This is a genomic window from Nocardiopsis synnemataformans, from assembly GCF_965343085.1.
Classification (GTDB): Bacteria; Actinomycetota; Actinomycetes; order Streptosporangiales; family Streptosporangiaceae; genus Nocardiopsis; species Nocardiopsis alborubida.
This window is the reverse complement of the sequence record NZ_CBDRFA010000039.1, coordinates 1-57671: the sequence shown is the minus strand read 5'-3', so window position 1 is coordinate 57671 and position 57671 is coordinate 1. Positions and strand designations below refer to the sequence as shown.

The window sequence follows — 57671 nt, the reverse complement described above, 5'->3', positions numbered from 1 at the left end:
CTGTACCGCTCGCGCATCTCCCCCTGGGCCCTGCTCGGGCTGGTCGCGGCCTGTCTGCTCACCATCGTGGTCGCCGCCTACAGCTCACCGGCGGGCCAGGTCTACCTCACCTTTCTCGCGGCGCGCTGGGACGCGTTCTCCTACTGGTTGACAGGGCTGTTGACGTGATCGATTTCCGCTACCACCTGGTGTCCATCGTCGCGGTGTTCCTCGCGCTCACGGTGGGGCTCGTCCTGGGGACCACCATGCTCCAGGACCCGCTGCTCAACACGCTCCAGTCCGAGACCGCCGACCTGCGCAGCCAGAGCGAGGACCTGCGCGCCGAGCGCGACGCCGCCGACCAGGTCAACGCCGGGGCCGACCGGATGGCCGAGGCCGTGTCCGACGACACGCTCGCCGGTCTGCTCACCGACCTGGGCGTGGTGGTCGTGACCGCGCCCGGAGCCGACACCGAGACGGCCGACGCCCTGGCCGGGCGTGTGGAGCAGGCGGGCGGCGAGGTCGTCGGCCGGGTCCAGGTCACCGACGCGTTCCTGGACGCCGGCAACGCCACGTTCGTGGACGAGTTGGCCCTACAGATCACCCGGGACCCCCAGGACCTGTCCGGCAGCCCCCACGAGAAGGCGGGCGCCGAGATCGGCCGTGCCCTGGCCGCCTCGGAGGAGGAGTCCTCCGAGGACGGGAGCTCCGGTGACGGGGGCCCCGGTGACGGGGAGGAGGCGTCCCCGTCCGACGACCCGTCCGCGCAGGCGGAGGAGGGCGGCGACGGAGGCTACGACCCGTCGGCCGTCCTGGAGGCCTTCACCGAGGGAGGGCTGATCACGGTCGAGGGGGACCCCGCCGAGTCCTCCGACGCCGTGGTCGTCCTCGCGCCCGCGGGCGGTTCCTCGCCCGAGGGCCAGGATCCGCAGACGGCCAACGCGGTGCTGAACACGATCACCACGGCCCTGCACCAGGAGGTCGGCGCCACCGTGGTGGCCGGTGACGGGCCCTCCGCCCGGGGCGAGGGGATGCTCGCGCAGGCGCGCGCCGCGGAGGCGGCCTTCGCCACCGTGGACGTGGCCAGCCGCCCGATGGGCGAGGTCATCACGGTCCTGGCCCTGGCGGAGAACCTGGAGGAGGCCGGGGGAGCGTACGGCATCGGCGAGGGGGTGGGGGGCTTCCTCCCCGACCCGCTGCCCGAGCCGCGCGAGACCTCCGAGGAGTCCTCGGGCCCCTCGCCGGAGCCCACCGAGAGCGGTGGCGCGAGCGGCGGGGAAGGCGGCGGTACCGGCGAGGCCCGCCGCACGGCGCGGGACGGGGAGTGACACCGGTGACCACCCCCGTTCCCCTCCCGGGTCCCGGATCCGCCGCCGCGCAGTTCGTGGCCCAGGGCCTGACCGGTGCCCTGCTCGGAGCCGCCGCGGCCTCCACCGCCTACTCCCTGCTCACCCGCGGCCGTTCCGCCCGGCCCGGAGCCGCCCGTGCTGCCGGAGCCGCCCGTGCCGCCGGACCCGGCACACCCGAAGCGCCGGACGTCTGGCTGCGCACCAACTTCCGCGGCCGCCGCGTCACCCTGCGCCAGGGTCCCGCTCTGGCCTGCGGCGTGTGCGCGGCCATCCTGCTCGTGCCCGGCCCCGGACCGCGTGTGCGCGCCGCCTCCGCGCTGGCCGCGGCGGGCGCCGCCGCCTTCGGCGTCTACGACGACCTGGCGGGCTCGTCCCGGGCCCGCGGCCTGCGCGGGCACCTGGGAGCCCTGGCGCGCGGCCGGGTCACCAGCGGCATGGTCAAGATGGCGGGTATCGGGGCCACCGGGGTCGCCGCCGCCCGCCTGCTGCGCCGCTCCCCCCTGGACACCGCGCTGGACGGGGCGCTCATCGCCGCCAGCGCCAACCTGCTCAACCTGTTCGACCTGCGCCCCGGACGCGCGGCCAAGGTCGCGCTGATCGCCGCCGCCCCCGCCCTGGCCTCCCCGGCCGCGCCGCTGCTGGGTCCCGTCGTGGGGGCCTCGGCCGTGTTGCTGCCCGACGAGCTCGCCGAGCGCTCCATGCTCGGTGACGCCGGGGCCAACGCCCTGGGCGCCGCGCTGGGCGCGGCCGCCGCGGCCCGGGCGACCCGCCCGGTGCGCGCCGCGCTGCTCGCGGGGGTCGCCGCCCTGACCCTGGCCAGCGAGCGCGTCAGCTTCTCCCGCGTCATCGACCGCGTTCCGGCCCTGCGCCGCCTCGACCGCTGGGGCAGGCACGAGTGAGACGGCCACGGTGTCCCGTAGCATCCAGGGGGTGACGCGCGGAGTAGGCACGGCGGCGGCGCTCATCGCGGTGGTCACCGTGGGGGCCAGGCTGGCGGGGTTCGGGCGCACCGTGGTCTTCTCCCAGACCGTCGGCGACACCTGTCTGGGCACCGCCTACGTCACCGCCAACCAGCTGCCCGCCGTCCTGTTCGAGGTGGTCATCGGCGGGGCGCTCACCGCGGTGGTCGTCCCCGTCCTGGCCGCCGCCGCCCAGCGCGGCGACCACGAACAGGTGCGCCACACCGCCTCGGCGCTCATCACGTGGGTCCTGCTGCTGGCCGTGCCCCTGTCGGCGCTGCTCGCCCTGGTCTCGCCGCCGGCGATGTCGCTCATGCTGGGCGCGGGCGCCGGCTGCGACCGGGACGCCCTGCTCGGGCTCGCCGTCCGCATGCTCGTGGTCTTCGCCCCGCAGATCGTCCTCTACGGTCTGGCCTCGGTGCTCTACGGCGTCCTGCAGTCCCACCGCCGCTTCCTGGCCCCGGCCCTGGCCCCGCTGGTGTCCAGCCTGGTGGTCATCGCCGCCTACGTGGCCTTCGTCCCGCTGGGAGCCGACCACCGCCAGGACGTGGCGGGCCTGCCGTTGGCGGCCGAGCTCGTCCTGTCCCTGGGCACCACCGCCGGGGCGGCCGCGCTCTTCCTCACGGTCGTGGGACCCGCCCGACGGCTGCGGACGCGGCCCCGGCCGCGCCTGACCTTCCCGCCCGGGGTGGGCGGGCGCGTGCGCGCCCTGGCGCTGGCCTCCCTGCTGCCGCTGGCGGCCATGCAGCTGTGCCTGCTGCTGTTCGTGGCCCTGGCCAACCGGGGCGGCGGCGCGGGAGCGGCCGTGCTGCACACCTACGCCTGGGCCCTGTTCACCCTGCCCTACGGGGTGATCGCGGTGCCCATCGCCACCAGCGCGTTCACCGCCCTGGCGGTCGCGCACGCCGAACACGACCGGCGGGGGTTCGCCTCCCTGGTGTCGGGCGGCGCCCGCGCCTGCGTGGTGGTCACCGCGGGGGTGGGTACCGCCCTGGCCGCCGCCGCGGCCCCGGTGGCCCTGGTCTTCGCCCAGCACGACCCGCTGACCCTGGAGCGCGCCCTGCTCGCCTACGCTCCCGGGGTGGTGGGCTTCGGGCTGGTCGCCCTGCTCAGCCGGGCCCTGTACGCCTCGCACCACGGCCGCCTGGCCGCCACGGCCCAGGTGGTGGGGTGGCTGGTGGTGATGTTGTGTGCTGTGGTGTTGGTGTGGGTGTTGCCGCAGGGCTGGTCCATCGCCGGGCTGGGCGCGGCCAGCACGGTCGGCCTGTCCCTGGCCGCGGCCCTGCTGTGCGCGGGGGTGGCGCGCGCGCACGGGCGCGTGGCCCTGGGGGGTGTGGCGCGCTCGGTACTGGCCGCGGCGCTGGGCGGTGTGGTCGGGTGGAGCGCGGGGCGCGCGGTGGCCGCTTCCCTGCCCGCGGAGGGCGTGTGGCAGACGGTGGCGGTGGCCGCGGCGACGGCGACGGCGGCGTTGGCCGCCTACGCGGCCGTCGCGGCGGTGGTGGACCGTCCGGCGGTGCGTGCCGTCGCCGACCGGGTCAGGACCGTACTCGAACGCAGGAGGGGGAGGCGTTGAACGCCAGGATCGCGCTGGTCATCGGTACCAGCAGTGGAGGGGTGGGCCGCCACGTGCGCTCGCTGGGCGCGGGCCTGGTCGCGCGCGGCCACCGGGTGGCGGTGCTGGGCCCGGCCTCCGCCGAGCGCGAGTTCGGCTTCACCTCGGAGGGCATGCGCTTCTCCCCGGTCGGTATCGGCGCGGCGCCCTCCGCGGGCGATCCCGGCGCCGTGCTGCGCCTGCGTGCCCTGACCCGGGGCGCGGACGTGGTCCACGCGCACGGGCTGCGGGCCGGGGCCCTGTGCGCGCTGGCCGGCGCCTCGCCGCTGGTGGTGACCGCGCACAACGCGCCGCCGCTGGTGCGGGGGGCGCTGTCGGCGGCCTACCCGGTGCTGGAGCGGGTCGTGGCGCACCGCGCGGACGTGGTGCTGGGGGTGTCGGGCGACCTGGTGCGCAGGCTGCGCTCGGTCGGTGCGCGCGACGCGCGGCTGGCGGTGGTGGCCGCTCCCGAGACCGGTGCGCCGGTGAACGGGCGCGAGGCCACCCGTGCGGACCTGGCGGTGCGGTCTGAGCGGCCGCTGCTGCTGACCGTCGCCCGCCTGGCCGAGCAGAAGGGGCTGGACATGCTCCTGGCGGCGGCGCCGGCCATCGCCGACCGCCGGCCCGAACCGGTGGTGGCGATCGCCGGGGACGGGCCCCTGTGGGGGGAGCTGCACGACACGGCCGCGGAGATGCGCGCGGACGTGCGCATGCTGGGGCACCGCGCGGACGTGGCCGACCTGCTGGCGGCGGCGGACGTGTTCTGTCTGACCAGCCAGTGGGAGGGGCCCTCGCTGGTGATCATGGAGGCGCTGCGCGCCGGGCTGCCGGTGGTCTCCACCCGGGTCGGCGGCATCCCGGACCTGTACTCGGGGACGGTGCTGATGGTGCCGCCGGGGGATCCGGCGGCGTTCGCCGCGGCCGTGGGCCGGGTGCTGGACGACCCGGCGCTGGCCGAGGACCTGCGGGCGCGCTCGCGCGAGGCGGCCAAGGCGCTGCCGAGCGAGGAGGACGCGGTGGAGGCCGCCGCGGGCGTGTACAAGGCGGTGCTGCGGCGGTGACGTGGGGCGCGCGGGGACGCGGGGAAGGGATGGCCCCGGGGTTCGGTGGACCTGTCCCCGGGGTGCGGTTGATGCCACCTCCGCCGGGACTTCACCTCGCGGGAGTGAAGATGTCATCCTGGACTACGGTCCGGTGTGTGCCGCCCACAGTGCGGTACCGGTATCCTGGCCTGACACGTGAGGGGAGTATCCCTGTCGCGGCGGTGTCGTCATCACGGCGGACAAAGTCGTCCTCCCGGTGCCGCCGGTTCGCAGCGCAGTGCTGTGAGCGGGAGAGACCTCCGGTGGTTCGACGTGCGTGCACACCGCTCGCGCGCACTGACCGGAGGAGAGACCGTCCGTGAACGTTCCCTTGTGGGTGTGGGCCGCCACCATTGGCGCCATGGTCGCCATCCTGGTGATCGACCTCATCATCGTCGACCATCCCTGGAGCAAGACGAAGGGGCCCCAGGAGTTCGGCATGAAGCAGGCCGCCTGGTGGGCGGCCTTCTACATCGGCATCGCGATCCTGTTCGGCTTCGGTGTCTGGTACTTCGGCGGAGGAGCCGCAGGCGCTGAGTACTTCGCCGGGTTCGTCACCGAGAAGAGCCTGAGCATCGACAACCTCTTCGTGTTCTACCTTCTGATGGGCTCCTTCGCGGTGCCCAAGAAGTACCAGCACGAGGTCCTGCTCGTCGGCATCGTCATCGCGCTGGTCATGCGCGGCATCTTCATCGTCCTGGGCGCCCAGGTCATCAACGCCTGGAGCGAGGTCTTCTACCTCTTCGGCGCCTTCCTCATCTACACCGGTTACAAGATCGTCCGCGACCACATGAAGGGCGACGAGGAGGAGAAGGACTTCACCCAGACCCCGGTGGTGCGCCTCCTCAAGCGCTTCTGGCCGGTGACCGACGACTACCACGGCGCCCACCTCACCGTGAAGCTCGACGGCAAGCGCCACATCACGCCGATGCTGCTGGTCATCGTCGCGATCGGCATGATCGACCTGGTCTTCGCCGTCGACTCCATCCCGGCGATCTTCGGTCTGACCCAGGACGCCTACATCGTCTTCACCGCCAACGCCTTCGCCCTGCTGGGCCTGCGCCAGCTGTACTTCCTGCTGGCCGGTCTGATGGACCGCCTGGCCTACATCAGCTGGGGCCTGTCGGCGATCATGGTCTTCATCGGCGTGAAGATGATCCTGCACGCCCTGCACGAGAACGGCGTGCCCACGCCCGAGATCGGCATCGGCCTGTCCCTGACCGTCATCCTCGGCATCATGACCATCACCATCGTCGGCAGCCTGATCAAGTCCCGCGTCGACGAGCGCAAGAACCCCGAGCTCAAGACCGAGCGCGACCCCTCGGTCGACTCCCCGGCGGACCGCTCCTGAGCGGACGGCGGGCCCGCACGCCCGTCGAGGACATTCCAGAAAACGGCCGGATTCGAACAGCCGTTCGTCTATAGTGGTGGCACCCTGAGCGCTCCGGCGCCGGGGTGCCATCTCGTTTTCCGAGGTGGAAGAAACCGTCGTCGGTGGTCGTTAGGCTGGACGGGCGGGAGGCGAGCGCGTCCTCCCCCCTCTCCTCAGCGGCCCGCCTCCGGGGCCCGGGCGGTCTCCGGGAGGCCCCCGACCGCCGCACGCGAAGTTCCACACGGGTCAGCCGACGTCACGCGACGGGGTCCGCGTCCTGTGCGCCAGAGCCGAAGGATGTCTCACTCGATGGTCGAACAACTGGTAGTCCGGGGAGCCCGGGAGCACAACCTCAAGGACGTCTCGCTGGACCTGCCGCGCGACTCCATGATCGTGTTCACCGGCCTGTCCGGTTCGGGCAAGTCATCGCTGGCCTTCGACACGATCTTCGCCGAGGGCCAGCGGCGCTACGTGGAGTCCCTGTCGGCCTACGCCCGCCAGTTCCTGGGGCAGATGGACAAGCCGGACGTGGACTTCATCGAGGGCCTGTCCCCGGCGGTGTCCATCGACCAGAAGTCCACCAGCCGCAACCCCCGCTCGACCGTCGGCACCATCACCGAGGTCTACGACTACCTGCGGCTGCTGTGGGCGCGCATCGGCGTCCCGCACTGTCCCGAGTGCCGCCGCGAGATCGCGCGCCAGACCCCGCAGCAGATCGTGGACCGCGTCCTGGAGATGGAGGAGGGCACCCGCTTCCAGGTGCTCGCCCCCGTCGTGCGCGGGCGCAAGGGCGAGTACGTCGAGCTGTTCAAGGACCTCCAGTCCAAGGGCTACACCCGCGCGGTCGTGGACGGGCAGGCCGTGCGTCTGGACGAGGCGCCCAAGCTGGGCCGCTACGACAAGCACGACATCGCCGTGGTCGTGGACCGCCTCAGCGTCAAGCCCTCCTCCCGCGGGCGCCTGACCGACTCGGTGGAGACGGCGCTCAAACTCGCCGGGGGCACCATCGTCCTGGACTTCGTGGACGTGGAGGCCGGGGACCCCGACCGCGAGAAGGTCTTCTCCGAGCACCTGTACTGCCCCTACGACGACCTGTCCTTCGAGCAGCTCGAACCGCGCTCCTTCTCCTTCAACGCCCCCTACGGTGCCTGCGCCGAGTGCTCCGGCCTGGGCACGCGTATGGAGGTCGACCCCGAGCTGCTGGTCCCCGACCCCGAGAGGACGCTGGCCGAGGGCGCCATCGGCCCCTGGTCCGGCGGGCCCAACAGCGGCTACTGGGAGCGCATCCTCAAGGCGGTGGGCGAGGCGATCGGCTTCGACCTGGACACCCCCTGGGAGCGGCTGCCGCGCCGCGCGCGCAAGGCCCTGCTGGAGGGGCACGACACCCAGGTCCACGTCAGCTACCGCAACCGGTACGGGCGCAACCGCTCCTACTACACCGAGTTCGAGGGCGTCATTCCCTGGGTCAAGCGCCGCCACTCCGAGACCGAGAGCGACTACGGCCGCGAACGGCTGGAGGGGTACATGCGCACCGTGCCCTGCCCGACCTGCGAGGGCACGCGCCTCAAGTCGGTCGTGCTCGCGGTGACCGTGGGCGGCCGGTCCATCGCCGAGGTCGCCCAGATGCCGCTCAGCGACAGCGCGGCCTTCCTGGCCGAGCTCAGGCTCTCCGACCGCGACGCGGTCATCGCCGCCCAGGTGCTCAAGGAGATCAACGCCCGGCTCGGCTTCCTGCTCGACGTCGGCCTGGACTACCTGAGCCTGGCGCGCTCCTCGGGCTCGCTCTCGGGCGGGGAGGCCCAGCGCATCCGCCTGGCCACCCAGATCGGCTCCGGCCTGGTGGGCGTGCTGTACGTGCTGGACGAGCCCTCCATCGGCCTGCACCAGCGCGACAACGCGCGTCTGCTGGAGACCCTCCAGCGGCTGCGCGACATCGGCAACACGCTCATCGTCGTCGAACACGACGAGGACACCATCCGCGCCGCAGACTGGGTCGTGGACATCGGCCCCGGCGCGGGCGAGCACGGCGGCCACGTCGTGGTCTCGGGGATCGTGGACGAGCTGCTCACCTCCGAGGACTCGCTCACCGGCGAGTACCTGTCCGGCAAGCGCGGCATCGAGGTGCCCGTCGAGCGCCGACCCCTCACCCGGGGGCACGAGCTGGTGGTCCGGGGGGCGCGCGAGAACAACCTCCACGGGATCGACGTCGCCTTCCCGCTGGGCGTGTTCACCGCCGTCACCGGCGTGTCCGGTTCGGGCAAGTCCACCCTGGTCAACGAGATCCTCTACAAGGCGCTGGCCAAGGAGCTCAACGGCGCGCGCGACGTGCCCGGCCGCCACCTGCGGGTCAACGGCACGAACAAGGTCGACAAGGTCGTGCACGTGGACCAGAGCCCCATCGGGCGGACCCCGCGCTCCAACCCGGCCACCTACTCGGGGGTCTTCGACCACATCCGCAAGCTGTTCGCGCAGACCACCGACGCCAAGACGCGCGGCTACCAGCCGGGCCGGTTCTCCTTCAACGTCAAGGGCGGCCGCTGCGAGGCCTGCTCCGGCGACGGCACGCTCAAGATCGAGATGCAGTTCCTGCCCGACGTCTACGTGCCCTGCGAGGTGTGCCACGGCGCCCGGTACAACCGGGAGACCCTCCAGGTCCGCTACAAGGGCAAGAACATCTCCGAGGTCCTCAACATGCCGATCTCGGAGGCCCTGGAGTTCTTCGAGCCGATCAACGCCATCCGCCGCCACCTCCAGACCCTGGCCGACGTCGGCCTGGGCTACGTGCGGCTGGGCCAGCCCGCCACCACGCTGTCGGGCGGTGAGGCGCAGCGGGTCAAGCTCGCCGCCGAGCTCCAGCGCCGCTCCACCGGGCGGACGGTGTACGTGCTCGACGAGCCCACGACCGGCCTGCACTTCGAGGACATCCGCAAGCTGCTGGGCGTGCTCAACCGGCTGGCCGACACCGGCAACACGGTGATCGTCATCGAGCACAACCTCGACGTCATCAAGACGGCCGACCACGTCGTCGACATGGGTCCCGAGGGCGGCTCCGGCGGCGGCAGCGTGGTCGCGCAGGGAACCCCGGAGGAGGTCGCCGCGGTGGCCGAGTCCTACACCGGGCGGTTCCTGGCCAAGATGCTCTGAACCCGCGCCCGGCGGCTCCGCCGCCCCGCGCCCCGTCCCGGTCTCCGGCGCGGGGCGCGGGGCCGTCTGAGACCACATCGGGTTGGCGGGTTCGCGACACGTGTCTCATCTGAGTAGAGTCGGATGTGTCCGTGCCTGCGCCCGGCGGCTTCCCGCCCCCGGCGCCGCGTCCGCGCCAGGCCCCCGCGCGACTCCGATGACCCGCCCTGGAGGTTGGCCAGCTCATGAACGTCCCTCCCCAGCCGGACCACAGCGGGCCAACGCCTTCTGGGGCCCAACAGCCCCCGCCCTACCCGGGACACCAGGAGCCCTCCAGCGCTCACACCGGCTTCCACGCGGGCTTCCACGCAGACGCCCCTTTCGGCGCGCAGGGCCCCGAGCCCGTGGAGCGGCTCTACCCCCTGGCCGCCTGGCGGTCGCGGGTGTACGCGCGCGGTGTCGACCTGCTCCTGGTCGCCCTGCCCGCGCTGCTGCTGGCGCTCGTGCTCTCCCTGGCCTGGGTGGGCGTCCAGGCGGTCGGCTCCGGCAGCACCGCCGGTATCGACGACCGCTACCCGCTCTTCCTGTCGGTGACCTTCTTCCTGCTCTACACCGGCTACGAGACCCTCGCCCTCTCCCGCTGGCAGCAGACGCTGGGCAAGCGCCGCGTCGGGCTGAGGGTCGCCACCCAGTCCGGGAGCGGCAGCCTGGGTGCGCCGCCCCTCGCGGCCCTGACGGTGCGCGCCGCGCTGTTGGCCCTGCCCTTCCTGCTGTTCTTCCTGCTCTTCACCACCGGCTGGATCTGGTGGGTGCTGGTGGTGGCCGTGACGGCGCTGCTCACCGGCGGGATGGCGGCCTGGAACCGACCCAACCGGCAGGGACTCCACGACCGGATCGCCGGGACCGTGGTGCTCGACGTGGGCGCGGCGGATCCGCGCTCCCCGGCGCCGCCCCCGTATCCGCCGCAGGGCTGAGGGTTCTCGCACACACCCCGGAACCCGGGCACCCCGCCGTACCTACTACATTGTGTAGTGATATTTCGGCGCAGGTGAGGAGCGTTTCGTCGTGGCCGGTAAGAGGACGTGCGGGTGCGGGATGAGCAGGCGCCGACTGCTCGGGACGGCGGGGACGGCCGCGGCCGTCACGGCCGTGAGCGCCTGCGGCGGACAGGAGCCCAAGCCCCAGGAGGTCCGGTACGGCCAGGTGGTCGGCCAGACCACCGACGTCCCCGAGGGGGCGGGAGCGGTCTTCAGCAACAGCAAGCTGGTCGTGACCCAGCCCGAGGCGGGCGACTACCGGGCCTTCGGCGCCTCGTGCACGCACGCGGGCTGCACCGTCCAGGAGGTGGACGAGGTCATCCGGTGCCTGTGCCACGGCAGCGAGTTCGACATCTCCACCGGGGAGGCCCTGGTGGGTCCGGCGCAGGAGCCGCTGGAGCCGTTCGAGGTCACCGTCGAGGGCACCGACATCATCCTCCAGGGCCCCTCATCCTGAGGGGACCGGCGGGCGGGCCGGAGCGGGGCGAGGGCCCCGCGGGCTCCCACCCGCCACCGACACCACGGCGCCCGGAGCGGATCCGCTCCGGGCGCCGTCGCGTGTGCGGCTCGGTCGGGGTCAGGCCTCGCCGGGGTCGCCCCCGGGCGGGCCGCTGACGCCGTTGGGCTCGTGGCGCCGGAACGCCGAGGTGGGGAACTGGGCGGCGTAGGCGGCCTCGTCCTCGTCGTCGGCGGCCAGGAACTGGGCGCGGTGGCGCGGCAGGGACTCGGGGTAGTTCTCGACCAGCCAGCCGATCAGGTGCTCGCGGATCTCACAGGCGATGTCCCACTGGTGTCCGGTGTCGGCGGCGGTGGCCACCACCCGCACCATCACCTCGCCGGTCGGGGCGATGTCCACGACCTGGCAGGACCAGCTGCGTCCGTCCCAGTGGTCGCTGCGGGTGATCAGGCGCCCGGTCTCCTCGCGCATCTCCTCGATCGGGACCTCCCAGTCCAGCGGGAACACCACCTTGGCGGTGATCGCCGTGCCCTGCTTGGTCCAGTTCTCGAAGCTGGTCGTGGTGAAGTTGGCGACCGGGACCACCAGGCGGCGCTCGTCCCAGATCTTGATGGTGACGTTGACCAGGCTCAGCTCCTCGACCCGGCCCCACTCGCCCTCGACCACGACCACGTCGCCGATGCGCAGGGCGTCGCTGAAGGCCAGCTGGAGCCCGGCGAACAGGTTGGACAGCGTGGACTGGGCGGCCACACCGGCGACGATGCCGATGACGCCCGCGGAGGCCAGCAGCCCGGCGCCGAGCGCGCGGACCTCGTCGAAGGTGAACAGGATGGCGGCGACCGCCAGCACCACGATGATCGAGGTGATCACCCGGCGCAGCAGCCGCACCTGGGTCTGGATGCGCCGCGCCTTGCGGTCGGCGTCGCCGTTGGCGACCGACAGCCGGGCCAGCACCATGTCCGTGACGGCGTAGGCCAGGCTGACGCCCAGGCCCGTCAGCGTCGCGATCATGAGGATGCTCATCGCGTGGTCGATGGCCTGGTACGTGCCCCAGTCCACGTTGGCGGGGCTGGGCAGTGACAGGTTCGCGCCGACCACCGCGGCCGCGCCGTAACTCGTGTAGGTCGTGCGGTGGACCACGTACTGGGACACCCGCCAGGCTTTGCCCAGCTTGTGCTTGAGTACCCAGCGCAGGGCGAAGACCAGCAGCACCGCGACCGTGACGGTGACGCCGACCGTGATCCATTGGGGCAGGCTCACGACGAAGGGCCCCTCTTGTCGTCGATGTCGGGAAGTTCCTGTGTACCCGCCCAACCTAGAGCATGCGGATACCCAATCGTGACGTTTGGCTTACCCGCGCCGGAGGCGCGCGGGCGCGTGCGGCGCCCGGAGAACGGGCCCGGCGCGCGGGGGCCCGCGGGGTGAGACGCGCCACGCACGGGGCGCACGGGGCTCGGTTGGCCGTATGTCCCCCCGACCTACCACAATGGGACCATGGCTGCGACTCCTCACCTGCGCCCCGCGCCCGGATCGATCCCCACCGACCCGGGCGTGTACCGGTTCCGGGACTCCTCGGGACGCGTGATCTACGTGGGCAAGGCCAAGAACCTGCGGTCCCGGCTCTCCTCCTACTTCCGCGACTTCGCCGGACTGCACCCGCGCACGCAGCAGATGGTCTCCACCGCGGCCGACGTCGACTGGACGATCGTCGGCACCGAGGTGGAGGCCCTCCAGCTGGAGTACTCCTGGATCAAGCAGTACGACCCCCGGTTCAACGTCAAGTACCGCGACGACAAGAGCTACCCCTACCTGGCGGTCACCCTCAACGAGGAGTTCCCCCGGGTGCAGGTCATGCGCGGCGCCAAGCGCAGGGGGGTGCGCTACTTCGGCCCCTACTCCCACGCCTGGGCCATCCGCGAGACCGTGGACCTGCTGCTGCGGGTCTTCCCCGTGCGCACCTGCTCGCCGGGGGTGTTCCGCGGCGCCCGCAACAGCGGCCGACCCTGCCTGCTCGGCTACATCGGCAAGTGCGTGGCCCCCTGCGTCGGCAAGGCCTCGCCCGAGGACCACCGGGCCCTGGCCGAGGACTTCTGCTCCTTCCTGGCGGGCGACACCGGCCGGTTCCTGCGCGAGCTGGAGGGGCGGATGCGCGAGGCCGCCGGGGAGATGGAGTACGAGCGGGCCGCCCGTATCCGCGACGACATCGAGGCCCTGCGCGCCGCCCTGGAGAAGCAGGCCGTCGTCCTGCCCGACTCCACCGACTGCGACGTCATCGCCATGGCCGACGACCCGCTGGAGGCGGCCGTGCAGATCTTCCACGTGCGCGGCGGGCGCATCCGCGGCCAGCGCGGCTACGTGGTGGACAAGATGACCGACGCCGGCCCCGGCGAACTGATCGCGACCTTCCTCGGCCAGATCTACGGACCCACCCAGGGCGAGGACGAGAGCGGGGGAACCGGCACCGCCGTCCCCCGCGAGGTCCTGGTCTCCCACGAGCCCGCCGACCCCGCCGCCATGGCCGCCTGGCTGTCGGAGCACCGCGGCTCCTCGGTGGACCTGCGGGTGCCCCAGCGGGGCGACAAGAAGTCCCTGATGGAGACCGTCGCCAAGAACGCGGCCGAGTCGCTGGCCCGGCACAAGACCCACCGGGCCGGGGACCTGAGCACCCGCGGCCGCGCCCTCCAGGAGATCCAGGAGGCCCTGGAGCTGTCCGAGGCACCGCTGCGCATCGAGTGCTTCGACATCTCCAACCTCCAGGGCGAGCACGTGGTGGCGTCCATGGTCGTCTTCGAGGACGGCCTGGCCCGCAAGTCCGAGTACCGCCGCTTCTCCGTCCGCGGCAGCGGCGAGGGCGGCCGCGAGCAGCACGACGTCGCGGCCATGTACGAGGTCGTCCACCGGCGCTTCCGGCGCTACCTGGAGGAGAGCGCCAGGAGCGGCGAGGTCGCCCGCATGGGCGAGACCGGCGACCACGGTGGTCACCAAAGTGACGACGAGCCGTCACCCGGGAAGTTCGCCTATCCGCCTAACCTTGTGGTGGTGGACGGCGCCCGGCCCCAGGCCGAGGCGGCGCGCCGCGCCCTGGACGAACTCGGGATCGAGGACGTCGCCGTGTGCGGTCTGGCCAAGCGCCTGGAGGAGGTGTGGTTGCCCGGCGACGAGGACCCGGTGATCCTGCCCCGCGCGGGCGAGGGGCTCTACCTGCTCCAACGGGTGCGCGACGAGGCCCACCGCTTCGCCATCCAGTACCACCGGCACAAGCGCGCCAAGGCGCTGACCGGCAGCAGCCTGGACGAACTGCCCGGTCTGGGCCCGTCCCGCAGGACGGCCCTGATCAAGGCGTTCGGCTCGGTGCGCAGGCTCGCCTCGGCCACGGCCGAGGAGATCGCGGCGGTGCCCGGGATCGGTCCCAAGCTGGCCGAGGCCGTGCACGCGCACCTGTCCGGCGGCCCCGCCGGAGCAGGCGGCCAGGGCGACGGAGCACCAGCACAGCACATCACTGACGGGGGAGGAGACGCATGACGGTCGAACTGGGCGGGGAACTGCCACCCGAGGTGGTCATCGTCACCGGCATGTCCGGTGCGGGCCGCAGCACGGCGGCCAGGGCCCTGGAGGACCTGGACTGGTTCGTGGTGGACAACCTGCCGCCCGGCCTGCTGCCGACGATGATCGAGCTGGCCGGACGCACGCACGGGGCGGTGCCGCGGGTCGCCGTGGTCGTCGACGTGCGCTCGCTGGCCTTCACCGAGGACCTGCTGTCCACGGTGGAGGAACTGCGCAAGCGCGACATCACCGCGCGCGTGCTCTATCTGGAGGCCGGAGACGACGCCCTGGTCCGCCGGTTCGAGGGCGTGCGCAGGCCCCACCCCCTCCAGGGCGACGGGCGCCTGACCGACGGCATCGACCGCGAGCGCGAGACCCTGCGGGCGGTGCGCGGCGAGGCCGACCTGGTCATCGACACCTCCCAGCTCAACGTGCACCAGCTCAAGGCCCGGGTGATCGGCTTCTTCGGGGAGAGCGACGAGGCGCGTCCCCGCGCCAACGTGGTCTCCTTCGGGTTCAAGCACGGTCTGCCCGTGGACGCGGACCTGGTGCTGGACTGCCGCTTCCTGCCCAATCCCCACTGGGTGCCCGAGCTGCGGCCGATGAACGGCCGCGACGACGCGGTGAGCGACTACGTCCTGGCCCAGGACGGGGCCAAGGAGATGCTGGAGGCCTACTCCGACGTCCTCAAGCTGACTATCGCCGGGTACCAGCGCGAGGGCAAGCACTACATGACGCTGGCGGTGGGCTGTACCGGGGGCAAGCACCGCAGTGTGGCCATGGCCGAGCAGTTCGCCGACCGGCTGCGCGGCCAGGGTGTGGACGTGCACGTGGTCCACCGGGACGTCGGACGGGAGTGACCCGCGGGCGCCCGACACGCGCCCTGCCCGCGGTGCACCGTTCTCGGTGGTACGGTCCGATTCGTCCGGTGGACATGGGACGAGGGGCAGACCACAGCCATGGCGAAGAGCACAGCACCCGACGGTGACGGGCGACGCCCGCCCCGAGTGGTCGCGCTGGGGGGCGGGCACGGCCTGCACGCCTCCCTGTCGGCCCTGCGCAGGGTGACCACCGACGTGACGGCGGTCGTCACCGTCGCCGATGACGGCGGCTCCAGCGGCCGCCTGCGCCGGGAACTGGGCGTCCTGCCCCCCGGCGACCTGCGCATGGCGCTGGCCGCGCTGTGCGGCGACGACGAGTGGGGGCACACCTGGAGCGAGGTGATCCAGCACCGCTTCCGCTCCGAGGGCGAACTGCACGGCCACGCGGTCGGCAACCTGCTGATCGTGGCCCTGTGGGAGCTGCTCGGCGACTCCGTGGCGGGCCTGGACTGGGTGGGCCAGCTGCTGGGCGCGCACGGCAGGGTGCTGCCGATGTCGTCGGTGCCGCTGGACATCGCCGCCGAGGTGTCGGGGATCGACCCGGAGCGGCCCGAGGAGCTGACCACGGTGCGCGGCCAGGTGGCGTGCGCCAGCACCAGCGGCAAGGTGCGCTCCATCTCGCTGATCCCCGAGGATCCGCCCGCCAGCCCGCAGGCGGTCAAGGCGGTCCGCGAGGCCGACTGGGTGGTGTTCGGCCCCGGGTCGTGGTTCACCAGCGTGCTGCCCCACCTGCTGGTCCCCGACCTGGCGCACGCCCTGGTCACCACCCGGGCCAAGCGTATGGTCGCCCTGAACCTGTCCCCGCAGCGGGGCGAGACCGACGGCTTCCGCCCCGAGACCTACCTGGAGGTGCTGCGCGAGCACGCGCCCAAGCTGGGGGTGGACGTGGTGCTCGCCGACCGGGGGACCGTGGACGAGCCCGAGCCCCTGGTGCGGGTGGTCGGCGAGCTGGGCGGGCGCCTGGAGCTGGCGGAGCTGTCCCGCGACGACGGCACGCCGCGCCACGATCCCGACCGCCTCGCGGCGGCCTTCGAGAGGATCCTGGAGGGCTGAGGATCCGGCGGGACAGCGTCCTCACAGGTGGGGAGCAATTGGCCGCACACCGGCACGAAGGCTCCCAGGGTGCGCGGCGCGGCTGGTCGGCGGATGGGCAACACGCCGTGCGGGGGTCGGCAGCCAGCGCCTGGTCACGTAGTCTGCCACGGAGTAAGCCGCTCGTGGCGGGGCCGCGGCGGCTCATCCCCGGTGCCGAGTGCGTGGTGCCGGGCCAGGTTGTGTGACGGGGAGGACCTCAGCGATGGCGATGACCGGCGTGGTGAAGGATGAGTTGAGCCGGCTGACCATTCTCAAGCCATGCTGCCGCAAGGCGGAGGTGTCCACCATCCTGCGGTTCACCGGAGGCCTGCACCTGGTGGGCGGACGCATCGTGATCGAGGCCGAGCTCGACACGGGCGCGGCCGCGCGCCGCCTGCGCAAGGACATCTCCGAGGTCTTCGGCCACGAGTCCGAGGTGGTCGTGCTGTCCCCGAGCGGTCTGCGCAAGGGCAACCGGTACGTGGTCCGGGTGATCAAGGACGGCGAGTCCCTGGCCCGGCAGACGGGGCTGGTGGACAACAACGGCCGCCCGGTGCGCGGCCTGCCCCGGCACGTGGTGGCCGGTGGCGCCTGCGACGCAGAGTCGGCCTGGCGGGGCGCGTTCATCGCGCACGGCTCCCTGACCGAGCCGGGCCGGTCGATGTCGCTGGAGGTGACCTGCCCCGGCCCGGAGGCCGCGCTGGCGCTGGTGGGCTCCGCGCGCCGGCTGAAGGTGCACGCCAAGGCGCGCGAGGTGCGCGGCGTGGACCGGGTGGTGGTCCGCGACGGCGACTCCATCGGCGCGCTGCTGACCCTGCTGGGCGCGCACCAGAGCGTGCTGGCCTGGGAGGAGCGGCGGATGCGCCGGGAGGTGCGCGCGACCGCCAACCGGCTGGCCAACTTCGACGACGCGAACCTGCGGCGCAGCGCGCGGGCGGCGGTGGCCGCGGGCGCGCGCGTGGAGCGGGCCCTGGAGATCCTGGGCGAGGACGCCCCCAAGCACCTGGTGGCCGCGGGCCAGCTGCGCCTGGCGCACAAGCAGGCCTCCCTGGAGGAGCTGGGCCAGCTGTCCGTCCCGCCGCTGACCAAGGACGCCATCGCCGGGCGTATCCGCAGGCTGCTGGCCATGGCCGACAAGCGCGCGAGCGACCTGGGTATCGAGGGCACCGAGGCCAACCTGACCCCGGACATGCTGGTCCCCTGACCCGGAGTCTCCCCGCGGCCTTCGGGCGATGCCGCCGTAACACCGATGTTCGGCTTTGTTAACTGCGAAAACTCGGGGATAACTTCGGAAAATGGTATAGACCTCTCCGGCTCGCAGTGCCAGGATGGTCGCGAATCCACCGGGCCCGCTGGCCCGGCCGTGGCCCAGCAGCGGCTCCCCGCCGGTGCTCCGCTAGGCTCGTGGTGAACACCCTGTGTGCGTTGAACCTGCTCATGGCAGTCGACCGGTTGACCCCGGAGTACGGCGTTCGGGGCGGGGGTAATGCCCGGGTGGAAATGATGTGCGATATATGAGGAGATTGGTTCCGTGACCATCCGTGTAGGCGTCAACGGCTTCGGTAGGATCGGCCGCAATTTCTGGCGCGCGGTCGCCACTGGTGGCAGCGACATCGAAATCGTCGCGGTCAACGACCTCACCGACACCAAGACGCTCGCGCACCTGCTCAAGTACGACACCGTGCTCGGCACCCTGGAGGGCGGCGTCGAGGTCGGCGACGACTTCATCCGCGTGGGCGACAAGACCATCAAGGTGCTGGCCCAGCGCGACCCGGCCCAGCTGCCCTGGTCGGACCTGAACGTGGACGTGGTCATCGAGTCCACCGGCCACTTCACCAAGGCCGAGGACGCCAAGAAGCACATCGAGGCGGGCGCCAAGAAGGTCATCATCTCCGCCCCGGCCAAGGGCGAGGACCTCACCGTCGTCATGGGCGTCAACGACGACAAGTACGACGCGGCCAACCACCACGTCATCTCCAACGCCTCCTGCACCACCAACTGCGTCGCGCCGATGGCCAAGGTCCTCCTGGACAGCTTCGGCGTCAAGCAGGGCCTGATGACCACGGTCCACGCCTACACCAACGACCAGGTCATCCTGGACTTCCCGCACAAGGACCTGCGTCGCGCCCGCGCGGCCGCGCAGAACATCATCCCGACCACCACCGGTGCCGCCAAGGCCACCGCGCTGGTCATCCCGGAGCTCCAGGGCAAGCTGGACGGCATGGCCATGCGCGTCCCCGTGCCCGACGGCTCCGTGACCGACCTGGTCGTCACCCTGGAGCGCGAGGTCACCAAGGACGAGGTCAACGCCGCGTTCAAGGCCGCCGCCGAGGGTCCGCTCAAGGACGTGCTCGTCTACACCGAGGACGAGATCGTCTCCTCCGACATCGTCGGCACCTCGCCCTCGTGCACCTTCGACTCCAAGCTGACCATGGCCTTCGGCAACCAGGTCAAGATCGTCGGCTGGTACGACAACGAGTGGGGCTACTCCAACCGCCTGGTCGACCTGGCCAAGCTGGTCGGATCCGGCCTGTAGCGTCCACGGCCCTCATGGCCACCGGCGCGTGAGACGGCACCCCTTCGCCCGCAGTGCGCGCGGAGGGGTGCCGTCGTACGCGCTCCTCCCGGCCCCACCGCCCGGGACCGCCACATCCCACATTCCAAGAGGAGAACCAGCATGCGGACGATCGACGACCTCGACGTCTCCGGCAGGCGCGTGTTCGTCCGGGCCGACCTGAACGTGCCCCTGGACGGCGACCGGATCACCGACGACGGGCGCATCCGCGCGGCCGTGCCCACCATCTCCGCGCTGCGCGAGCGCGGTGCCCGCGTGATCGTCGCCGCCCATCTGGGCCGCCCCAAGGGCGCTCCGGAGCCCCGCTACTCGCTGCGCCCGGTGGCCGCCCGCCTGGGCGAACTGCTCGGCACCGAGGTGGCCTTCGCCTCCGACACCGCGGGGGAGTCCGCCCGCGCCACCTCCGCCGCCCTGGAGGACGGCCAGGTCGCCCTGCTGGAGAACGTGCGCTTCGAGCCGGGGGAGACCAGCAAGGACGACGCCGAGCGCGGGGAGCTCGCCGACCGCTTCGCCCAGCTCGCCGACCTGTACGTGGGCGACGCCTTCGGCGCCGTGCACCGCAGGCACGCCAGTGTCTACGACCTGCCCGGCAGGCTGCCGCACGCCGTCGGCGGCCTGGTGCTGAACGAGGTCGAGGTGCTCCGCAGGCTCACCGGCGACCCCCAGCGCCCCTACGCCGTGGTCCTGGGCGGTTCCAAGGTCTCCGACAAGCTCGGCGTCATCGACAACCTGCTGGGCACCGCCGACCGCCTGCTCATCGGCGGCGGCATGGTCTTCACCTTCCTCAAGGCCCAGGGCTACGAGGTCGGCTCCAGCCTGCTGGAGGCCGACCAGATCGACACCGTCAAGGGCTACCTGGAGCGCGCCGAGCGCGAGGGCGTGGAGATCGTCCTGCCGGTGGACGTCGTGGCCGCCGAGAAGTTCGCCCCCGACGCCGCGCACGACGTGGCCGCCGTCGAGGCCATCCCGGCCGACCGGATGGGCCTGGACATCGGCCCCCGCAGCCAGGAGCTCTTCGCCGAGAAGCTGGCCGACACCCGGACCGTCTTCTGGAACGGCCCGATGGGCGTGTTCGAGATGGCGCCCTACGCCGGGGGGACCCGCGCGCTGGCCCAGGCCCTGGTCGACTCCGACGCCTTCACCGTGGTCGGCGGCGGCGACTCCGCCGCGGCCGTGCGCGCGCTGGGCTTCGACGAGGCGGCCTTCGGTCACATCTCCACCGGCGGCGGCGCCAGCCTGGAGTACCTGGAGGGCAAGGACCTGCCCGGTATCGACGCCCTGAAGTAAGCCCGAAGTTCCCCTTCACACACGAGGAAGTGCCGACATGTCCCAGCGCCTGCCGCTCATCGCGGGCAACTGGAAGATGAACAACAACCACCTGGAGGCGATCGCGCTCGTCCAGAAGCTGGCGTTCGCGCTCAACGACAAGGACTACGACAAGGCCGAGGTCGTCGTCCTGCCGCCGTTCACGGACCTGCGCAGCGTCCAGACGCTGGTCGACGGCGACAAGCTCAAGATCGTCTACGGGGCCCAGGACATCTCCGCGCACGAGAAGGGCGCCTACACCGGCGAGATCTCCGGCTCCATGCTGGCCAAGCTGGACTGCTCCTACGTGCTGGTGGGCCACTCCGAGCGCCGCGAGTACCACCGCGAGGACGACGCCCTGGTCAATGCCAAGGTCAAGGCGGCGTTCGCCAACGGCATCGTCCCGATCCTGTGCGTGGGGGAGGGCCTGGAGGTCCGCAAGGCGGGCCAGCAGGTCGAGCACGTCCTGGCCCAGCTGGACGGCGCACTCAAGGAGGTCCCGACCGAGCAGGCCGAGAGGATCGTCGTCGCCTACGAGCCCGTGTGGGCCATCGGCACCGGCGAGGTCGCCACCCCCGAGGACGCCCAGGAGGTGTGCTCGGCGGTCCGCGCGCGCCTGGCCGAGCTGTACTCGCCGGAGGTCGCGGGCGCGGTGCGCGTCCTCTACGGCGGCTCGGTCAAGGGCGACAACGCCCCCGGCATCATGGCCAAGGACGACGTCGACGGCGCCCTGGTCGGCGGCGCCTGCCTCAAGGCCGACGAGTTCGTGAGGATCATCCGCTTCGGCGAGCGCTAACCGCCGCGCGGACCCCGCCCGTCACGCTTCGATGCCCGATGGTGACGGGCGGGGTGCCCGACAGGTCGCCGGGTCGGGCTAGACTTCGCTGTGGGGTTCTCCGTGCCTCGCGGTTTCCCCGCCCGTGCTGCCAAGGGCACGGTAAAATCCGAAATTGTCCCCGGTCCCCTGCTTTCCAGGTGTCCGCACCGGCCCGGCGTCACCGCTGGTGCGCACGGGAAACGGGGGTCGGTCCATACCCCCCGCTTCGGGGTCGAGCTACGGGTGAGCGTGTGATCCTCGGTCTGTCCATCCTCGTGATGCTTCTCAGCGTGCTGCTGGTCCTCCTGGTGCTCATGCACAAGGGCAAGGGCGGCGGTCTCTCCGACATGTTCGGCGGTGGCGTCACGTCCTCGCTCGGCGGATCGTCGGTGGTCGAGCGCAACCTCGACCGGATGACCGTCGTGATCGGGGTCGTGTGGATCCTCGCCATCGTCATCCTCGGCCTGCTGATCAACCGGGGCATGTAGCCCGCGACCCGCGGGCACACCCCGTCCACCGTCAAGCTCGCCCGAGAACCGGTGAGCGAGTTCGCCGAAGGAGTTTTTCGTGGGTAGTGGCAGTGCCATTCGTGGCAGCCGTGTCGGAGCCGGTCCCATGGGCGAGGCCGAGCGGGGCGAGGCCGCTCCGCGCGTCCGGGTTCCGTTCTACTGCGCGAACCTGCACGAGGTCGTGCCCAGCTTCGCGAGCGAGGCGCTGGTCCCCGACGAGTGGGACTGCCCGCGCTGCGGCTTCCCCGCGGGCAAGGACAAGGCGAACCCCCCGTCGCCGCCGCGCACCGAGCCGTACAAGACCCACCTGGCGTACGTGAAGGAGCGCCGCAGCGAGGAGGAGGGCAAGCTCATCCTCGACGAGGCCCTGGCCAAGCTGCGCGCCGACCGCGCCGCCGTCGAGGCCCACATGAGGGCCAGGCAGAACTAGTCGGCCTTCCCCCACAGGCTTCCGTGGGGCCCGTCGCGACCGCGACGGGCCCCACGCGTGTGTCCGGGCCCCGTGTCCGGGGCCGACGCCCCAGCCGTACGTGAATACGAGAGCGAACTTCTCATTCTCGGGACTGGTGTGGTTCTTGGGAAATAGAGTGATCGGCACGCACCCCGACAGCCCCTGTGAGGAGATGGTGTCGATGTCTACGTGCCCCACCGGCGGCGACCACGACTGGATACTCGGCGACGACCGCAAGTTCCAGTGCGCCAAGTGCGGAGCTCAGAGCGCCCGGCGGTTCTGAGCCCCGGGACCGGGCTGCACCGTCCCGCGCCCGGCCAGTCGCCCGTTCTCCGCGGCGCGCCAGGTCACCGGTTCCCCCAAGGTCTCGGCCACCCCCTTGGCCCAGCGCTCCAGGCAGGCGAACCTGTCCGGCCCCTCCGGAAGCACGGTGCGCCCCTGGTAGGGCATCCCGTCCAGGACGATCACCTCGCCGTTCAACCTCAGTTCGGTGTCGTACTCGCTCGTGTTCGGCCTCATGGACCGGACTCTAGCGCTCCCCAGCCGCTCCCACCCGTGCTTTGGCCGACCTCCCCACGGCCACGGAGGATCCGGCGCACGGAGCACCCGCCGGAGTGGGGAGAATGGTGGGTATGGCCTCCCCCGAACCCGCGGACGCCCCCGCCGCCCCCCGAGGCGTTCCCTCGGACCTGACCCGAACGCCCGAAAGTGTCTCCCACCTGCGCAGGTACGTCAGCCTGCGCGGCCCCAACACGCGGATGTGGATGGCCGCGGCCTACTTCTCCGCCGCCCTGACGGTGGGGTTCCTGGTGGTCCTGGGGTCGATGCTCTGGCACGTGCTGCGCGAGGAGAGCACGGTCGGCTCGGTGACGCTGTGGGCCTTCGCCGGCCTGGTCATGCTCTTCGTCGGCCCGGGGAGCAACGTGTTCGTGCTGCGCGGGCTGCCCCAGCGCATCACCCGGCAGGGCATCAGCGCCGACAGCGACGGCGTCACGGTCCTCCAGGAGCGCAAGTGGTGGTTCCCCGGCGAGGGGACGTTCATCGCCTGGACGGAGATCCGGCGCATCCGCGAGGTGCACACCGGCGGGCGCAGGCTCACCTACTTCATCGAGTTCGTGCTGGACACCCACCGCACCGACGCCGAGCTGCCCAGCTGGGCCGAGACCGCCGAGAGCCTGGACCTGGAGGCGGTGGACGCGCCCACGCAGTTCTACGTGCAGGTGCCCGCCGACCTCAAGGAGAAGATCCTGCGGATGGTGGAGCGCACGGCCCCGCTGCCCTCGGTCGTGGAGCGGACCCCGCCGCTACGGTGAGGTCCGGCCGTCCAGGCGCCGGGTCAGGTCGGACGCGGCGTCGCGCACCCGCCCGGCCAGCGCCTGCGGGGTGACCGGCCGCGCGCTGGGCACCGTCAGGCTGATCGCCGCGGCGGGGCGGCCGTTGTGGTCACAGGCCGCCGCCGCCACCGACACGAAGCCCTCGGTGACCTGCCCCTCCTCGATCGACCAGCCCTGGCGCTGCTCCTCGGCCAGCACCCGGCGCAGTTCGCCCGGCGAGGCCGGGCCCCGGCCGGTGCGGGTGGTGAAGGCCGCCGCGTCCGGGTACAGGGCGCGCACCTGGGCGCGCGGCAGCCGGGCCAGCATGGAGCGCCCCGACGCGGTCAGGTGCGCGGGCAGGCGCACTCCCACCCCGGTGATCAGGGAGGGGGCGTGCGGCGGCTGCTCCTTGAGCAGGTACAGGGTGTCGGCCCCGTGCAACACCCCCAGGTGGGCGGTGGCGCCGGTGGCCTCGGTGAGCTGGTGCAGCAGCGGGCGGGCCAGGCGCTCGACGCCGTCGTGGCGCAGGTAGGCCGAGCCGATCTCGAAGGCCGCCACGCCCAGGCCCCAGCGGCGCTCCTCGGGCAGGTGGGTCACGAAGCCCTCCCGCGCCATGGCCTCCAGCAGCTGGTACACGCTGGAGCGGGGCACGCCCAGCTCGGCGGCGATCGCCGAGGCCGACACCGGCCCGGGGCGGGTCGCCAGGAAGCGCAGCAGCCGCAGCGCGCGGGTGGCCGCCGGAACGAGGCTCATACCCTGATTGTCTCGCATGACGTGCTGGCCGGAAAACTCCAACAAGACTTCTGTCTGGCGCCAAAGAGGCGGTTTTTCTTCGTTCATCTGGTTGGTTTTGGCGCTACTATGGCTCCATGGGAGCTATTCAGGTCAAGGACGTTCCGGACGAGGTCAGAGAGATTCTGACCGTTGAGGCCAAGCGGTCGGGCAAGTCGCTCCAGGCCTATCTGCTGACCCTGCTGGAGCGCGAGGCGCGTTTTGTCCGCAACCGGGAGATTGTCGAGCAGACCCCTTTGCCAGGGGCCAACCTGAGCATGGACGAGATCGTCATGGCGGTACGAGCCGCTCGTGGAGACGAGGCGTTGGACGCTCATGGTGAGAGCGGTGCCGTGTGATCGTTGTCGACACGTCCGTCCTGATTGATCTCTACCTTGGAGCGCCGGGGCGTTCCACGACCATGGCGCGACGTGTTCTGGGTGCTGACAGCGAGTGGTACGCCCCCAACCACCAACGGGTGGAGTTCCTCAATGCCCTGCGAGGACTCGTGCTCGGGAAGAAGGTGTCGGTCAGTGACGCTGAAGCAGCACGCAAGCTCTACAGCTTGCAGGCCATCGCGCACGTGGAGCCCGTCGGAGGTGTGGCGGACAGGATCTGGGAGCTCCGTTCCAACCTCACCGCGTATGACGCGGCTTACGTTGCTGTGGCGGAGGCGTTGGACTGTGCCCTTGTGACAGGGGATGTCCGGCTGGTTTCCGCTCCGGGACTGCGGTGTGAGGTGCGGATTATCCGTTAGCCGGGCAGGAGACCGGCGAGCAGGCGCCCCTGCTGTCTGAGATCCCAGACGGAACCCTCGTGTCAGCCCTTCACCAGGGGCCACGTCCGGGGTCAAATGGGAGACATGTCCACAGCAGTCCCTTCCGTCGTCGTCGGCGATGCGCCGCTCACCCCGGCCCAGATCCTCGACGTGGCCCGCCACGGCGCCCGTGTCACCCTGTCCGAGCAGGCCCGCAAGGCCCTCCACCACGGCCGCGAACGGGTCGAGTCGCTCGCCCGCGGCGAGGTTCCCGCCTACGGGGTCAGCACCGGCTTCGGCGCGCTCGCCACCCGCCACATCGCTCCCGACCTGCGGGCCCGCCTCCAGCGTTCGCTCATCCGATCGCACGCCGCCGGGACCGGACCCGAGGTGGAGGACGAGGTCGTCCGCGCCCTGATGCTGCTGCGCCTGCGCACCCTGGCCTCGGGCAACACCGGTGTGGAGGTCACCACCGCCGATACCCTCGCCGCGCTGCTCAACGCCCGGATCACCCCGGTCGTGCACGAGTACGGCAGCCTGGGCTGCTCCGGTGACCTGGCGCCGCTGTCGCACGTGGCGCTGGCCCTGATGGGCGAGGGCCGGGTCCGCGACGCCGCCGGTCGGGACGTGCCCGCCTACACCGCCCTGCACGAGGCCGGGATCCGGCCGGTGGAGCTGGGCGCCAAGGAGGGCCTGGCGCTGATCAACGGCACCGACGGCATGCTCGGCATGCTCGTGCTGGCCTGCATGGACCTGGAGCGCCTGCTCAAGGTCGCCGACATCACCGCCGCCATGAGCGTCGAGGCGCTGCTGGGCACCGACCGCGTCTTCGCCGAGGAACTCCAGCGACTGCGCCCCCACCCCGGCCAGGCCGCCTCCGCGGCCAACCTGCGCGCCCTGCTCGACTCCTCGCCCATCGTCGCCTCCCACCGCGGCCCCGACTGCAACCGCGTCCAGGACGCCTACTCGCTGCGCTGCGCCCCGCAGGTGGCCGGCGCCGCCCGCGACACCCTCGCCCACGCCCTGCTGGTGGCCGGGCGCGAACTCGACAGCGTCATCGACAACCCCGTGGTCCTGGACGACGGCCGGGTGGAGTCCAACGGCAACTTCCACGGCGCGCCCGTGGCCTACGTGCTCGACTTCCTGGCCATCGCCGTCGCCGACACCGCCTCCATCGCCGAGCGGCGCACCGACCGCATGCTCGACGTGTCCCGCTCCCACGGCCTGCCCGCCTTCCTGGCCGACGACCCCGGCGTGGACTCCGGGCACATGATCGCCCAGTACACGCAGGCCGCCGTCGTCTCCGAGCTCAAGCGCCTGGCCGTGCCCGCCAGCGTCGACTCCATCCCCAGCTCGGCCATGCAGGAGGACCACGTGTCCATGGGCTGGTCGGCCGCCCGCAAACTGCGCCGCGCCGTGGACGGACTGACCAGCGTGCTGGCGGTGGAGTTGCTCACCGCCGCCCGCGCCCTGGACCTGCGCTCGCCGCTGGAGCCCGGCCCCGCCACCGGCGCCGTGCTGCGCACCGTCCGGGAGAGGGTCTCCGGCCCCGGCCCCGACCGCCACCTGGCCCCCGAGATCGCCGCCGTCGCCGACCTGATCACCGACGGCTCCGTGGTCGGGGCCGCCGAGTCCGTCGTTCCCCTGGCCTGAACCGACCCGAACACCGCGAGGAGACCGCGTGAGCAGTCCACGTACCGTCCGCGCCGCGCGAGGCACCACCCTGTCCGCGAAGGGGTGGCAGCAGGAGGCCGCCCTGCGCATGTTCCACAACAACCTCGACCCCGAGGTCGCCGAACGCCCCGAGGAGCTGGTGGTCTACGGCGGCACGGGCAAGGCGGCGCGCGACTGGCGCAGCTTCGACCGCATCACCACGGCCCTGCGCGGGCTGGAGGGCGACGAGACCCTGCTGGTGCAGTCGGGCCGCCCGGTCGGCGTCATGCGCACCCACGAGTGGGCGCCCCGCGTGCTCATCGCCAACAGCAACCTGGTGGGGGACTGGGCGAACTGGCCCGAGTTCCGCCGCCTGGAGGCCCAGGGCCTGACCATGTACGGGCAGATGACCGCCGGTTCGTGGATCTACATCGGCACCCAGGGCATCCTCCAGGGCACCTACGAGACCTTCGCCGCCGTGGCGGCGAAACTGAGCGGTTCAGGCAGGCACAGCGGGGGGACTCTGGCCGGGACCATCACCCTCACCGCCGGGCTCGGCGGCATGGGCGGCGCCCAGCCGCTGGCCGTGACCATGAACGACGGCGTCGCGATCGTGGTCGAGTGCGACCCCAGCCGCATCGAACGCCGCATCGAGCACCGCTACCTGGACGTGCGCGCCGACAGCCTCGACCACGCCCTGGAACTGGCCGTGCGGGCGCGCGACGAGCGCCGCCCGCTGTCGGTCGGGGTGCTCGGCAACGCCGCCGAGGTCCTGCCCGAGCTGCTCTCGCGCGGCGCACCGATCGACGTGGTCACCGACCAGACCTCCGCCCACGACCCCCTCTCCTACCTGCCCGCCGGGGTGGCCTTCGAGGACTGGCGGGACCTGGCCGCGGCCAGGCCCGAGGAGTTCACCGACCGGGCCCGGGAGTCCATGGCCGCGCACGTGGAGGCCATGGTGGGCTTCCAGGACGCGGGCGCCGAGGTCTTCGACTACGGCAACTCCATCCGCGACGAGGCCCGCAGCGGCGGCTTCGCCCGCGCCTTCGACTTCCCCGGGTTCGTCCCCGCCTACATCCGGCCCCTGTTCTGCGAGGGGAAGGGGCCGTTCCGGTGGGCGGCGCTGTCCGGCGACCCCGCCGACATCGCCCGCACCGACCGGGCGGTCCTGGACCTGTTCCCCGACAACGAGCACCTGGCCCGGTGGATCCGCATGGCGGGGGAGCGGGTCGCCTTCCAGGGGCTGCCCGCCCGCATCTGCTGGCTCGGCCAGGGCGAGCGGGCCGCCGCCGGGGCGCGGTTCAACGAGCTGGTGGCCTCCGGCGAGGTCTCCGCGCCGCTGGCCATCGGCCGCGACCACCTGGACACCGGCTCGGTGGCCTCCCCCTACCGCGAGACCGAGGGGATGAGGGACGGCTCCGACGCCATCGCCGACTGGCCGCTGCTCAACGCCCTGGTCAACACCTCCTCCGGTGCCTCGTGGGTGTCCATCCACCACGGCGGGGGAGTGGGCATGGGCCGCTCGCTGCACGCCGGGCAGGTCAGCGTCGCCGACGGCACCGACCTGGCCGCCGCCAAGCTGGAGCGGGTGCTCACCAACGACCCCGCCATGGGCGTCATCCGCCACGTGGACGCCGGGTACGACGAGGCCGAGCGCGTCGCACGCGAGCACGGCATCCGCGTCCCGATGCGCGAGGGCGACTGAACCGCGCCGGGGCGCCCGCCGAGGGCGCTCCGGCGGACCCCGGCCGCGCGCACGACCATCCGTTCCGACGTGGGGAAACACCCTTTGGCTTTCTCCCTCTCCTGAAGGAGGGGGTTCCGACCGTCCCTGACGGGACGCTCCCGCTCACGCGGGCTGTCTCGCAACAGCGGTTTCCTGTTTCGTCGCCGACCGCGGAAGGGAGGACCCCTGCCGTCTGACACCAGCTCCGCAGGCATCACCCGAGACTGTCTCCCGGGCTGCGGCTCGACCAGCCGCACGGGTGTTCTTGGCCGCGTTGACGTCCCGATCGTGTCGGGTGCGGCAGGCAGGGCACGTCCAACGCCGGGTGCCCAGGGAAAGCGTGGCCAGCAGATGCCCGCACGCCGAGCAGGTCTTGGAGGAGGGAAACCACCGGTCGATGACCACCAGGGCGCGTCCGGCGAAGAAGTTCGCGAACGCGCTGTGTTGGTGGCGCAGGGTCTGCTGCAACGGGGCAGAGGACACCTCGGCCAGGAACGCCAGGTCCTGGGTTTTCTTCCACTGGGTCAGCGCCGCGTCGGTCTGCTTGTACGAGGTCTTCCTGCCCTCGGCGTGGTAGGCGGTGTGGCGTTCGGTAAGGGTTTTGTTCCACACCAGGCGCACGCACCCGAACGTGCGGCCCAACTGGGCCGCTTGTGCGGGGGCCCGGGGAGGCCCGGCACTTGTACGCCGTCCGCATGCACCCAAAGTTACAGGGGTTGACTGTATGAATAAGCCATGTCCCGGATTCCTCCCCGGCCTGAAGGCCGAGGCGTCCTCCGGGAGGGTCGGGTGAGCGACCACCGCACCGCCCCCGATTCCGGGGCCTTCGACCGTCTGTGGGCCGACCTGGCGCCCGTGGGCCGCGATCCGGGCAGCGGCGGCTACCGCCGCCACGCCTGGAACGGCGCCGACGCCGACGCCCGCGCCTGGTTCACCGAGGCCGCCGCCGCGCGGGGCCTGGACGTGCGCGCCGACCGCAACGGCAACCTGTGGGCCTGGTGGGGCGCCCCCGGGCCGGGCGCGGTGGCCACCGGCTCCCACTTGGACTCGGTTCCCGACGGCGGGGCCTTCGACGGTCCCCTCGGGGTGGCCAGCGCCCTGGCCGCCGTGGACGAGCTGCGGCGGCGCGGGCTGTCCCCCGCCCGGCCGCTGGCCGTCACGGTGTTCGCCGAGGAGGAGGGCGGCCGGTTCGGCGTCCCCTGCCTGGGCAGCCGCCTGGCGGTCGGGGAGATCTCCCCCGAGCGGGCGCGCGGTCTCACCGACGCCTCCGGGACCACCTGGGCCCGGGCCATGGAGGCCGCAGGGCACGACCCCGACGCGATCGGCGCCGACCCCGCGGCGCTGGCGGACCTGGACGTGTTCGTGGAGCTGCACGTGGAGCAGGGCCGCGCCCTGGAGGAGACCGCCCACCCGGTGGGCGTGGCCAGCGCGATCTGGCCGCACGGGCGCTGGCGGATGGACTTCACCGGCCGCGCTGACCACGCGGGGACCACCCGCCTGGACGACCGCAGCGACCCCATGCTGCCGTTCGCGCACACGATCCTGGCGGCCCGCGCGCTGGCCGAGGAGCACGGTGCCCGCGCCACCGTCGCCAGGGCCCTGGTCAGCCCCAACGGCACGAACGCGATTCCGTCCCTGGTCAGCGCCTGGCTGGACGCCCGCGCCGCTGACGAGGCCGCGCTCGGCGCGGTCGTGGCCGGGGTGCGCGAGGCCGCCGAGAGGGCCTCGCGCGAGCACGGGGTGGACTGCGCGACGGCCAACGAGTCCCTGACCCCGCTCGTGTCGTTCGCGCACGGTCTGCGCGACCGCCTGGCCGCCGTGGTCGCCGAGCGCGCCCCCGGCCCCCGGGTGCCGGTGCTGCCGACCGGGGCCGGACACGACGCCGGGGTGCTCGCCGCGCACGTGCCCACCGCGATGCTGTACGTGCGCAACCCGACCGGGGTGTCGCACTCCCCCGAGGAGTGGGCCCGCCCCGAGGACTGCCACGCCGGGGTGCTCGCCCTGGCCGACGTGCTCCAGGACCTGCTCGCCCGCCCCGTCCGGGAGGGGGACCGGTGACCGCCGCGTCCGAGGTGAGCGGCCTGCGCACGGGCGGCGACGCTCCCGCCGAGTCCACCCCCGCCGCGTCCGCCTCGGGCGGGCCCGCGTCCGGCACGCGCGCGGAGGACGCCCCGCCCCGCTCGGAGGTCCGGGCGCGCGGGCGCGCGGCGGTGCCGGACGTGCGCCGCCTGTGGTGTGAGTGGGCGTGGACCGGTGCCGGGGACGGCGCCCCCGAGCACGGCGTGCTCGGGGAGGTGGCCGACGGGCGGATCACGTCGGTGACGTCGGACACGCGTGCGCCCGCGGACGCCGAGACCCTCTCCGGGCTCACCCTGCCCGGGCTCGCCAACGCCCACTCGCACGCCTTCCACAGGGCGCTGCGGGGGCGCACCCACACCGGTGGCGGGTCCTTCTGGACCTGGCGCGAGACGATGTACCGGGTGGCCGCACACCTGGACCCCGACACCTACCACCGCCTCGCCAGGGCGGTCTACGCCGAGATGGCCCTGGCCGGGATCACCTGCGTGGGCGAGTTCCACTACCTGCACCACGCTCCCGGCGGAGCCCGCTACGACGACCCCAACGCCATGGGCCACGCCCTGGCGGCCGCGGCGGCCGACGCGGGGATCCGGATCACCCTGCTGGACGTGTGCTACCTGTCCGGCGGACTGGACGAACGCGGCGTCCACCGGCCGCTCACCGGGCCCCAGCTGCGCTTCGGCGACGGGGACGCGGCCGCCTGGGCCGAGCGTGCCGCCGCCTTCGCCCCCGACGGCGGCCACGTGCGCACGGGAGCGGCCGCCCACTCGGTGCGCGCCGTCCCCGCCGCGCAGCTGCCCGAGGTCGCCGCGTTCGCCGCCGGGCGCGACGCCGTGCTGCACGTGCACGTCTCCGAGCAGCCCGCCGAGAACGCCGCCTGCCTGGCCGCGTACGGCCGCACCCCCACGGCCGTGCTCGCCGACGCGGGCGCGCTCACCGCGCGCACGAGCCTGGTGCACGCCACCCACCTGAGCGACGCCGACGTCGCGGCCGTGCGCTCGTCCGGCGCGACCGTGTGCCTGTGCCCCACGACCGAGCGCGACCTGGCCGACGGCCTGCCGCGCACCGGCGACCTGCTGCCCGCCCCGCTCAGCCTGGGCACCGACCAGCACGCCCTGACCGACATGTTCGAGGAGGCCAGGGCGGTCGAACTCCACGAGCGCCTGCGCACCCACCGGCGCGGCACCCTGGGCGTCGGGGAGCTGCTGCGCGCCGCCACCGCGCACGGGCATGCCAGCCTGGGCTGGACCCGCGACCCGGGGATCATCGTCCCGGGCATGAGTCCCGGGTCCGGCTTCTCCGGTACGTCCGAAGATCCACCGCCTCCCGGAGGAGAACCACGGGAACCCCCGCGCGAGGCGCCCGACGCGGGGGCCCTGGTCCCCGGCGCGCGGGCCGACCTGGTCAACGTCCCCCTGGACGGAATCCGCCTGGCCGGGGCCGACCCCGCACGGGCCGCCGACGCCGTCGTCTTCGCCGCCACCGCCGCCGACGTGCGGCACGTGATGGCCGACGGGCGCTGGACCGTCCGCGACGGGGTCCACACCCTGGTCCCCGACACCGCGCGCGAACTCGACACGGCCATCAAGGAGGTCCTCACGTGAGCGACGTGCCCCGGAGCATCGTCATCGACGACATCGCCACCCTGGTCACCAACGACCCCTCCCGGGGGCGGGGTGCGGTGGGCGAGGTCCAGGACGCGGCACTGGTCGTCGAGGGCGGCCGGGTGGCCTGGTCGGGCCCGCGCTCCCAAGCGCCCGCCGCCGACGCGCGGATCGACGCCGCGGGGCGCTGTGTCATCCCCGGGTTCGTCGACAGCCACTCCCACATCGTCTTCGCGGGCGACCGCAGCCGCGAGTTCGCCGCCAGGATGAGCGGACGGCCCTACTCGGCGGGCGGGATCCGTACCACCGTTGCCGCCACGCGCGAGGCCTCCGACGCCGACCTGCTCGCGGGCGCCCGGCGCCTGACGCGCGAGGTCCGCGCCCAGGGCACCACCACCCTGGAGGTCAAGTCCGGTTACGGGCTCACCGTCGCCGACGAGGAGCGCTGCCTTGCCGTGGCCGCCCGCGTCACCGACGAGGTCACCTTCCTGGGCGCGCACGTGGTCGCCCCCGAGTACGCCGACGACCCCCAGGGCTACGTCGACCTGGTCACGGGCCCCATGCTGGACGCCTGCGCGCCGCATGCCCGGTGGATCGACGTCTTCTGCGAGCGCGGCGCCTTCGACGAGGACGCCTCCCGCCGGGTCCTGACGGCCGGGGCGGCGCGCGGCCTGCTGCCCCGCGTGCACGGCAACCAGCTGGGCCCGGGGCCGGGCGTGCGCCTGGCGGTCGAACTGGGCGCCGCCTCGGTCGACCACTGCACGCACCTGGAGCCCGGGGACGTGGACGCCCTGGCCCAGGCGGCCGCGCGCCCCGAGCCCACGGTCGCCACCCTGCTGCCCGGAGTGGACTTCTCCACCCGCCAGCCCTACCCGGACGCCCGCGCGCTCCTGGACGCCGGGGCCCTGGTCGCCCTGGCCAGCGACTGCAACCCGGGTTCCTGCTTCACCTCCAGTCTGGCCTTCTGCGTCGCGGTCGCGGTCCGCGACATGGGCATGACCCCCGACGAGGCGGTGTGGGCGGCCACCGCGGGGGGAGCGCGGGCCCTGCGACGCACCGACGTCGGCCACCTGGCCCCCGGCGCGCGCGCCGACCTGGTCCTGCTGGACGCGCCCAACCACCTCTACCTCGCCTACCGGCCCGGGGTCCCCCAGGTCGCGGCGGTCTGGAAGGACGGGGAACTGGTCTCGGGGCGTCCCTGAGGGCGGAGAGCACGGTGTGACGAGCGGGTCATCCAACGTCCTCGCGAACTCAACGAACGGCTAACCTTCCCGAAATCCGCGGCACCGAAACTGGAGTCACGTCGGTGCGTGTCCGCCGTCGCGGTACAGCGTCGTTCCGCGGCGGCGGGGCACTGCCCCCACGTCCCCCGAAGAGGTTCGCGGTGAGCCTGCGGCGTGTCAGGACGGCGGTCGAGGACCGCTTCGGCGGCCGACTCGCGCGGCTCACGGGCCAGGACTGAGCACGCGGCTCCCGCCCGGAGCCGCACACAGACGCGGGGGCCGACGATCACTGGGGGGTGTCGTCGGCCCCCGCTCGCGGTTGACGCGATGAGGCCGTTCCCGGGAGCGGGTGTCCGCGCCCGGGAACGTGGGCTAGGGAGTGTTCCGCGGAGGCTTTCGGATCAGCGAGCGGCCGTCCGGGCAATCTCTCGCAAGACGGTTCGCGCAGGTCAGCCTGGTTGGCTTTTCAAGCGAAATCGGCGCGGCGAGAGGCAGCCCGGTGGTCGCGAGCCCGAAATGCTCCAAGGAGCACGACCTAGTTCGACTCGCCGTCCGCGGAGTCGTCGGAGTCGTCGGAGCCCTCAGCGGACGCGGAGGACGAGGAGGACGCGGCCTTCTTGGTGACGCGGCGCTTCTTCACCGGACGCGAGTAGTCGACGAGGGGCTCCAGACGGGCCTCGTGCTCCTTGAAGCAGTCGGAGCACGCGTCGACCTCGCGGACGACACCCTCCCAGGCGAACTGGATGACCTCAGTCGCCTCGACCTTCTCCTCGCTGACGGCGTGGGGATCGCAGTACTTGAGCGTGAAGACCTCGGTGACCACGGCGGGGATTTCCCTTCGGTATCGCGTGAACAGAGCGGACCCATTAATCATACACCTGTACGAAAGCGCAAACCGGCTGCATGCCGGATGTGCCGTCACGGGTTCGGGGTCGCCCCGAAGCCTAGCGAAGATTCGGGGGCGCGTGCGCCCGCCTCCGACGGGCGTGCCCGGGGTGACCAGGGGGTCCGCGCGGATGCCGCGTCCGCGTCCGCGGGCGCCGGTGCGCGCGGGTTCTGCCGCGCGCACCGGCGGGACAGGGGCCGCGATCGAGTGGCCGTTATGGCACCGCGTGTTTGCCTTCCGGTTCTTTGTCTGTTTCTCGAATCGCTTCCGCGCCATTGTCGAGAACCGATTTGTGCGTTTGGCGAACACGGCGCCGGGTGCATCGCTAGGGTATTGCCCCATCCGGGAGAAAGCGCCGCGTTCGGCCGTTCCATCCGGACGGACCCGTGGCGGCGCCCGCGCCGCGCACACGGGGAACGGCGGACGCCGTGGGGGAGCGGCGTCCGGAGAGAGGGAGCAGGGGGAGGGCCGTGGTCGAGTACATGGAGGGTGTCCACAGAGGGCGTGTCGGCGTCCGGGGGGAGGGCCCGCGACCGGGGGGAACCCGGTCCGCGGCGGAGCGCCGGCGCGCGCGGGCCGAACGCACGCGCGCCTGCGAGCGCGTGTCGGTCGACCCGCGTTTCGTGAAACTCCGAAGGCGGTTCGCGCTCCAGTCGGGGCTGCTGGTATCGGCATTCCTGGTCAGTTACCTGTCCTATCTTCTGCTCTCCGCCTACGCCCGCGATTTCATGAGCAGGCCGCTCACGGATTCGGTGAACGTGGCGCTGGCCATGGGAATCGGGCAGTTCCTGTGGGTGTTCGCCCTCGCCTGGGCGTTCGGCCGTTTCTCCGAGCGCTCCCTGGACCCCCTCGCGCGGGAGATCCGCGAGGAGGCCCGCGGTGAGGAGGCCGCCGACGGGACGGCGGCGGGCCGATGAGCGCCGCCGCAGCGGTCTCGGGCGGTGCCGTCACGGGGGACGGCACCGCCCCGGTGCCCGCCGGGGTGGCGGCGGTCACGGAACCGCCCGGGGCCGCCCCGGCCGTGGCCGCCGACCCCCTGGACGCCCTGGGCAGCGCGCTGGGGGGCCAGTTCGGCGTCGCGCACGCCTGGACGGTGGGTCTGTGCGCCCTGTTCGTCCTGGTCACCCTCGCCATCACGGTCCGCGCCAGGCGCACCACCCGGGGGGCGGTCGACTTCTACGCGGGCGGGCGCGGCTTCTCCAGCGCCCAGAACGGGCTCGCCCTGACCGGCGACTACCTGTCCGCGGCCTCCTTCCTGGGCATCGCCGGGATGATCTCCCTCCAGGGCTACGACGGCTTCCTCTACTCCATCGGCTTCCTGGTGGCCTGGCTGCTGGTGCTGCCGATGGCCCAGCTGGTGCGCAACACCGGCCGCTTCACCATGGCCGACCTGCCCGCCTTCCGCATGCGCCGGATGCGGGTGCGCCTGGCCTGCACCGTCTCCACCGTCACCGTGTGCGTGTTCTACCTGGTCGCGCAGATGGTCGGCGCCGGAGCCCTGGTCGCGGTCCTGCTCGGCCTGCACGACGGCGGGACCTTCCTGGGGATGAGCGCCGGGCAGGCCCGCACCGGCGCGATCGTGCTCGTGGGCGTGCTCATGATCGTCTACGTCATGTACGGCGGTATGAAGGCGGCCACCTGGCTCCAGATCATCAAGGCGGTCGCGCTGCTGGCCGCCACCGGGCTGCTCACCGCCCTGGTGCTGGCGCTGTTCTCCTTCGACCCGCGTGCCCTGCTCGGCGGGGCCGCCGAGGCCAGCGGGCACGGACAGGCCTTCCTGGAACCGGGGCTGCGCTTCGGGGTGGAGGTGCCGGGCGACCCCGCCCGGACCCTGTTCAACAAGCTCGACCTCATCAGCCTCGGGCTGGCCCTGGTACTGGGCACGGTAGCGCTGCCGCACATCCTCATCCGCTTCTACACCGTGCCCGACGGCCGGGCGGCGCGCTCGTCGGTCAACCGCACGATCGTCATGGTCGGGGCCTTCTACCTCATGACGCTGGCCCTGGGCTTCGGCGCCGCGGCGCTGGTCGGTTCCGAACGCATCGCTGCCATGGACCCCTCGGGCAACACCGCGGTGCCGATGCTCGCCGAGGAGGTGGGGCGGCTGACCGCCGGTCCGGCGGGCGCGGCCGTGCTGCTCGCGCTGATCTCGGCGGTCGCGCTGGCCACCATCCTCGCCGTCATCGCCAGTCTCACCCTGGCCTCGTCCTCCTCGATCGCGCACGACCTGTTCGGCCACGTCCTCATGTGGGGCAGGCCCCGCGAGTCGCAGGAGGTGGGTGTGGCGCGTCTCTCCGCCTGCCTGATCGGCGCCGTGGCCATCGCGCTGGCCGTGCGGGCCCAGGACATGAACGTGGCCTTCCTCGTGGGGCTGGCCTTCGCCATCGCGGCCGCGGCCAACCTGCCGGTCATCGTGCTCACCATGTTCTGGCGCCGCTTCAACACCAGGGGCGTGGAGTGGGGCGTCTACGGCGGGCTGTCCGCCACCCTGCTGCTCATGCTGCTGTCCCCGGTGATGTCGGGTAGGACCGACCCCGTCACGGGGGAGAACCTGTCGGTGCTGCCCGCCTGGATCGACATCCAGCTCTTCCCGATGGAGAACCCGGCGATGCTGGCGGTGCCGTTCGGCTTCGCGTGCGCGGTCGTGGGCAGCCTGCTCTCGCCGGAGCGCGACACAGCGCGCTTCACCGAGCTGCAGGTGCGCTCCCTGACCGGGTGGGGCGCCGAGCGGGACTGAGCGGTGGCTCCGGGGCGAGGGGTTCCGGGTGGACGGGCCGGGGCGGCGGGACCGGAGTGAAGGACCCCGGGTGAGGGAGCCCGGGCGGCGGGTCGGGGCGGGGGAGTCAGTCCCTGTCGGGCGCCTCGGCCATGGCCCGGGCCGCCTCGTGCAGCAGCTCCGGGATCCGGGGCGCGTTGCGGGCGACGCGGTCCCAGTCACGGGCGGTCCGGTCCAGGAGCTCCCGCGTGGTCGGCTCCCCGTCCCCCTGTCGGGCTTTGCGCCTGTCCTCCCTGCGGAAGGAGGCGGTGAACGCCCAGAAGGCCGCCGCCACCACCGGGCGGAACACGCCGCGGCCGCGCACGTCGAGCACGGCCTCCACGGCCCAGCGGCCGTCGGCGGAGACGGAGGGGGACAGCCAGGCGGTGACCTCGGCCAGGGAGTGCGTGGCCCGCACCCGGGCGGGGGGAGTGTCCCCGCCCCGCGCGGCGGCCTCGTACCAGGCGCCCGTGTCCACCTCCAGGGTGCCCTCGGCCGACCGCAGCCAGGCGCCGCGTCCGGGCAGCCGCACCCGTGCTTTCCAGGTGAGCAGCCCGGCGGGGGCGTCGTGGGTGACGGTCCCCCACGTCACGGGGTCCTCCTGCGTGCCGACGGTGTCGGGCATGGCGAACTCGGCGGAGGTGGTGCCCGCCTCGTCCCAGGAGACGAGGGTCAGGCCCGTGCCGCTCCAGCCCTTCTCCTCGTCGTCGGCGGGGTCGAGCGGGACGCCCTCGGGGGACAGTTCGGCGATGAGGTAGTGGCTGCGGGGCGCGAGGTGGCGCCCCCTTTGCAGTTGGAGGGCGGGCTGGCTGGCCGCCACGGCCAGCTCGTCGGCCTCGGCGGGTGTGTCGGCGTCGCCCTCGCGCAGATCCTCGGCGGCGCGGCGTTGCTCCTCGCGCAGCCGCCGGGCCTCCTCGCCGTCGAGCAGTCCGAGTTCGTCGGCCCGCTGCTCGAGGCGTGCCTGGGCCTGCGCGTCAGGGGTCAGCAGCCAGCCGCGGCCGTCGAAACGGCAGCTCCTGGCGACCTCGTGCAGGGCGGCGACGATCCGCTCGACCACCTCCCTGTCCACTGCGGTGATGTCGAAGGTGTGGCTCAGGCGCGGCACGGCGTCTCCGGGGTCGTGGTGCGGTTCACGTCTGCGCGGCGGCCAGGGAGCCGCGCCTACGCGTGCCAGCGTACGCACCCGCGACGCCCGCCGGGGTCCGCGGGGACGTGCCGGAAACCGGAGGGCCGACGTGCCCGCGGGGGCGGGCCGGAGGGCCGACGCGCCCGCTGCGGGCGGGGCGGACGGGCCCGCCGTCGGCAGCGTCGCGGTGGGTTGTCCACAGCCGTGATCGAACACTTGTGCGCCCCCTCGCCGTCTCGGCACAATGGCTGACATGACCAGGTACGTCGCGCTGCTGCGCGGAATCAACCTCGGCGCGCACCGCCGCGTCGCCATGGCCGACCTGCGCTCCCTGCTCGTCGGGCTCGGCTACGGCGACGTGGCCACCCACCTCCAGAGCGGCAACGCGGTGTTCACCGCCGAGGGGACCAGACCCGACGCCGTGGCCCGGCGGGTGCGAGGCGCCGTCGACGCCGGACTCGGGCTCGACGTGCCGACCGTGGTGCGCACCGCCGGGCAGTTGCGCGCCGCGGTGGAGGCCAACCCCCTCCCCGTCCCCGACCCCGCCAAGTTCCTCGTCCTGTTCTGCTCCGGTGCCGTGGACGCCGCGGGACTGGCCGCGCTCGACCTGTCCGCCCGCCCGCGCGAGCGCATGGCGGTGGTGGGCGACCAGGTCTACACCCACCACGAACTGGGGCTCAGACACGCCAGACTCCCCGACCTCGTGGCCCGACACGTCGACGGGACGGTGACGGGCCGCAACTGGCGCACCGTGCTGCGCCTGCTGGAGATGACCGAGGCCTGAGCCACGGGACCGGGGCCGCGCGTGTCCCGAGGGCTCGGCACTGTCCGAGAGGAGTCCTCGGCGGCGCGCACCTGCCGCCGCCGCGACCGAGTGAGGGGGTGGTGCCCGTGCCGATGCGGTGGACCGTGATCCTGCGGGATCTGGCGGACACGGCGCGGCCGATCCGGCCCGAGGACTGCCACGGACTGCTCAACCGCTGGTGGCCCCAGTCCCAGGAGGAGCACACGGCAGCCAAGCGGTGGGCCATGAACGGGTGGCCCTCGCCCCTGGGCGACCGGCTGCACCACTGGACCCTCACCTGGCTGGACGACGACGCCCCGCCCCCACTGGTACCGGAGGAACTGGTCGGCGACCCCCAGCGGATCGGTGACCATCTACTGGTGCCCCTCTCGGTCACCCGTACCTTCGACCGCACCTACACCCAGATGCTCACCGAGCCGCGCGGCCCGTCCGCGGTGCGCTCGGCCGCGGTGCGCAGCCGGACCCCCATCGTCATGACCACCCGTGATGCCGCCGGTGAGCGCATTCCGCACATCTGGCCCACCCCGCGGCGCCTCTTCGGCGCCGTGCACCGTTCGGGCGGCGGGATCGTCGGCGGCAGCGGGGCCGTGGGCGCGGTGGCCCGCTTCGCGCGGTCCGCCCTGGCCGAGCCCTGGCTGGAGCTGGTGTTCGGCGGGCTGGCCCTGGTGCGCCGCGAACCCCTGCCCGGCGAGGAGGTGCGGCTGGCCGAGCACCAGCACGCCGACAACCGCACCGTGCTCGGCTGGCACGGCGGGCTGAGGCTGGACCTGGCCGGGGGCGAGCGCCGCCACGCCGACGCCTTCGCCACCCTCCTGGAACTGCTGGAGCTGACCGGAGTGGGCAAGTACACCGCCCAGGGATTTGGATCCGTGCGGGTGGACACGGTGACCAGCGGCCAGCTGTCCGCCCAGGTGCCCGCCCAGCGCCCCCGGCGGACCCCGCGCCGGGTGCCCCGGCGCGCCCCGCAGCGCGTGGGTGAGACCCGGGCGCACGCCGTCGCCGAGACCGAGGAGTTCGGGGGCGCCCTGTTCGACTGATTCCGCTGACCGGGGCCGGTGCCGCACCGGTGTCCGGCCCGGCCGTCGGCTCCCATCCCGTGGACGGGGGTGGGAGCCGACGACGTGCGCTCACGGTGAGGGGGCGCGCTCCCGCCCGGCCCGGTCCGCGCCCCGGTCGCGCAGGGCGCGGGCCAGGCCGCGCAGGTGCGGCACGAGGTCCTGGGGGGTGAGCGGTGCGCCGCTCGCGGCGGCGGGGACGGACGTGTCGCGTCCTGGTGGCGCGGTCGTCTCGTGCGTGTGCGGGGCCATCGGGGAACCTTCCGTACCGGGGCGTGCGTGCACTCAGCTCTCTCGGACAGCGCCGCGCTCCCGGGGTGAGGGGCCCACGGGGAGGAGGCCGCCGCGCCCGGCCGGACGGCGCCGCGTCCCGGAATCGGGCGCGTCGTGCCGGGGCGGGGGAGGACCCCGTTGACCCGGACTGGTATCGCTTGGTACTGGTGTGTGCCGTGCGGCACCGTCCGAGAGAGGTCAGCAGGCGCCGCACGGTAGCGCCGCGTCCCCGCACGTCCCGCCGATGGAGGAGCCCGACACGGTGACCTTCGCCCCCGAGCAGCACCGGCCCCCCGGTGCCCCGACGGAACCGGGGGGAACACCGTCCAGCGGTGTGGTGGTCGGTGTCGACCTGCGCGGCATCCAGGCCTACGTGTACAGCGGGCGGCGCATCCTGGACGCGGTGGGGCGCGCGGCCCTCGTCGCGGAGCTCACCGACACCTCCGACGCCGAGCACGGGATCGCCGACCTCGTGCCTCCGGGCTGCGTGGTGCTGCGCGACGCCGGAGGGGCGTTCACCGCGGTCTTCCCCGACGCGGCCTCGGCGCGCGGGTTCACCGCCCGCTACACCCGCAGGCTGCGCGACCGCGCCGCGGACCTGACCCCCGTGGTCGCGCACGTGGCCTACGGCTCCGAGGCCGAACACGCGCCCGAGGGTTCGGTGACCGTCGCCGCGGAGCACACCGACACGACGGCAGCCGCCGGGGCGGACCGCCCGGGGGCCGTGGACCCGCGTGAGGCCGCGGGCGCGTCACCGGGGGGCGCGCGATCGTCCGGAGGCGGTCGGACACGGCGCCCCGCGGGGGTGGACGAGGCGCTGGCCCTGCTTCCGGCGCGGCTGCGCGAGGCGCGGCGGCACATGTCGGCCCTGCACACCCCCGCCCACGGGTACGGGATCACCGCCGTGTGCTCGGTCAGCGGCGGCCCAGCCGAGTCGGTGGACAGCAGCCGCGCCCAGGACGACCACGCCGACGTGCACGAGCGGGTGGCCGCCGACGTCGCCCGGGCCCGGGGGATCGGCCGCCGCTGGCACCGCGCCCACAGCTCCGCCTGGTTGGCCGGTGCCGCCACCGCGGCCGGAGCCCCCGACCTGACCCTGCCGATGGAGGTGGACCGCCTGGGCCGCGACCACGGCGGCCTCAGCCGCGTCGCGGTCGTCCACATCGACGTCAACGGCCTGGGCGCACTCCTGGGCGAGTACCGCGAACGCGCGGGGGACCCGGCCGTGCCGGGTTCGGGCGCCTTCGCCCAGCGCCGCCTGTCCACCCGCATCGCCGGACTCACCGAGGGGCTGGCCCGCGTCCTGGTGCGCGCGGTGGCGGCCACCGTCCACGCCGGGCCCGGTCGGCGCCCCGTCATTCCGGGAACCGGCGCCGCCGCGCCGATCACCCTGCACCACGAGCCACCCGGGCCCGTGGCCCTGCCGGTCCGCCCCGTCGTGGTCGCCGGAGACGACCTGACCGTGCTGTGCGACGCCCGGCTCGCCCTCAGCCTGGTGCGCTACGCCCTCGACTGGCTGGACGCCGACCCCGCGCGCGTCGGCGACGACCGCGACCCCCGGGTGGGGCTGCACCGCGCGCTCGCCGAGGCCCACGGCGACCGCCCCGGCGGCGGCCGCACCGTCGTCGCGCCGGACGGTGCGGCGCACACCACGTTCGTGCCCACGGTCGGGGTGGGCGTGGCGGTGCAGCCGGTCGGCGCCCCGCTGTCGCTGGGCTACGACCTGTGCGAGGCGATGTGCCGCCGCGCCAAGCAGCACCGCCTTCACGTCGCCGAGGCCGAACCCGGGGCCGGTGACGAGCACGCCGTGGCCTGGACGACGCGCCTCGACGGTGTCGGGCGGGTGCTGCGCCGCCTGGACCGGGCCCGCCAGGCACCCGTGCCGCGGACCTGCCTGCCCCTGACCGGAACCGGGTTCGCCCGATTCCTGGACCGGTACCTGTTCGCGACCGCCCCGGGCAGCCTGCTCGCCGACGGGGACACCCGGCGGCGGGGCTGGCTGGTCTCCGCGCTGGTCCCCCTGCTGGAGTCGGGGGCCGATCCGGGGCCCGAACTCGCCCGCCGCGCCCGCGTGACGGGCGGACCCGTCGACCTGCCCCGCGGTTGGACGCCCGGCGGTCTGCTCGACGCGGTCGAGGTGATGGACCTGCACCTGGACCCCGGGCTGGCGGCGGCCCTCGAACCCCACCACCCCCAGTGGCGGGCGGGAAGCGACGGCCCGCGTGCCCGGGCGGTCCGCCCGCAGGGCGCGTCCCGGTGAGCCGCCCGGACCGCGTCACCGTGCACCTGGCCTCTCCGGCGCTGTTCGTCGGCGCCAGCGCGGACGGCACGGGCGCCGACACCGACGTGGTCACCGACGAGCACGGCCTGCCCTACCTGCCCCGACACCGCCTCGCCGCGCGGCTGCGCGCCGGAGCGGTCAGCGCCCTGGCGGTGGCGCCCGGCCTGGCCGGGGCCTGCGACGAGGTCTTCGGCCGGGGGAGTTCACACGGCGCGGACCGGATGCTGCGGGTGGGCCACGCCGTCCTGGGCGACGGGGTACGCGCCGCGGTCGCCCGCGCGCTCGCCGGTCGAGCCGAACCTGTGCGCTCCACCCTGCGCCGCGCGGTCACCGACGCCTACACGACCCTGGAGTCGGGCATCGCGGTGGGCCCGGACGGCGCGCCCGAGCCGGGCCGCCTGCGCACGCACCGGACGCTCCTGCCGGGGCTGACCCTCACCGCCGCGCTGACCTGGGCCTCCCCTCCGGGGGAGGAGCACTGGCGGCTGCTGGCCCGCGCCTGCCTGGCCACCACCCGCATCGGGTCGAGGGGCACGCGCGGCCGGGGCCGGGTGGACGTGCGCCTGGCCGGGACCGGAGGGAGCGACCCGCACGCGGTGACCCTGCGCCTGGCCGCGCCCGTGAACGGCGGCCGGGAACGGGAAGGTACACCCCCATGAGACCCCGTTCCCCCGGTACGGCGATGCCCGGCCCCACCGCCGCTCCGGCAGGGAACACCGTCGCGGGCGCGGATCCGGTGTCGGCACGGACGCCACGGCGCGGCACAGGACCGCACCGGGACACGGAGGGAGGCACGTGAGCGAGTTCGCGGTGAGCGGTTACCTTCCGCTGCGCTACGTCCTGACCGACACCCTGGCCGTACGCACCTCCTTCGACCCGCTGCGCGTGGACTCCGAGCACTCCGTCAGCGGCCGCGCCCAGCGCGGTATGCTCGCCGCCGCGCTGCGGCGCGCGGGCCGCGACCGCGAACTCCACGACTGGGTGGCCCGTGGCGAACAGGTCCGCTTCGCCCCCGCCCACCCCCTTCTGGAAGCCGGGGCCGCCCACCCCGCCCCCGCCCACCTGTACACACCGGGCAAGGACGGCGACACCACCGTCGACGCCTTCGGGCCCACCGACCCGGCCACGCCCTACCGCGCGGTCCGCGACCCCCTCACCCCCGACCGTTCCCTGCGCGCCGCCGTGCGCACCACCGCCGAGCAGTACCTCGGCCGCCCCCGTACCGGCGACGCGCCCCGGGGCGTCCCCTTCCTCACCACCAGCATCGACCCCGGCCAGGTCTTCGAGGCCCGATGGCAGCTGCGCGCCCCCGACCACGCCGCCCTGCGGGCGCTGGCCGAACGCGTCACCGCCTTCCTCACCGAGGCCGACGGCACCCTCACCCTCGGCTCCGGCGGCACCCGCGCCCACGGCGGCGTCCGCGTGGCCCCCGCCGACCCCGACCGCCTCCTGTCACCCGACCGCGTCGAACCCGCGGGCCCCCGCTCCTGGGCGGCCGGATCCCCCTTCGACCTGCTCCTGCTCTCCCCGGCGCTGCTGGTGGGGGACGACGGCCAGCACCGCCCGGCGCACCTGGTGCCCGCAGTGCTCGACCTCCTGGCCCGGCGCCTGCCCGGCGCCCGCGCGCGCGTCCTCGCCAGCCACGCCGAGGCCGGGCTCGTCGGCGCCTACCACCGCGGCTACCACGGCCCCATGGCCCAGCGCTGGGCCGCCCGCCCCGGCGCGGTGGTCCGCCTGATCCTGGACCGCGACCTGGACACCGAGCGGGTCCGCGACCTGGAGGCGCATCCCCTGGGCGAACGGGTCGTGGACGGCCACGGCCAGTTCACCCTGCTCTCCCCGCCGCCTCCCGGCCCCGAACCCCTCGCCCCGCTGGCCGCCCCCCTCGCGGGCCGCGCGCCGGGCACCGTCGCCCTCCCCGACGGACGCGCCGTCCCCGCCGTGGCACCCTTCCCGCAGGAGGAGGACGGCCAGCTGCGCGCCCTGTACGACGCGCTCCTGTGGAACGCCGCCGCCCAGCCCGTCCGTGACCACGCCCGCGCCCTGGCCCGGGGCTCCGCCCGCTGGCTCGCCCCGCTCACCCCCAGCCTGTTGGGCCGCCTGCGCGAGGTCGTCACCCATCCCCACTCCACCCCCGAGGACGCCCTGGCCGCCCTCGAACGCACCGTCTGCGGCCGCGTCCCCGGACACACGAGCACTGCGGGCACCGCGGGCACCGCGGGCACCCACAAGGTCCTGCACGACCGGGCCGTGCGCGCCCTGGACCGGGCCCGCCTGGCCCGCCCCGGCCGCGACAGCCCCGTCACCGTCCGGTCCTGGCTGGGAGGCCTGTCAGACGGAGCCGAGGCCTGGTGGCGGGACAACCGGCCCGATCCCGTGTACGGCCCCGCCTACGCCCGGGCCGTCGCCGCCGTGGACCTCTCCCTGCCCGACGGCCTGCCCCCCGGCGACCAGGGCCTCTCCGCCCGCGCCCGCGACTGGGAGCGCCGCGCCGCCGCCCGCCTCGCCCTGGCCCTGGTCTCCTCCTGGCTGGCCGAGGCCGCCCGCCTGCCGCGCGCCGAGCAGGACGGGGGAAGCCCTGGCGGGGGAGGCCCCGGGTGAGCGGCGAGCCAGGCCCGCCCGGGCTGCTGTGGGAGATCACCCTGCGGCTGTGCCTGCTCTCCGACACCCATGTCGGGGCGGCCCGGGCCACGCCCCGCCACGCCGCCGGAAGCGACGTGGACCTGTACGTGGACCGCGACCCGGCCACCGGCGCGCCCCGCCTGCGCGCCACCACCCTGGCCGGGCTGTTGCGCCACGAACTCGCCGCCCGCACGGGCGACCCCGACAGCGTCCGCGCCCTCATGGGCTCGGCGGAGTCCGACGCCGCGCCGGGCGGGGAGGAGGCCGCCACGAGCGCGCTGGACGTGGACGACGCCCGCGCCGAACTCCCCGAGGACACCGCGGTCGCGGTCCGCACCGGCACCCGGGTCGACCCGGCCGCGGGTACCGTCCAGCCGGGCCGCACGTGGCAGTGGGAGATCCTGCCCGCGGGCACCGTGCTCACCGCGCACCTGCGCCTGCACGTCCCCGCGCCGGCCGACGAGGCCCGCCTGCTCACCCTGCTGCTCCTGGCCTGCGACGGACTCTCCGGGCCCGGCGGTTCCGGCCCCGGCATCCGCGTGGGCGGACGCACCGGCCGCGGCTACGGCGCCGTCCGCGCCACCCACTGGGCGGCGCGCCGCCACGACCTCACCGACGAGCGCGGCTGGTTCGCCTACCACGCGCGCTCCTGGGCCCGGCGCTGGGAGGAGGGTGCCGACGCGCTCGCCGACGCCCCCGCCGACCTGGCCACCGCCCTGACCGAGGCCCTGCGCGCCCGCGGGCGCGGGGCCACCGCCGCCCACGCGACCGCCCGCGCGCACCGACCCGACCGTCGCCACCGCGCCGAACTCCACCTGACCCTGGCCGTCGCCGAGCAGCCCGACCCCACCGCCCCGCCGCCGCGCGAACCCAGGCCCGGCCTGCTCATGGTCGGCGACGTCCCCGTCCCCGAACGCCTGGGCGAGGTGGACCGGGCGCACCGCCACCGCCCCGCCGTCACCGACCCGGACAAGGCCGCCGTCCACCCCGCCCCGGTCCTCGGCGACACCGCGCTGTTCGCCCTGTTCAAGAGGATCGGCGGCCGACTGGTCCGGGACGCGGCCGAACACCTGGGCGCCGGACCGCGCCGATGGCGCGACTGGCACGACCACTGGTGGGGTGCCGACACCGACCGCCGCGGCCTTCCGCGCCCCTCCCGGATCCGGCTGCGTACCGTCCCCGTGCTCACCGGCGGAGCGCCCCTGACCACCACCCGGCTGACCGTGGACTCCCTCTTCGGCGACGCCGTGGACGGCCGCCTGTTCACCACCGACCTGCACTGCGGCGGCAGCGCCGAGGCGGTCCTGGACGTGCGCGAGCCCGACGACGCGGTCCGCGGCCTGCTCGCCCTCCTCGTGCGGGAGCTGGCCACGGTACCCTTCGACGCCCTCGGCGCGGGCGCCGGAAGCGGGAACGGGCGCCTGACCGCGACCCGCGCCCTCCTGGTCACCCACCCCGCGGGCGGAGGGCCGCCGGACACGGTGGACCTGGTCACCGCCCTGTTCGCACCCGCCAGCGCCGACGCGGCCACCGCGCGCGGCTGGCTGGCCGCCCTGCACGCCGCGCTCGCCCCCGAAGCCACGACGGAGGAGCCCAGTTGAACCACGAGCCCCCTCGCCCGCACGGCCTGGCCGTGCGCCGCCTGACCGCCGCCCAGGTCGGCGGAGTCCTCGACGACGTCTTCGTCCGCGGCGTCCGCTGCCGCCTGCTCGACACCGGGACGCCGGACGTCCCCGGCGCACCGGGCCAGCCGCAGTGGCTGCTCGCCGAACTCGGCGACGGCCGCGTCACCGGAGCCTGCCCGGGACCGCGGTGGCGCCGTTCGGACCAGCCGCCCACCGCCCACCTGTCGGCTCCACCCCCCGGCCCCGACGCCGACCGCTGGCGGATCCTGGAGGTCCTGGTGTTCGGCCCGCACGCGCAGATCCGGCTCGGGGAGGGCGCCGAGGCCGGGTGGATCAGCGCGGACGCCCCCGGCGACCTACCGGAGGAGTTGCGCCCGCGCGACCGCTCCCTCCTCCTCCAGGGCTGGAACGGCGCCTCCCACAGCCGCACCCTGGACGGCGAGGGTCCCCTGTCGGTGACGCGGGAGCCCTCCGGCACACAGGCGGTGCTCCCGGTGGCGTGGACCGACTTCTCCGGCCGCCTCCGCCCCGCGCCCGGCGGCGGGACCGCTCTGGAGAGCACGGGCACCTGGCTGACGGTGCGCGAGTACTGGGCGCAGGACCCCGCCACCGGCGCGGTGGGCGTGGCCTTCCACCGGCTCACCGGGATGCGCACGGGGGTCAAGCCGACCGGACCGGAGTTCGACGTGGGCACCGGCGACGAGATCCGGGGGGAGGGGAAGCCGTGGTGAACCCCGGTGAGATCGCCGCCCGGTTCGGCGACGCCCCGCGCCCGCGGGCGGGGCGGTTCCACGCCACCGCGCCCTACGGCCTGGTCCGGATCGCCGACACTCCCATGCCCGCCGCCGACCTGCACGGTGACCACCCCACCGACGCACTGCTGCGCAGCCACGACCGCACCGTGACGGGCGCCCATTCGGGGTGGATCGACCTGACCCTGACCACGCTCACCCCCACCTTCGTCGGCCAGACCCTCGAACGCGGGCGCGTGAACGCCTCCACCCGCTTCCCGCACGGCGACCGCCACCTGCCCGCCGTCCCCGGCTCGACCCTGCGCGGCCTGGTCCGCAACACCGTGCGCATGCTCACCAGCGGCGAGACCGGCCCGGTCAACACCCCGATGCTGTTCTTCCGCGCACCCGTGCGCATCGACCCCGACAGCGCCGACAGCGCCCTGTCCACGCGCGCCCGCAGGGTCATGGCCCACCAGCACTCCCACTACCGCAGGCGCCGGTCCGGGCTGCGCACCAAGCAGGGGTTCCTGTTCCACTCGCCGCCCGACGGGCGCTGGTACGTGGTCGAGGTCCCCGCCACCGCCCTGTCGGGCGAGCCCGGCCAGGCCCTCAAGGTGCCCTTCACGGTTCTGCGCGAGAGCCTGCGCACCTGGGACTTCGGCGTCGACGACTTCCCCGACCCGCCCAGGAGCAACGCCTACGTCCCCACCACCCACGAACAGCACGGGCGCCTCCAGTACCGGTGGGTGCACGCCGTCCACCTGCCGGGGGAGCGGCGCGTGGCCGCCGTCGCACCCACCGAGGAGGAGGCCCGCGCCTACCTCGACGCCCGCGCCAACGGCGCCCGCGACCTGGGCGGGGGAGGGGTGCTGCGGGCCCTGGTGGTCCTGACCGGGGTCGCCGCGGGTGAGCGCCGCAACGCCTACCTCTTCCCCCGACCCGCCGAACTGGGCGGACGCCTGCGCGTCCCGGACGCCATGGTGGAGCTGTTCGAGTCGGCCGAGCAGGTCACCGGCTACCAGCGCGCCGCCTTCCCCGACACCCTGGGCACGGGCGCGGCCGACCCCGTGCGCGAACCGGTCGCCGGGGCCAGCGGCGGCGGCCTGCCCCGCCGCGGGCTCGAACCGGTCTGGTTCGACCTCGACGCGTCCGGGGCGGTGGTCTCCTTCGGCCGCTCCGGCGGCTACCGCATCGCCGTCAGCGACGACAACCCGGTCCGCCGGGCCCTGCCCGCGCCCGTCCTGGGACCCCAGCACGGCGACCCGGGGCGGGCCGCCCTGGCGGGCCGCACGGTGGACGTGTGCCGCGCCCTGTTCGGCGACACCGACACCTTCGCGGGCGAGGCGGGGGCGTCCAAGGGCCGGGTGTCCTTCGGCAGCGCGCTGAGCACCGACCCCGACCCGGACTACCCCGACGGCGCGGCCCTGCGCGTGCAACTGCTCTCGCCCCAGCGCGGCTGCTTCGCCAACTACCTGGTCCAGGGGCCCGACGCCGCCTCGGGGGACCGGCCCGACATCATCACGTGGTCGCACGAGGGCCTGGTGCGCCTGGGCGGGTACAAGGTCTACCTGCACCGGCACCGCGCCGCCCCGGGCGGACCGGTGCGCTATGACGCCCGCACCCAGGAGGAGCTGGGACTGGCGGTGCTGGCGCCGGGATCCCAGCCCGAACCGCCCCGCGACACCCAGCGCGACATCGTTCCCCTCCGCGATGGCCTCACCTTTCGCTCACGCATCACCTTCACCAACCTCACCGACGGCGAACTCGGTGCGCTGCTGCGCGCCCTGCTGCTGGACAACCCCGTGGACGGGGGCGACCCCGCCGACCCCGAGCACGCGCACAAGATCGGTATGGGCAAGTCGCTGGGCATGGGCAGCGTCCACCTGCGCCCGGAGCTGTACCTGGTGGACCGGCGCGCCCGCGCGCTGACCCTGGACCCGGGCGCCGGGGTCGTGCGCGCCGGGGCGGAGCGGGTCCGGGGGTTCCTGGACGCGTTCGGCGCCGCCCTGGCGGCCAGGCGCCTGCGGGGTGAGCCCGCCCCGGAGCGCTGGCGGGAGGTGGACCAGGCGGTGGACGTGTGCCTGGCCAGCCGGTGGCGCGGCCGCCTGCCCTGGGAGGCGACCGCGGTGATGTCGCTGCGTGAGTTCGCCGAGTACCCGGTGCTGCCCCCGCTCACCCAACGGTTCCGCGACGCCGGATGAGCGCGTCCCCTCACGGGCGGCCGTCGACGGCCTCGGCCAGCGCCTCCAGCAGGTCCGCGCGCAGGTCGGGTTCCTCCTGGGCGCCCGACCACAGCGCCGGGGCGGGCTCCTCCTCCAGCAGCGCGCACAGCAGGGTGTCGAGCGCGCTCTGGGGGTCGGCCTCGAAGTCCTCCCGCGCGGCCTGGGCCCGCTCCGTCAGCTCCCGGGCGGTGCGCTCCAGCCAGGCGCGCTCCCGCGCGCCCAGCACCTCGCGCCGCTCCGAGGCCTCCTCCTCGGGTTCGGGCGCGTCGGGGACGGGGGAGTAGGGCGCGCTGCGTGCCCGTCCCCGTGCCTGCTGCACCAGCCGGAAGTGGACGGGCATGTCCACCGCCATCCGGCCCAGCACGCCGGTGAGCCTGCGGGCGACGTCCTCGCCGCTCATGCCGGGCAGCAGGCCGCGCAGCAGCAGGCGGCGCCGCTGGTCGGGAGTGCGGCCCGCGTCGGCGTCGCGTCCGGAGGCCAGTTCGGCCAGCTTGCGCAGCAGGTAGTCGCCGGTGGCGGTGGAGACCATGGGCGGTTCCCCGACCGCGGTCAGGGCGCGTCCGCGCAGGTCGGCGACGGGCACGGCGCTGCCGTCCTCGGTGAAGGAGACCGCCTCGCCCGGGTGCACGTCCTCGGGCAGGTCGGCGGCGGGGTTGCCCCAGCCCGCGGTGAGCACCAGCATGGCCAGCGCCTCCTGGTCGACCACGTCCGAGGCGACCCGGGACACGTCGCGGCGCTGCGCCCAGCGGCGCGGGCGCTCGGAGAACGCGCAGCGCACCCGGCCGTCGGCGGAGGCCTGCGGGTAGACGCGGCGCAGGTTCTTGTAGGAGCGGTCCCGGCGCACGTCGTCCAGGGCGTCGCGCAGCCGGTGCGCGGCGGTGCGGTCGACGGCGGTGCCGTCGGGCACGGCGCGGCGCATGCGCACGGCGACGACGTCCTCGGGATCGCCTCCGTGCACCGGGCACGGGCAGTGCTCGGCGCACAGGTCGACATAGTCGCAGAACTGTTCGGAGTGACCCGAGCAGCCCTGCGCGGTTCCGTCCGCGGAGCACGGCCCGCACCCCAGGACGCGCGTGAAGGTGCGCAGGAAGGCGGTGGAGCCGAACAACTCCCAGGCGGAGCAGTGGTGCGTGCTCACGAACTCTTCTCCCCGGTGGTCCGGGGCCGGGTCGCTTCCCCAGCCCTCCGGGAAAGCGCGTAAGAGAACGCGAGACCTCAGGTGACACCCCCGCGTCAACGGGAGGTCACCTATCAAATTAGGCCCACTGCGGGGGAAATGTCAATTGTTGGACTCCCGTACCAAGCCACATGAATTCCTATAAACAAGTACAAAATGGATATCAGCAACAATGGCCTCAGTGTTTACGGGCTTTCCGGTCCGGCATGTTCCCCCCGGGGGGTGCGTGCTGTGTCCGAGAGACTGCGGTGAGGGCGCGGCGCCGCCGGTCCTGGCGGTCAGCCCGGCTGGCGGAGGAAGCGAGAGGAACGGAGGTCGCCGGATGCGGGTGGTCAACCTGACGCCGCATGTGGTGACAGTCGTGGACGAGAGGTCGCGCGTCATCCGGCGCTGGCCCAGGTCGGCCCGACCGGCCCGGGTGGAGGCCGTCCGCGTTCCCGTGGGCCTGGAGGTCGCCGGGGTTCCGCTGATGGCCGAGGAGCGCACCCGGGCCAACCTTCCCGAACCGCAGGAGGGCGTGTGGTTCATCGTCTCCTCCGTGGTCGTCTCCGCCCACCCCGAACGCCGTGACCTGCTGGTGCCCTCCGACCTCGTGCGCGACGGCAGTGGTGTGGTCACCGCCTGCCGCTCCTTCGTCGTCAGCGGCGCCCCGGTGCGGCTCGGCCCCCGTCCGCGGGACGCGGAGGCGGTGTCCGAGGAGGCGGTGGGCGCCTAGGACCGACCGGAAGTGTTACCGGTGTGACGCGAGCGTCCCTGACCTGTGATCGGCGGAAAGCGGCGCCGCCGAACCCCGGCGCTGGAGAAACGGAGTCCCACCGCATAGCGTGGTCGTCCGACGCCCCCTCCCGGAACAGGACGCCGTGGACAGCCCCCGTGCCGCCGTCGTGCTCGTCGGACAGAACCCCACCCCCGCGCTGCTGTCCTCGCTCACCCTGCGCGCCGACCACCTGGCCCTGGTCGCCAGCGACGGCACCCGGCCGCTGGCCCGGCGCGTCGCCGCCGCCGTGGAGCGCCTGACCTCCCCCGAGTCGGTGAGCGTGGTGAGCGTGGGGCCCGACCCGCACGACTTCGGCCCGGTCACCGACACCCTGGCCGCCCTGCACCGCGCCAACGGCGGCGAACCCTGGTACCTGGACTACACCGGCGGCACCAAGGTGATGAGCGTGGCCGCGGCCCTGCTGCACGAGCGGGCCCTGCCGCCGGACCGGCACCCCCGCGCCCGCAGCTGGCGCCACTACCTGGACGCGGTCCACGACCGCCTGCGCACCGCCGACGGCTCCCATCCGGGGCGTCCGCTGGTCAGCGACGGTGTCGACCTGCGGACCCTCGCCGGAATCCACGGCGCCCACTGGTTGGAGGACCGCGACCCCGAACCCGTCCGCCTCTTCGTCCAAGGCGGGCGCCAGGCCCTCCAGGCGCGCTTTCCCGACCTGTCCCCGGCCGTACGGCGCGGCGTCGTCGCCGAGGGCCGCGTTCTGTCCCACCTGCTGCGCCACACGCGCCGCCGGTCCGACACCGAGGTCGTCGGGGCACGCCAGGTCGCCGACCCCCGCCACCCCGGGGGTTCCGTCGCCGACTTCGACGCCGTCCTGCGCCACCGCCACCGCGTGCTGTGCGTGGAGGCCAAGACCCGGCCCGAGGACGTCGTCGCCCGGGCCGGGTGGACGGTGGCCAAGGCCCGCCGGGTCTTCGGCACCGCCGTCCAGGTGCTGTTCGTCCACTCCGGGCCCGCGGTCCCCGGGCTGCGCGAGCGCGTCACCGCCTACAACCCGGCGCTGACCGCCCGCAGCGTGCACGTGTGGAGCCTGGAGGACCTGCTGTCCCGGCTGACGTCGTTCGAGGACATCCGCGGGGCCTTCTTCCCGGGCCTGGCCTCCTCCGGCACGGGCGGCCCGGAACCGGTCCGAACGCCCGGCCCGACACCAGGACCTGGCCCGAACGGAGCCCCGGCCTCCGGCTCCCTCCCCGCACCGCCGGAGGCCGCCGATCCCCCGCCGCCCGAATGCCATCCCGTGCCCGGGGACGGGCCCGTCCTGGTCACCTCCCTGGGCGGCAGCCGCCTGGGCACCCTCACCGCCGTGCACGCCCACCGGCCCGCCCGCGCCCTGGTCCTGTCCTCCAGGCAGAGCGTGCGCGACCGGATGCGCGAGTCCGCCGCACGGACCCTGCACGCCGCCGAGCACCCCGAAGCCCCGCCCGCCGACGCCGCCCTGCTCAAGGAGGCCGGATACCGCGACCGGGTCCGCTTCACCCCCGACCCCGTGGACGGGTTCGACGCCGACGCGGTCGCCGCCGCCGCCCACGGCTGGATCGTGCGCGAGCAGCGGGCCGACCCGCCGCCCCCGGTCGTCGCCGACATCACGACCGGCACCAAGGCGATGAGCCTGGGACTGGCCCTGGCCGCCCGCCGGACGGGCGCCTGCGCCACCTACCAGCTGGCGCGCAGGCGGACCGTGGTCTGCCTGACCCACGGCGAGCTGCCCCTGCGGGGCCGCGCCAGCGTCGACTGGCACCTGGTCCTGCCCGGGTACACGCCGATGCCCTGCGACGGTGCGGGAGACGGGAACGGGGACGGTTCGCTGACCGGGAACGCCTGCCGGGCGGCCCGCACCCAGGTGGACACCGCCCTGCTCGACGCCGCCCGCACCGCACTCGTACGCGCGGCCAGCGGCCCGGTCCAGGTGTGGATGGACTCCTCCCTCACCGACCCCGAGGAGTGCCTGACCGCCCAGGAGCGGTCCAGCCTGGTGCTCACCTTCGAGGACCGGGCGGTGGGCCTGACCGCGCCCGGCTGGCGGCGGCGCCGCGACCCCGGCGGGGAGGCGCGCGAGGTGGGCCGGGGCGCGTGGGCGCAGAGCGTGTTCGCCGCCACCGCCCACCTCAGCACGCGCTGCGACGTGGCGGGGACGGTGGTCGCCCTGACCCGGCCGGGAGGCGACGTCAGCCGCGCGGTCGAACTGGTGGACTGGATCGCCCACGCGGACCCGTCACTGGACGGGGAGCCCGGACGGATCGCGTTCGGCGACCCTCTGCGCCCCCTGGTGGCGGTCGCCTCCCCCGGCGCCCTGCCCGCGCTGTTGGACACCGACGTCAGCCTGCTCTGACACGCCGACAGCGCCGCCCCGGGCGTTCGGCCTGGCCGTCTTTTTGCACGTCGGCGAACCTGTTCCGGAGGTTGCACGCACCCCTTCCGGGCAGGATGGGAGGGCAGGCGGACCGGGACGCGGGAACGGAGTCAGCGGTGCGGTGCGGGGTACGTGCCCCCGGACTCGGTGGGCTCATGGCGATGGTGCTGGTCGCCGCCTGCTCTCCTTTCGCCGACGACCCCTTCCTCGGGCAGGACGTCGCCTGGCGGCCCTGCCACGGGAACGCGGAGACCGCCGAACCGGCAGACGGGAACAGCGACCCCTCCGCGCGGGAAGCCCCACCCACCGCACGCGAGACCGAACCGGCCGCGCGCGCCACCGGCCCCGCCGACCGGAAACCCGACTCGGAGTGGCTGGAGAGCCTGGAGTGCGGCACGGTCACGGTTCCCCTCGACCACGACGAGCCCGGCGGGAGGACCCTCGACATCGCCCTGGTCCGCGCCCCCGCCAGCGGCCCGCCGGAGGAGCGCCTGGGCTCCCTGGTCGTCAACCCGGGCGGCCCCGGCGCCTCCGGAGTCCGAGCCCTGGACTCGCCCCTGTTCGGCGACGACGTCCGCGCCGCCTTCGACCTCGTCTCCTTCGACCCGCGCGGAGTCGGAGGCAGCGGCGGCTTCGCCTGCGGGGACCGGTACGCCCTGGTCGAGGCGCGCCAGGACGTGGCCGGTACCGACCCCGGCGACCTGGGCGCAGCCGAGCTCCAACCCCTGGAGGACGCCGCCCGCAGGTACGCCCGGGCCTGCGCGGAGTCCGTGGGGGAGGAGTTCCTGACCCGCCTCGGCACCGTCCACGTCGCCCGCGACCTCGACATCGTCCGCGACGCCCTGGGCGAGGAGCGGCTGAACTTCGTCGGCCACTCCTACGGCGCCCACCTCGGCGCCCTCTACGCCCACCTGTATCCCGACCGCGTCCGGGCGGTGGTCCTGGACGGCGCCGTGGCGACCGGAACCTCCAACGCGCGGGCCGCCGTCGACCAGGTGGCCGCCCTCCAGAGCACCTGGAACACGTTCGTGGCCCACTGCGCCCGGGACGCGGCCTGCCCGTTCGCCGGAGCGGACCGCGCACCCGGCTCCGGCGGATCGGGAACCCTCAGCGAGGCCGACGCCCGGGCGGCCGCCCTTCTGCGCGGCCTCGACCGCGACCCCGCCGAGGCCGAGGGGGTTCCGGTGGACGGCCGCACACTGATGATCATGGTCGTCATGGAGCTGTACCGCGAGGACGGCTGGGACCTGCTCGCCGACCTGTTCACCGCCCTATCCGAGGACGACGCCGAGGGGACCGGGCGCCACCTCGGGAGGCTCTACGACCACACCTTCGGCGCGTACGCGCGCGCGGGCTCCGGCGAGGTCGCGCCGGGAACGGAGCACCAGGACGCGAGCGCGGTGTTCACCGCCGTGAACTGCGCCGACCGCGCCGACCCGGTGACCGTGCAGGCCTACCGCGACGCCGCCGACGAGGCGGCCGACCTCGCCCCGTTGTTCGGACCCGACCCGGTGTGGGACCACCTGCCGTGCGCGTACTGGCCCGAGACGGGAGAGGTCCCCACGGCCACCGCGCCGGACGCGCCGCCGGTCGTGGTCGTGGGCGCCGTCGGCGACCCCGCCACCCCCTACTCCTGGGCCGAGGACCTGGCCGAACGGATGGAGACCGCCACCCTGGTCACCTACGAGGGCGCGGGGCACACCGTCTACGGCACGGGCCGCAGCCCGTGCGTGGACGACGCGGTGGACGCCTACCTGCTCACCGGCGAGGTGCCCGAACCCGGGCTCACCTGCCCCGGCGCACTCGACTGAGGCGCCCCGGCCCTGCGCTCACGCCCGCACCCGAGCCCGTGTACGCGGTCCGGCGCGTACACTCCAGTCATGGCCGATACGCGCGCGGTGGAGCAGGGTCCGTTCCGGACCGCCCTCGTCCTGGGCTCGGCCGCCGCGACCTTCTCGACCGTCAGCCTGTCGACCTCCGTCCTCCCGGCGACGCCCCGCACCGGCCTCACGGCCCTGCACGGCCACGGTTAGCGACCTCTCCACGTAGTTCCGGCCGCCCCCGGAGGCGGTCGCGCCCGCGACCTCCCGCGTCCCGCGGCTCGTCACTCTCCGCGCGCAACGCGCGCCTCTCCGCCTCCGCCCGAGCCCCCTGCCGGGCCGGACCGGGGCCTCCCTCCCCGTCCCGCACCACTCCCCACGCCAGTCGGCTCCGTCGACTGCGCCCGCGGGTGCGGCCGTGCCCACGGCGTCGGCCGCGCCACTCCCGAAGGGACCTCCCGTGAAGCTGAGCGAACTGCTGTACGGCCACGACCACCAGGTACTGCACGGAGACCAGGACGCACCGATCACCTCGGGGCCGTGCCTGGACATCGACCGTGTGACTCCCGGTTCGCTCTACATCGCCCTGCCCGGACACCGCGAGGGCGGTCCCGAGGCACTCGGGGAGGCGCTCGCCCGCGGGGCCGCCGCGGTGCTCGTCGAGGGTTCGGTTCCGGCCGTGGACCGGCCGACGGACACCGGCGCGTGCGTGGTCCGGGTGCCGGACGCGCGGATCGCGACGGCACTGGTCTCGGTGCGCTACCACGGTGAACCGGGACGCGCCATGGACGTGGTCGCCGTCACCGGCACCAACGGCAAGACGTCGGTGTCGTCCATGTACGAGTCGCTGCTGACGCTCTCCGAGGGCGCCCGGGTGGGGGTCATCGGGACCTCCGGGGCCCGGGTCGGCGGCGAACCGATCCCCATGCCGAGGTCCGTGCTGAGCACGCCGGAGTCACCGGACCTCCAGTACCTGCTGGCGTGTATGCGCGGCCGGGGCAGCGACAGCGTCGTGCTGGAGGCGACGTCGATGGGACTGCTCAACCACAGGGTGGACGGCTCCTTCGTCGACGTCGGGATCTTCACCAACCTGACCCAGGACCACCTGGACGACCACGGCACGATGGAGAGCTACACGAGGGCGAAGATGCTCCTGTTCCAGGGCATGTGCCGACGCGCCGTGGTCAACGCCGACGATCCCGTGGGCGCCGCGATCCCGGCCATGATGCCCGGCGCCGTGACCACCTTCGCCGTCGACGCGGACGCTGACTACCGGGCGACCGACCTGGTCGTCGACGCCTCGGGAACGCGGTTCGTCCTGCACCACGACGGCCACAAGTACCCGGCGGCGATCCCCGTCCCGGGCCGCTTCTCGGTGTCCAACGCGCTGGCCGCGGTGGCGGCCTGCCACGTCCTGGGCCACGACCTGGGCGCACTGGTGGACGCCCTCGACCGGATGCCGCAGATCCCGGGCCGGTTCGAGCACTTCGGCACCCCCGAAGGGGTCTCCGTCATCGTGGACTACGCACACTCGTCCGACTCGCTGGACAAGGTCCTGTGCACGATCCGCGGATTCGCCCCGCGCCGGGTGCTCACCGTCTTCGGCTGCGGCGGTGACCGGGACACCACCAAGCGCGCCCGGATGGGTGAGATCGCGGCCACCTACTCCGACCTGTGCGTCCTCACCTCGGACAATCCCCGGTACGAGGACCCGGAGGCGATCATGGACCAGGTCGTCCCGGGCATCGAGGCGGTCGGCACACCCTTCGCACGGGTGGGCGACCGGCGCGGCGCCATCGCCCTCGCCCTGTCCTCGGCCGAGCCGGGCGACGTCGTCCTGGTCGCGGGCAAGGGCAGCGAGACCCACCAGAGCGTCGGCGGCGACCTCATCCCCTTCGACGACATGACGGTCGTGCGCGAGCTCACCCGCGCCTG

General features: G+C 74.0%; 48 protein-coding genes and 1 pseudogene (1 of these 49 running past the window's edge). 41 read left to right on the top strand and 8 right to left on the bottom strand.

All coding sequences use genetic code 11. The features are described from left to right. The 9 genes from steA to ACSIH6_RS22240 all read left to right on the top strand — a co-directional run. A protein-coding gene (gene steA, locus ACSIH6_RS22280) for a putative cytokinetic ring protein SteA (protein WP_435110265.1) crosses the window boundary here: on the top strand, positions 1–168 show its 3' end. It extends 1005 nt beyond the left edge of the window; the window shows 168 of its 1173 coding nt (coding positions 1006–1173); its start codon lies beyond the left edge, outside the window; its stop codon occupies positions 166–168. Then, positions 165–1307, top strand: a complete 1143-nt coding sequence (locus ACSIH6_RS22275) for a copper transporter (protein WP_435110251.1) — start codon at positions 165–167, stop codon at positions 1305–1307. The genes steA and ACSIH6_RS22275 overlap by 4 nt, the downstream gene beginning before the upstream one ends. A 5-nt stretch (positions 1308–1312) precedes the next feature. Beyond that, a complete protein-coding gene (locus ACSIH6_RS22270) occupies positions 1313–2227 on the top strand; it encodes a hypothetical protein (RefSeq protein ID WP_435110250.1) in 915 nt (304 codons plus the stop codon). Between the two features lie 10 nt (positions 2228–2237). Beyond that, positions 2238–3860 (top strand): murein biosynthesis integral membrane protein MurJ, encoded by a 1623-nt coding sequence (gene murJ, locus ACSIH6_RS22265; protein ID WP_435110249.1) that lies wholly within the window; start codon positions 2238–2240, stop codon positions 3858–3860. Continuing rightward, positions 3857–4939: a glycosyltransferase family 4 protein gene (locus tag ACSIH6_RS22260; protein WP_435110248.1), complete on the top strand. Its 1083-nt coding sequence runs from the start codon at positions 3857–3859 to the stop codon at positions 4937–4939. The genes murJ and ACSIH6_RS22260 overlap by 4 nt, the downstream gene beginning before the upstream one ends. 340 nt (positions 4940–5279) lie before the next feature. Then, entirely contained in the window at positions 5280–6311 is a 1032-nt protein-coding gene (locus tag ACSIH6_RS22255) for a TerC family protein (protein WP_435110247.1), read from the top strand. A gap of 330 nt (positions 6312–6641) precedes the next feature. Continuing rightward, positions 6642–9476: an excinuclease ABC subunit UvrA gene (gene uvrA / locus ACSIH6_RS22250; protein WP_435110246.1), complete on the top strand. Its 2835-nt coding sequence runs from the start codon at positions 6642–6644 to the stop codon at positions 9474–9476. A gap of 224 nt (positions 9477–9700) precedes the next feature. Further along, positions 9701–10429: an RDD family protein gene (locus tag ACSIH6_RS22245; RefSeq protein ID WP_435110245.1), complete on the top strand. Its 729-nt coding sequence runs from the start codon at positions 9701–9703 to the stop codon at positions 10427–10429. A gap of 121 nt (positions 10430–10550) precedes the next feature. After that, positions 10551–10949 (top strand): Rieske (2Fe-2S) protein, encoded by a 399-nt coding sequence (locus tag ACSIH6_RS22240; protein WP_017567647.1) that lies wholly within the window; start codon positions 10551–10553, stop codon positions 10947–10949. 120 nt (positions 10950–11069) lie between these two features. On the opposite strand, the gene ACSIH6_RS22235 is transcribed toward ACSIH6_RS22240, so the two are convergent. Further along, positions 11070–12209 carry a mechanosensitive ion channel family protein gene (locus ACSIH6_RS22235; protein ID WP_435110244.1) on the bottom strand — a complete coding sequence of 380 codons (1140 nt, stop codon included), beginning with the start codon at positions 12207–12209 and terminating at the stop codon, positions 11070–11072. A gap of 234 nt (positions 12210–12443) precedes the next feature. Between ACSIH6_RS22235 and uvrC the strand changes: the two genes are divergently transcribed. The 9 genes from uvrC (at position 12444) to ACSIH6_RS22190 (ending at position 22083) form a co-directional block, all read left to right on the top strand. Continuing rightward, positions 12444–14471 carry an excinuclease ABC subunit UvrC gene (gene uvrC, locus ACSIH6_RS22230; RefSeq protein ID WP_435110243.1) on the top strand — a complete coding sequence of 676 codons (2028 nt, stop codon included), beginning with the start codon at positions 12444–12446 and terminating at the stop codon, positions 14469–14471. Next, a complete protein-coding gene (gene rapZ, locus ACSIH6_RS22225) occupies positions 14468–15352 on the top strand; it encodes an RNase adapter RapZ (RefSeq protein WP_435110242.1) in 885 nt (294 codons plus the stop codon). The genes uvrC and rapZ overlap by 4 nt, the downstream gene beginning before the upstream one ends. A 99-nt stretch (positions 15353–15451) precedes the next feature. After that, entirely contained in the window at positions 15452–16426 is a 975-nt protein-coding gene (locus ACSIH6_RS22220; RefSeq protein ID WP_435110241.1) for a gluconeogenesis factor YvcK family protein, read from the top strand. A gap of 244 nt (positions 16427–16670) precedes the next feature. Beyond that, positions 16671–17651, top strand: a complete 981-nt coding sequence (gene whiA, locus ACSIH6_RS22215) for a DNA-binding protein WhiA (protein ID WP_017567643.1) — start codon at positions 16671–16673, stop codon at positions 17649–17651. Positions 17652–17978: 327 nt separating this feature from the next. Beyond that, a complete protein-coding gene (gene gap / locus ACSIH6_RS22210) occupies positions 17979–18983 on the top strand; it encodes a type I glyceraldehyde-3-phosphate dehydrogenase (protein WP_435110240.1) in 1005 nt (334 codons plus the stop codon). Positions 18984–19124: 141 nt separating this feature from the next. Further along, positions 19125–20309: a phosphoglycerate kinase gene (locus ACSIH6_RS22205; RefSeq protein ID WP_435110239.1), complete on the top strand. Its 1185-nt coding sequence runs from the start codon at positions 19125–19127 to the stop codon at positions 20307–20309. Between the two features lie 37 nt (positions 20310–20346). Beyond that, positions 20347–21123: a triose-phosphate isomerase gene (tpiA, locus tag ACSIH6_RS22200; RefSeq protein WP_435110237.1), complete on the top strand. Its 777-nt coding sequence runs from the start codon at positions 20347–20349 to the stop codon at positions 21121–21123. Positions 21124–21395: 272 nt separating this feature from the next. Further along, entirely contained in the window at positions 21396–21632 is a 237-nt protein-coding gene (secG, locus tag ACSIH6_RS22195) for a preprotein translocase subunit SecG (RefSeq protein WP_017567639.1), read from the top strand. 79 nt (positions 21633–21711) lie between these two features. Beyond that, positions 21712–22083 carry an RNA polymerase-binding protein RbpA gene (locus tag ACSIH6_RS22190; RefSeq protein WP_013154023.1) on the top strand — a complete coding sequence of 124 codons (372 nt, stop codon included), beginning with the start codon at positions 21712–21714 and terminating at the stop codon, positions 22081–22083. Between the two features lie 282 nt (positions 22084–22365). On the opposite strand, the gene ACSIH6_RS22185 is transcribed toward ACSIH6_RS22190, so the two are convergent. Next, positions 22366–22623, bottom strand: a complete 258-nt coding sequence (locus tag ACSIH6_RS22185) for a stalk domain-containing protein (RefSeq protein WP_017567636.1) — start codon at positions 22621–22623, stop codon at positions 22366–22368. Between the two features lie 113 nt (positions 22624–22736). Between ACSIH6_RS22185 and ACSIH6_RS22180 the strand changes: the two genes are divergently transcribed. Further along, positions 22737–23417 carry a hypothetical protein gene (locus ACSIH6_RS22180; protein ID WP_435110236.1) on the top strand — a complete coding sequence of 227 codons (681 nt, stop codon included), beginning with the start codon at positions 22737–22739 and terminating at the stop codon, positions 23415–23417. On the opposite strand, the gene ACSIH6_RS22175 is transcribed toward ACSIH6_RS22180, so the two are convergent. Then, on the bottom strand, positions 23409–24170 hold the full coding sequence (locus ACSIH6_RS22175) for an IclR family transcriptional regulator (RefSeq protein WP_435110235.1): 762 nt from the start codon (positions 24168–24170) through the stop codon (positions 23409–23411). The genes ACSIH6_RS22180 and ACSIH6_RS22175 overlap by 9 nt on opposite strands. Positions 24171–24286: 116 nt before the next feature. Between ACSIH6_RS22175 and ACSIH6_RS22170 the strand changes: the two genes are divergently transcribed. The 4 genes from ACSIH6_RS22170 to hutU all read left to right on the top strand — a co-directional run bounded on the left by ACSIH6_RS22170 (position 24287) and on the right by hutU (position 28303). Continuing rightward, the gene (locus ACSIH6_RS22170) at positions 24287–24547 is read left to right on the top strand and encodes a FitA-like ribbon-helix-helix domain-containing protein (protein ID WP_061080367.1); all 261 of its coding nucleotides are present in this window, start codon (positions 24287–24289) and stop codon (positions 24545–24547) included. Further along, positions 24544–24945 (top strand): type II toxin-antitoxin system VapC family toxin, encoded by a 402-nt coding sequence (locus ACSIH6_RS22165; RefSeq protein WP_435110234.1) that lies wholly within the window; start codon positions 24544–24546, stop codon positions 24943–24945. Before ACSIH6_RS22170 ends, ACSIH6_RS22165 begins: the two co-directional genes overlap by 4 nt. A gap of 105 nt (positions 24946–25050) precedes the next feature. Next, positions 25051–26598, top strand: a complete 1548-nt coding sequence (gene hutH, locus ACSIH6_RS22160; RefSeq protein ID WP_435110233.1) for a histidine ammonia-lyase — start codon at positions 25051–25053, stop codon at positions 26596–26598. 28 nt (positions 26599–26626) lie between these two features. Continuing rightward, positions 26627–28303: a urocanate hydratase gene (gene hutU, locus ACSIH6_RS22155; RefSeq protein ID WP_435110232.1), complete on the top strand. Its 1677-nt coding sequence runs from the start codon at positions 26627–26629 to the stop codon at positions 28301–28303. Positions 28304–28447: 144 nt separating this feature from the next. Here hutU and ACSIH6_RS22150 read toward each other — a convergent pair. Next, positions 28448–29021, bottom strand: a pseudogene (locus ACSIH6_RS22150) (zinc ribbon domain-containing protein). Positions 29022–29113: 92 nt separating this feature from the next. Between ACSIH6_RS22150 and ACSIH6_RS22145 the strand changes: the two are divergent. Genes ACSIH6_RS22145 through hutI form a run of 3 tightly spaced genes read left to right on the top strand, consistent with a single transcriptional unit; the run spans position 29114 to position 33209 of the window. Next, positions 29114–30382, top strand: coding sequence for an allantoate amidohydrolase (locus tag ACSIH6_RS22145; protein WP_435110231.1), 1269 nt, complete (start codon positions 29114–29116; stop codon positions 30380–30382). Continuing rightward, positions 30379–32007, top strand: coding sequence for a formimidoylglutamate deiminase (locus tag ACSIH6_RS22140; protein ID WP_435110230.1), 1629 nt, complete (start codon positions 30379–30381; stop codon positions 32005–32007). Before ACSIH6_RS22145 ends, ACSIH6_RS22140 begins: the two co-directional genes overlap by 4 nt. Further along, positions 32004–33209 carry an imidazolonepropionase gene (gene hutI, locus ACSIH6_RS22135; protein ID WP_435110229.1) on the top strand — a complete coding sequence of 402 codons (1206 nt, stop codon included), beginning with the start codon at positions 32004–32006 and terminating at the stop codon, positions 33207–33209. The genes ACSIH6_RS22140 and hutI overlap by 4 nt, the downstream gene beginning before the upstream one ends. Positions 33210–33765: 556 nt before the next feature. On the opposite strand, the gene ACSIH6_RS22130 is transcribed toward hutI, so the two are convergent. Then, complete coding sequence (locus ACSIH6_RS22130) at positions 33766–34053, bottom strand: hypothetical protein (RefSeq protein WP_435110228.1); 288 nt, start codon at positions 34051–34053, stop codon at positions 33766–33768. 533 nt (positions 34054–34586) lie between these two features. On the opposite strand from ACSIH6_RS22130, the gene ACSIH6_RS22125 reads away from it, so the two are divergent. Together ACSIH6_RS22125 and ACSIH6_RS22120 are read left to right on the top strand one after the other, a co-directional pair. Further along, positions 34587–35033 (top strand): DUF485 domain-containing protein, encoded by a 447-nt coding sequence (locus ACSIH6_RS22125; protein ID WP_435110227.1) that lies wholly within the window; start codon positions 34587–34589, stop codon positions 35031–35033. After that, a complete protein-coding gene (locus tag ACSIH6_RS22120) occupies positions 35030–36853 on the top strand; it encodes a monocarboxylic acid transporter (RefSeq protein ID WP_435110226.1) in 1824 nt (607 codons plus the stop codon). The genes ACSIH6_RS22125 and ACSIH6_RS22120 overlap by 4 nt, the downstream gene beginning before the upstream one ends. Before the next feature lie 106 nt (positions 36854–36959). Here the strand turns inward: ACSIH6_RS22120 and ACSIH6_RS22115 are convergent, their stop codons facing one another. Continuing rightward, on the bottom strand, positions 36960–37976 hold the full coding sequence (locus ACSIH6_RS22115; RefSeq protein ID WP_435110225.1) for a hypothetical protein: 1017 nt from the start codon (positions 37974–37976) through the stop codon (positions 36960–36962). A 265-nt stretch (positions 37977–38241) separates the two neighbouring features. On the opposite strand from ACSIH6_RS22115, the gene ACSIH6_RS22110 reads away from it, so the two are divergent. Next, entirely contained in the window at positions 38242–38781 is a 540-nt protein-coding gene (locus ACSIH6_RS22110) for a DUF1697 domain-containing protein (protein WP_435110224.1), read from the top strand. Positions 38782–38894: 113 nt separating this feature from the next. Next, entirely contained in the window at positions 38895–39839 is a 945-nt protein-coding gene (locus ACSIH6_RS22105; RefSeq protein ID WP_435110264.1) for a CRISPR system precrRNA processing endoribonuclease RAMP protein Cas6, read from the top strand. Positions 39840–39929: 90 nt separating this feature from the next. Here the strand turns inward: ACSIH6_RS22105 and ACSIH6_RS22100 are convergent, their stop codons facing one another. Then, positions 39930–40109 carry a hypothetical protein gene (locus ACSIH6_RS22100; protein ID WP_435110223.1) on the bottom strand — a complete coding sequence of 60 codons (180 nt, stop codon included), beginning with the start codon at positions 40107–40109 and terminating at the stop codon, positions 39930–39932. 265 nt (positions 40110–40374) lie between these two features. On the opposite strand from ACSIH6_RS22100, the gene ACSIH6_RS22095 reads away from it, so the two are divergent. The 6 genes from ACSIH6_RS22095 to ACSIH6_RS22070 all read left to right on the top strand — a co-directional run bounded on the left by ACSIH6_RS22095 (position 40375) and on the right by ACSIH6_RS22070 (position 49593). After that, on the top strand, positions 40375–42390 hold the full coding sequence (locus ACSIH6_RS22095; protein ID WP_435110222.1) for a hypothetical protein: 2016 nt from the start codon (positions 40375–40377) through the stop codon (positions 42388–42390). Further along, on the top strand, positions 42387–43070 hold the full coding sequence (locus ACSIH6_RS22090; RefSeq protein WP_435110221.1) for a hypothetical protein: 684 nt from the start codon (positions 42387–42389) through the stop codon (positions 43068–43070). The genes ACSIH6_RS22095 and ACSIH6_RS22090 overlap by 4 nt, the downstream gene beginning before the upstream one ends. A 136-nt stretch (positions 43071–43206) precedes the next feature. Continuing rightward, the gene (locus tag ACSIH6_RS22085; RefSeq protein WP_435110220.1) at positions 43207–45012 is read left to right on the top strand and encodes a hypothetical protein; all 1806 of its coding nucleotides are present in this window, start codon (positions 43207–43209) and stop codon (positions 45010–45012) included. Next, positions 45009–46634, top strand: coding sequence for an RAMP superfamily CRISPR-associated protein (locus tag ACSIH6_RS22080; protein ID WP_435110219.1), 1626 nt, complete (start codon positions 45009–45011; stop codon positions 46632–46634). Before ACSIH6_RS22085 ends, ACSIH6_RS22080 begins: the two co-directional genes overlap by 4 nt. Next, the gene (locus ACSIH6_RS22075) at positions 46631–47389 is read left to right on the top strand and encodes a hypothetical protein (protein WP_435110218.1); all 759 of its coding nucleotides are present in this window, start codon (positions 46631–46633) and stop codon (positions 47387–47389) included. The genes ACSIH6_RS22080 and ACSIH6_RS22075 overlap by 4 nt, the downstream gene beginning before the upstream one ends. Beyond that, the gene (locus tag ACSIH6_RS22070) at positions 47383–49593 is read left to right on the top strand and encodes a TIGR03986 family type III CRISPR-associated RAMP protein (RefSeq protein WP_435110217.1); all 2211 of its coding nucleotides are present in this window, start codon (positions 47383–47385) and stop codon (positions 49591–49593) included. The genes ACSIH6_RS22075 and ACSIH6_RS22070 overlap by 7 nt, the downstream gene beginning before the upstream one ends. Before the next feature lie 10 nt (positions 49594–49603). Here ACSIH6_RS22070 and ACSIH6_RS22065 read toward each other — a convergent pair whose 3' ends face one another. After that, positions 49604–50752, bottom strand: a complete 1149-nt coding sequence (locus ACSIH6_RS22065; protein WP_435110216.1) for a hypothetical protein — start codon at positions 50750–50752, stop codon at positions 49604–49606. Between the two features lie 361 nt (positions 50753–51113). On the opposite strand from ACSIH6_RS22065, the gene ACSIH6_RS22060 reads away from it, so the two are divergent. The 5 genes from ACSIH6_RS22060 to ACSIH6_RS22040 all read left to right on the top strand — a co-directional run. Further along, on the top strand, positions 51114–51506 hold the full coding sequence (locus tag ACSIH6_RS22060) for a hypothetical protein (protein WP_435110215.1): 393 nt from the start codon (positions 51114–51116) through the stop codon (positions 51504–51506). 145 nt (positions 51507–51651) lie between these two features. After that, positions 51652–53895 (top strand): PDDEXK family nuclease, encoded by a 2244-nt coding sequence (locus tag ACSIH6_RS22055; protein ID WP_435110214.1) that lies wholly within the window; start codon positions 51652–51654, stop codon positions 53893–53895. Between the two features lie 176 nt (positions 53896–54071). Beyond that, positions 54072–55727 (top strand): alpha/beta hydrolase, encoded by a 1656-nt coding sequence (locus ACSIH6_RS22050; RefSeq protein WP_435110213.1) that lies wholly within the window; start codon positions 54072–54074, stop codon positions 55725–55727. A gap of 69 nt (positions 55728–55796) precedes the next feature. Further along, entirely contained in the window at positions 55797–55949 is a 153-nt protein-coding gene (locus ACSIH6_RS22045) for a hypothetical protein (protein ID WP_435110212.1), read from the top strand. Positions 55950–56196: 247 nt separating this feature from the next. Next, on the top strand, positions 56197–57671 hold a 1475-nt coding region (locus ACSIH6_RS22040; RefSeq protein ID WP_435110211.1), incomplete at its 3' end, for a UDP-N-acetylmuramoyl-L-alanyl-D-glutamate--2,6-diaminopimelate ligase.

What these genes read in the sequence shown, in the direction of transcription:
- ACSIH6_RS22095 (WP_435110222.1), top strand. Translation starts at nt 40,375, where the DNA reads ATGGAGGAGCCCGACACGGTGACCTTCGCCCCCGAGCAGCACCGGCCC.
- ACSIH6_RS22100 (WP_435110223.1), bottom strand. Translation starts at nt 40,109, where the DNA reads ATGGCCCCGCACACGCACGAGACGACCGCGCCACCAGGACGCGACACG.
- ACSIH6_RS22045 (WP_435110212.1), top strand. Translation starts at nt 55,797, where the DNA reads ATGGCCGATACGCGCGCGGTGGAGCAGGGTCCGTTCCGGACCGCCCTC.
- ACSIH6_RS22060 (WP_435110215.1), top strand. Translation starts at nt 51,114, where the DNA reads ATGCGGGTGGTCAACCTGACGCCGCATGTGGTGACAGTCGTGGACGAG.
- ACSIH6_RS22220 (WP_435110241.1), top strand. Translation starts at nt 15,452, where the DNA reads ATGGCGAAGAGCACAGCACCCGACGGTGACGGGCGACGCCCGCCCCGA.
- uvrA (WP_435110246.1), top strand. Translation starts at nt 6,642, where the DNA reads ATGGTCGAACAACTGGTAGTCCGGGGAGCCCGGGAGCACAACCTCAAG.
- ACSIH6_RS22175 (WP_435110235.1), bottom strand. Translation starts at nt 24,170, where the DNA reads ATGAGCCTCGTTCCGGCGGCCACCCGCGCGCTGCGGCTGCTGCGCTTC.
- ACSIH6_RS22120 (WP_435110226.1), top strand. Translation starts at nt 35,030, where the DNA reads ATGAGCGCCGCCGCAGCGGTCTCGGGCGGTGCCGTCACGGGGGACGGC.
- ACSIH6_RS22050 (WP_435110213.1), top strand. Translation starts at nt 54,072, where the DNA reads ATGGCGATGGTGCTGGTCGCCGCCTGCTCTCCTTTCGCCGACGACCCC.
- tpiA (WP_435110237.1), top strand. Translation starts at nt 20,347, where the DNA reads ATGTCCCAGCGCCTGCCGCTCATCGCGGGCAACTGGAAGATGAACAAC.
- ACSIH6_RS22245 (WP_435110245.1), top strand. Translation starts at nt 9,701, where the DNA reads ATGAACGTCCCTCCCCAGCCGGACCACAGCGGGCCAACGCCTTCTGGG.
- ACSIH6_RS22240 (WP_017567647.1), top strand. Translation starts at nt 10,551, where the DNA reads ATGAGCAGGCGCCGACTGCTCGGGACGGCGGGGACGGCCGCGGCCGTC.
- uvrC (WP_435110243.1), top strand. Translation starts at nt 12,444, where the DNA reads ATGGCTGCGACTCCTCACCTGCGCCCCGCGCCCGGATCGATCCCCACC.
- ACSIH6_RS22110 (WP_435110224.1), top strand. Translation starts at nt 38,242, where the DNA reads ATGGCTGACATGACCAGGTACGTCGCGCTGCTGCGCGGAATCAACCTC.
- ACSIH6_RS22105 (WP_435110264.1), top strand. Translation starts at nt 38,895, where the DNA reads ATGCGGTGGACCGTGATCCTGCGGGATCTGGCGGACACGGCGCGGCCG.
- ACSIH6_RS22170 (WP_061080367.1), top strand. Translation starts at nt 24,287, where the DNA reads ATGGGAGCTATTCAGGTCAAGGACGTTCCGGACGAGGTCAGAGAGATT.
- ACSIH6_RS22185 (WP_017567636.1), bottom strand. Translation starts at nt 22,623, where the DNA reads ATGAGGCCGAACACGAGCGAGTACGACACCGAACTGAGGTTGAACGGC.
- whiA (WP_017567643.1), top strand. Translation starts at nt 16,671, where the DNA reads ATGGCGATGACCGGCGTGGTGAAGGATGAGTTGAGCCGGCTGACCATT.
- ACSIH6_RS22205 (WP_435110239.1), top strand. Translation starts at nt 19,125, where the DNA reads ATGCGGACGATCGACGACCTCGACGTCTCCGGCAGGCGCGTGTTCGTC.
- ACSIH6_RS22180 (WP_435110236.1), top strand. Translation starts at nt 22,737, where the DNA reads ATGGCCTCCCCCGAACCCGCGGACGCCCCCGCCGCCCCCCGAGGCGTT.
- rapZ (WP_435110242.1), top strand. Translation starts at nt 14,468, where the DNA reads ATGACGGTCGAACTGGGCGGGGAACTGCCACCCGAGGTGGTCATCGTC.
- hutH (WP_435110233.1), top strand. Translation starts at nt 25,051, where the DNA reads ATGTCCACAGCAGTCCCTTCCGTCGTCGTCGGCGATGCGCCGCTCACC.